Below are 57,061 nucleotides of genomic sequence, written 5' to 3'. Positions count from 1 at the left end.
GGCCGCGGCGATGTGCTCCTCCACCCTGGTGTAGGCCTCGTCATGGGTCATTGCTGCTTCCTCCTCCGAAGTATCCGAGTTCCCAACGGGACCACAGGCGGTCAGGACCACCATGACGGCGACGCCGCTGCACGCGAGTCCGAGAGCGTTGGTATCCACTGTTCCTCTACTTCTGTCCGGCGATGACCTCACCCATGTACCGCAGGGACTTGGTGTCAGGATCGAAATATTCTGAGTGTGCGTCGTTGAGCGGCCACTGGCCCCCGTCGGTGCCCGGGTTCGACCTGAACTCCGTTGCTCCGAAGTCCGGATCCGTCGGGTCCATTCCGTGGGTGAAGCCGGTGAGGTGTGTGATGTTGTCGTTCTCCGCTGTGGAGACGTGGACGTTCTCAGGGGCGAGTCCCAGGTCGCTCACGTGGTCGGCATTGGCCCCGGGGCTGCCCACCAGCACGATGTTGTCCGCGTTGAGCCCTCCCTCCCCCTGGGCGGTGTGACCCACGACAGTGGAGCCGTAGCTGTGGCCGATCACGGTGTTGTTCGACGGGGACGGGTTCACGTGGGTGGCGCGCAACCCGTCCTGGAAGCTGCTCAGCTCGTCGACCGCGTCCTCGGCCCGGCCCGCGCCGGCGGCCTCGACCGCGTTGGGGGCGTCGTAACCGATCCAGCTGATGACGGAGTGGTTGCTCTCCTCGTCCACTCCGGTGGCCGACTGCACGAGGGCGTCGGCCCGGTTCATCTGGGAATCGATGCTCTGCCAGGTGGTCGTCGTGCCCGGGACGAGGGTGGCCACGTTGTCGGCGGTGTCGGGGTTGCCGTTCGCCACGATCGCGCGTCCCCCGCCCTCGGCGTCGAGGGCGAGCAGGTACCTGTCCGCGCCGTCGTCCTCGAGGTTGTCGCGCAGGGTGGTCAGCGTGGAGAGCTCCCCTTCGAGGTCGGTCAGGTCCGTCTGGGCGTTGTAGGCGCCCATGCCGCCGTCGGAGTCCGTCAGGGAGTCGAAGGCCTCGTCGCGTTCCTCCTGCGCGTTCGCGACCTCCTCCTCCAACCGCTCGATCTCGTCGTCCAGGTGCTCCCGGTTGAGCTCGTCGCGCACGGCGGAGGGGATGCCGTCGAGTTCGCGGAGCAGGTCGGGGTGGTCCCGCACGGCCTGCTCCTGCTCCTCCTCCGTCATGGAGGTCCACCACAGGTTGACGATGGACGGGTGCTCGTCGCCGGTCAGCTCGTCCGGGACCATGCCGGGAACGGAGTCGCCCAGGTACAGCAGCTGACTTCCGGACAGGAGCGCGGACTCGACCAGGCGCTCCAGGGTCTCCTGGCCGGGCCCGTCGCGCAGGTCCTTCTCCGCCTGTTCGGCCCGGTCCATCAGGGTTTCCCAGTGCCCGGCGTGCTCGGTGAGCAGCTCCTCGCGCAGCTCCTCCATGCGCGCGGCGGGCCGCCCCGTCGCCTCCTGACCCGCGCTGCCGAGAATGGAGTCGTTGCCCGCATCCCTGAGCGCGGACTTCTCCTCCTCCCACCGGGTCTCCAGCTTGGCCCGCTCGACCCGGTAGGCCTCGATGTCCAGGCCCCACTGGCGCAGGACGGCCGCCCCGTAGGTGAGGGCGGCGGCGGCCTCCTGCCAGGCGGCCAGCTCCTCCGACGAGCCGGAGACGATGTTCCAGGCGATGAGGTCGGTGAACTCGCCGGCGGACGACTGGAACCGGCTGTGGGCGCCCTCGGCCTGGCCGGTCATCTTCCGGCACACGGCGTCGAGGTCGTCGGCGCCCGACTCGACGGCGCCGACGTCGGCGTCGATGTCGGCGGGCAGGCCGAGGGACATGGAGGCGACGTCGCTCACAGGTGTCTCCGGGGGGTGGGTGGCGGGCGCGGGGTCAGAAGTTGATCTGGATGTCGAGGGCCTCCAGGCCCTCCTGGTACTCCTCGGCGCTCTCATGGTCCGAGTCGGTGATCGCCAGGTCTGCGCCCTGGACGTTCTGGGCCAGGTTGATGCCGTTCTGCGCGACCCGCCGGATGTGCTCCATGGCGTCCAGTTCGTAGTCGGCCAGACCGGACGAGACGTGTTCGGAGACCGCCGCGGCCAGGCCTTCGACGGCGGCCTCGAAATCGGTTCCGAGGAAGACCATGGCCTCGGCCAGCGCTTCGGCCTCCTCGGCCTCGGACATGGCCTCGACGGGGTTGACTCCTGTACCGCCGGACACGGGAACTCCCAGGGGGTGGGGAAGGGGACAGGGGAAGCCTACAGACAGTGCCGGAACGGTGTCAGATCCGGACATGCGGGTCGCACGGCGGTCCGTGCGGCCCTGAACTGGGGGTTCGACCGGAGGCGGCGAACCGGCGCAAGGTTCTGGCCGTTTGTGGACACGTGGGGCGCGTGGGGACGGAGGGGACCGGAGCAGCTGGTGCGACAGGTGTGGTGGCGCGGATTCCGGGAACGATGCCATCACCTCGGCCCGGTCCGGCCGCGGCACCGCTTCCGACAGAACCTCGGGGGAGACCCACATGGAGGGCTACGAGGCCCAGATCGGCCTCGTGCTGGTCCTGGTCGTCGTGAACGCCGTCTTCGCCGGCAGCGAGATCGCGCTGATCACGCTGCGGGAGGGGCAGCTCAGGAGGCTGGAGGCGAGCGGCCCCGGGGGCCGGGCGGTCGCGAGGCTGGCCCGGGACCCCAACCGGTTCCTGGCCACCATCCAGATCGGCATCACCCTGGCCGGGTTCCTCGCCTCGGCCACGGCCGCGGTGTCACTGGCCCGCCCGCTGGTCGAACCCCTCGGCTTCCTCGGCTCCTACGCCTCCCCGGTCTCCGTCGTCCTGGTGACCGTCGTGCTGACCTTCGTCACCCTGGTCCTGGGCGAGCTCGCGCCCAAGCGCATCGCGATGCAGCGCGCCGAGCCCTGGGCGCTCCTCGTCGCCAGGCCGATCAACGCCCTCGCCGTCCTCTCGCGGCCCGCCGTGTGGCTGCTCGGCGTCTCCACCGACCTGGTGGTGCGCCTGGGCGGGGCGGACCCCGGGACCGGCAAGGACGAGGTCTCCGAGGAGGAGCTGCGGGAGATGATCTCGGCCCGGGGCGACATGACCCCCGAACAGCGGACGATCCTCTCCGGAGCGTTCGAGATCACCGACCGCACGCTGCGCCAGGTCCTGGTGCCCCGGCGCGACGTGGACACCGTCCCCGCGTCCCTGCCCGCCGCCGAGGCCGCCCTGTTCCTCGCCGAGCGCGGGCACTCGCGGGCGCCCGTGGTCACCGAGGGGGACGTGGACGACGTCGTCGGCGTCGTGCACTGGTCGGACCTGCTGCGGGGCGAGGGGGACGCGGGCGCCCTCGCCCGTGAGCCGCTGCTGCTGCCGGTCTCCCTGTCCGTGTCGCGGGCGCTCCACCGGATGACCGGCGAACGGCAGCAGATGGCGGTGGTGATCGGTGAGAGCGGGGCGGTCGACGGCATCGTCAGCCTGGAGGACCTGCTCGAGGAGGTCGTCGGCGAGATCTACGACGAGACCGACGCGGACGAGCGCGTTCCCACCAGGGTGGACGGCGGAGCCCTCCGCGTGCCCGGCACCTACCCCGTCCACGAGCTGGACGGCCTCGGCGTCGTCCTCGCCTCGCCCCCGGAGGGCAGCTACGTCACCGTCGCCGGGATGGTCCTGGTCGTGCTCGGCCACATCCCGGAGGGGCCGGGGGAGAGCGTCGACCTGGGCGGGTGGACGGCCACGGTCACCGAGGCCGACGGCCGGGTCGTCGGCGAGCTGCTGCTCGTCCCCGACGACTGACCGCCGGCCCGCGCCGCCCGGGGAGCGGCGCGGCCGTACGGGCCCCGAACGCCACCGACTCCCTGAACACTTCGCCAAGGAGCGGCACGCCCCTTTGCCCGCGGGGTGTTTCCGGGGCACGGTGGCGGAGAGTGACGCCGACACCAGGGGGAGCCCGATGCACGCCGACCAGACACCCACCCCCTACACGGGACTGGACCGGATGACCATCGGCGGCGAGTGGCGCCACGGCTCCTCCGGCGAGGTCCACCAGGACGTGGACCCCTACGACGACACGGTCCTCGCGGAGGTCCACCTGGCCGACGACGGTGACGTCGACCTCGCCTACCAGGCGGCGGAGCGCGCCTGGCCGGTCTGGGCCGCGACGCCCGCCTACGAGCGGGCCGAGGTGTTCCGCCGGGCGCTCCGCATCCTCGACGCGCGCCGTGCCGAGGTGGCCGAGTGGCTCGTCCGCGAGGCCGGGGCCGTCCGCGAGCGCGCCGAGTTCGAGATCGAACTGGTCCGCAGCGGCATGGCCGAGGCCGCCTCCTACCCCACCCGGGTCGAGGGCCGCATCCTGCCCGGGATCACCCCGGGGAAGGAGAACCGCGTCTACCGCGAACCCCTGGGCGTCGTCACCGTGATCAGCCCCTGGAACTTCCCGTTCCAGCTCTCCCACCGCTCCGTCGCGCCGGCCGTCGCCCTCGGCAACACCGTCGTCCTCAAGCCGGCCGAGAACACGCCCGTCACCGGGGGCCTCCTCCTCGCCCGCGTCTACGAGGAGGCGGGTCTGCCCCCCGGCGTCCTCAACGTGGTCCTCGGCAAGGGCGGGCAGATCGGCGACGCGCTCGCCGCGCACGAGTCCTCGCGGATGGTCTCCTTCACCGGCTCGACCGAGGTGGGCCGCCACCTCTCCCGGCTGATCCCGCTCAAGAGGCGGGCGCTCGAACTCGGCGGCAACAGCCCCCTCGTCGTGCTGGACGACGCGGACCTGGACCTGGCGGCCGACGCCGCCGTGTTCGGCTCCTACTACCACCAGGGCCAGATCTGCATGGCCACGAACCGGATCATCGCCACCACCGGCGTCCACGACGAGCTGGTCGACCGGATCGTCGCGCGCGTACGCGCACTGCGGGTCGGGGACCCGGGCGACCCCGCGACCCAGATCGGCCCCGTCATCGACGACGACCAGGCCGAGGGCATCCGCGACCTGGTCGACCGTTCGGTCGAGGTCGGCGCGCAGCTGCTGCTGTCCGGCGAGCCGGGCGGGCCGGCGGGAAGGGTCCTGCCGCCCTACCTGCTGCTCGCGGGCAACCACGCCCCGTGCGCCGCCGAGGAGGTGTTCGGACCGGTGGCCACGGTCATCCGGGCGACGGAGGAGGAGGACGCGCTCCGCATCGCCAACGACACCGAGTACGGGCTCTCCAGCGCCGTCCACACCCGTGACGCCGAGAAGGGGGTGCGGTTCGCCCGGCGGCTGCGGGCGGGGATGACGCACGTCAACGACTCCACGCTCAACGACGAGGCCAACACGGCGTTCGGCGGGGAGGAGCACTCCGGCCACGGGAGGTTCGGCGGCGAGTGGGCGGTCGAGGCGTTCACGACCGACCACTGGGTCAGCGTCCAGCACGTCCCCCGCGCCCTGCCGTTCGGTTTCGGCGGGCGCTGAGGGGCGGAAGGCCCGCGTCACCGCTTGCGCAGCACCAGCAGCAGGTTCCAGGTGACGACCTCGCGCAGGAGGGGCACGCGCACGACCGGCTTCGCCCACGTCGGCAGGTAGCGGGGCCGGACGTCCACGGCCTCCACGTCGGGGCGCCCGCGCGCCCAGCGCAGCATCTCCCCGGCGTACGCGGCGTACATGCTGCGGCCGAAGTCGTTCTTGGGCCGGCGCCCGTTGCGCCGGGCGAACCGCTCCGCGGCGTACCGGCCCCCCAGGTAGTGCCACGGCGAGGTCTCGTGCCCGCCCCAGGGGGACAGCCACAGCGTGTACGACAGGTAGACCAGCCCGCCGGGCCTGGTCACCCGCACCATCTCGTCGGCCATCCGCACGCGGTCGGGCACGTGCTCCAGGACGTTGGAGGAGAAGCACACGTCCACCGAGCCCGTGCGCAGCGGCAGGTCCAGGGCGCTGCCCCGGACGCCGTACGCGTCGGCCTCGCGGCCGTGCAGCGTCATCTCGCGGGCGTCGGAGTCCACGCAGAGGCAGCGCGCCCCGGCGGAGCGGAGCTCGTCGGCGAAGTAGCCGGGGCCGCCCCCCACGTCCACGACGAGGCGGCCGTCCAGGGGCGTGTAGGAGCGCAGTTGGGCGACGGTGTCGCGGGCCAGCGTGCCGTAGAAGAACGCCGGATCGGACTGCTCCCTGCGGAACGCGGAGAACAGGGCGACCGAGCGCCCCAGGGTGGCGCGGAAGGGCGTGGTCCCGTCGTCGCGGGCGGCGGGGGTCACGCGGACCCCCCTCCGGCCGGTGCGGCCCCGCCCAGCACCACGAAGTGGCGCAGGTGCCGCCAGTGGTCGCCTCCCCAGTACTCGTCCGAGGCCGCGATCCGGCCGCCGGGCACGAGTTCGGCGATCCGCCCGGTGCGCAGGGTGTGCATCCGCATCGGCGCCGGGTAGCGCAGCACCACCCTCTGCGCCAGCGCGACCAGGGGCCACGGCACGTACCGGAACACCATCCCCTTGAAGGTGCGGCGCTCCGTCTCGGGCACGCCCAGCACCATCACGCCGCCGGGGCGCAGCACGCGGGCGAACTCGCGCACGTAGCCCTCGGCCAGCGCGGTCGGCAGGTGCTGGAGGACGAGGTCGGTGTACACCAGGTCGAACGAGTCGTCGCCGAACAGGGACAGGTCGGCCCGCTCGTTCAGCGTGAACGCGATCCGTCCCCCCGAGCGGTCCAGGCGGCGGGCCTCCTCCAGCATCGGCGCGGAGATGTCCACCCCCACGACCTCGTCGAAGTGCGCGGCCAGCGCGTTGGACAGCCGTCCGGCGCCGCAGCCGAAGTCCAGGACCCGGCCGCCCCCGGGCCGGATGCCCAGTTCGTCCAGGCGGGCGACCGCCGGGTCGACGTCGGCCCGCCCCGAGGCGAGGAACTCGTCGTCGTCCCACCCGCCGTCGCGCTTGTCCGGGTCCACGCACACCGCCCACAGCGGTTCGGCGGAACCCAGCCGGGTCCAGTCACGGCGGACCTGTTCGAGCCCCACCGGCATCACCTCCACGGTGCTCACGACCCCGCCGGAACATGTTTCTGCATCATGTTCCTGTTCTGGGCTCCGAGGTCTTGGAGACCTGCGTCCGAGGTCAAGGAAGAAAGTGGAACGTGTTGTATTCTGACACCCATTTTCCGGGTTGGCCAACCTACGGCGGGAGAGAACCGATGCCGCCTGTTCCCCCCACGGCGAGTGGACACGACGGCGCGGAGGCACAGGCGCCCGGCGGGACGGCCGGGGCACGCCGCCCGGCCGGGGACCCCGGCGGGGAGGGGAAGGGGGACGGCCGGGGCGGCCCGGTCCGCGACGCCCTCGCCGTCCCGGGCCTCCTCGCGCGCGACCGGCTGGTCCTGGCGGGGCTGCTGGTCGTCGCGGCGGCGGTCGGCCTCAAGCTGTACGTGCTCACGCAGTCCTACTTCGTGGAGGACGACTACCTCTTCTTCGCCTCCGCGTACGCGAGCGACCTGGGCCCGGACTACCTCCTCACCCTCCACAAGGGGCACCTGATGCCGGGAGCCCTGTTCCTCGTGTACCTCCAGACCACGTTCTGGCCGTACGAGTGGTGGGTCAGCGCGGGCAGCATGCTCGCGTTCCAGGCCGCCGCCCTGCTGGGGTTCTTCCGCCTGCTGTGGGAGCTGTTCGGCCGCCGCCCGGCCCTCCTCGTCCCCCTGACCGTGTACGCGCTGGCCCCGTTGACCGTCCCCGTCCTCGGGTGGTGGTCGGCGGCGCTCAACGCCGTGCCCTTCCAGCTCGCGCTGGTGCTCGCCGCGCTGTGGACCGTGCGCCACCTGCGCACCGGCGACGCCCGGTTCGCCTGGTGGGCGTTGGGCGCGGTCGTGTTCGGCATGCTCTTCACGGTCAAGGCGATGTTCCTGCCCCCGGTGCTGTTCGCGGTGGCCGCGGCCTTCCTGTACCCGGGCGCCCCGCTCGTCGCGGTCCGCAGGGCCTGGGTCGTGCACCGCCCGCTGTGGACGGCGATGGGCGCCCTCTTCGCCGCGTACGCGGTGTTCTACCTGGCGCGGATGCGTGCGGGCGAGGGCGGCGAGGGCGCGGGCGTCCCCGAGAGCGAGCCCGCCCTGGCCATGCTGCGCGGGCTCCTCACCGAGGTCTTCCCGGTCGGCGCCCTGGGCGGCCCGCCGGAGTGGGGGCCGGTCACCCCCACGGGCGGGCTCGTCGACCCGTCGGGGCCCGTGGTGCTGGGGGCCTGGGCGGTGTTCGCGGTGATCGTGCTGGCGAGCCTGTGGCTGCGGCGCCGGGCGTGGCGTGCCTGGGCGCTCCTGCTCGGCCACCTGGTCGTCGTCGACATCGTCCCGACCGTCATCGCGCGCGGCAGGTTCCAGGAGGTGGCCGCCGCCGACCCCCGCTACGTGGCCGACGCGGCCCCGGTGTTCGCGCTCTGCCTGGCGCTGGCCTTCCTGCCCACGCGTGAGGAGCGCGCGCGGGCGCTGACGGGCGGCGCGGGGGAGCGCGCAGGCTCCGCGGCCGACGCCTACCGCGTGCGCCCCCGGAGGGCCGCCCGGACCGCCGCCGCGCTGGCGACGCTGGCGTACACGGCGTCGGCGGTGTGGTCCACGCACGCCTACGCGGGAACGCTCGGCGGCGACCGCCTCCAGTGGTACCTGGACACGGTCCGGGCCTCCCTGCGGGAGGTCCCGGAGGAGGGCGGCCTGTACGCGCGCCCCGTCCCCGAGGACGTCGTGCTGGAGTGGAACGGCCAGCGCCGCCTGAGCTCCTGGGTGCTGCCGCCGCTGGCCGAGCCCGACGTCGCCGAGCGGATGGTGGATCCGGAGGAGTCCGGCGCGGCGTACGTGTTCAACGACGCGGGCTACCTGGTCCCGGCGCGGCCGTCCGACAGCAGTTACGTCTTCGGGCCCGGGGGAGGGGACCGCTGCCTGGAGCCCTGGGAGGGGCTCATGTCGTGGCCGGTGCGGGTCCACGGCGGCCTCGCCCAGGTCGTCACCCTCGGCTACACGGCGGAGGAGGACGTGCCGGTGGTGGTCGCCCTGGGCGACGACTGGATCGAGGTGGAGCTGCCCGCCGCGGAGGAGAACGGGACACGGTACGTCCCGGCGGGGGCGCCCGGCGAGCAGCTGTCGGTGTTCGTGCCGGAGGACCCCGACGACCGCGGCGGGCTGTGCCTGAGCTGGGTGTCCGTGGGCGGCATGGCCCCCGCGGTCGAGGGCAACCCCTGGGCGCCCGAGGAGGACGACCGCACGGGCGGCGGCGCGGAGGCGGACTAGGTCGTGTTGTGTGGATTCTTCCGGGCTCGCGTCCACCGGGCTGCCTCTCGCCGCGCCTCTGCGCTCGTGAGGCACAACCAGGCCGAACTTCGCACATCGGCTTGCGAGAGATGGCCCGGACGGCCGCTCGCCGACCCGAAAGCCTCCAAAAAACACTCCCCAGCCGGTCTTCTCCGCGTCCTCCCGGTCCCGTGTCCGCCGGACCTCCTCCCGGGGTGCCCGCGTGTCCGGGGAGCCCGCGCGTCCGTGGGGCGCGGCCGGGCGGCCCCGCAGGGAGGCCCCGGGCGGCCGTCCGCGGACACCGGCGCCGCCGGGGGCGCGCCGGGTCAGCGGCGGGACCGCTTCCGGCGGGCCGGTTCCCGGGTCCTCCGGGACCAGCGCCGGCTCGGCTCCTCCACCCAGTGGAAGGTCGCCGCGGCCAGGAGGACCGTCCCCGCCGTCACCGGCACCATGTCCAGCCAGAACGACCCGGTGAAGATCTCCTGTCCGGTGAAGTCGCGCCACAGGTACAGGACGACGAACTGCCACAGGAACACGCCGTAGGAGATCCGGGCGAGGAACTGGCACACCCGGTGCCGCAGCAGCGAGTCCAGCCAGCGGCCGTCCCGCCAGGCCGCGGCACCGCGGAGGGGCGCGGGCGGGGCGGTGGGGCGGGGGGCCAGGGCGGCCGGGGCCACGACGAAGAACGCGAAGCCCGTCCCGGCCAGGGACGCCGCGGCGGAGGTCCAGACGTCGCCCGAGCCGATGAACCGCCCGCCGGTGGCCTCGGTGGCGGTCAGGGCGAGGAAGCCGCCCGCCACCAGCCAGCACACCCCGGGCGACGCGGCCACGGTGCGGCAGAAGCGGCGCACCGGGCCGTCGGCGCCGGGCTCGCGCCACGCCCACTCCGACAGCACGGCCAGCGCCATCCCCGCGGCGAACAGGCCGAGCGCGCGCGGCAGCCAGGCGTGCATGTACTCGCGGGGCTCGGGATAGAACTGCGGCACCAGCGCGGCCAGGGCGAGCACCCCCATGGCGGCGAGCCCGGCCAGGAGCCGCCGGCCGCGGGCGTCCACGGTCCTCCCGCCCCTCGCCCACAGGGCCAGGAGCAGGGCGAACACCGGCAGCAGCAGGTAGAAGGACACCTCGACCGACAGACTCCACATCTGGCCGAGGCCGTAGGGGCCGGTCCCCACCCACGGCGGGTCGGTGTCGAAGGGGAAGGCCAGGGTCAGGACCTGGAGCCAGTAGGAGGGCGAGCCGAGCTCCTCCCGGGAGTAGAGGAGCAGCGCCGCCACCGCCACGACCCAGTAGGCGGGGAACACGCGCACGACCCGGCGCCACAGGTAGGGGCGGGCGCGGGGGCCCCGCGTCCCGTCCAGGGCGGCGCGCGCCCAGGGCCGGTACAGCAGCACGCCGGAGAGCGTGAAGAACAGGGGAACGGCGAGGTCGAACGCGGACACCAGCCCGCCCAGGACGCCCGGGGCGAGGGAGTCGCCGGTCTCCGTCGCGACGTGGAAGACCAGGACCATCAGGGCGGCCGCGGCGCGGATGCCGTCGAGGGTCTCGTGGCGTCCGTCGACCTGGGGCAGGACCAGCGCCGGATCGGGGTCCCGCGGCGGGGGCCGCGTGCCGGTGGAGGGGGAGCCGGGGAGGGTGCCGCCGGAGGTGCTGCCGGTGGGGGCGCCGGTGGGGTCCTCGGGCGCGGAGGGAGTGGGCGCCATGGGCCTTCCAGAACAGGGGAGCATTGAAACACGCTTCACTAGAACGTGTTATAAAAATTCAGACACGCCCTGGTGACGTCGTTCACTACTGGGCAGTACTCTACCCGGAACTGGTCCTAGTTCCACTAGACGCAGTTTCAGATCTGGACTCTCATCCGCCCAGGAGGGCACATGCGCCGTACCGTTGCGGTCGTTCTCATCGCGTTTGGAGTCTTCTTTCTCGCCGCCGCACCCATGATGCGCACGTGGATGTCGAGCTCCCTGATGAAGACTCCCCTGGACTACTACAGCGAGACAGTCAACGTCGCCGAAGGTGCCACCTACTTCAACATCGAGGACGTGGAACTCGTCGAGGACGCCACCCTCGAGGCCCACGCGACGATCCGCGCGGACGTGGCCTCCAGCACCGACGAGATCGTGGTGTGGGACCAGTTCACCTGGCTGAAGGACGCCGAGACCGACTTCGGCATCAGCTCCACGAGCCGCCGCGCCGGACACGACCGCGTCACCGGCGAGGCCGTCGACTGCTGCGACTCCATGGTCAACGAGGAGTCCGTCGTCCAGAGCGGGCAGGCCTGGAAGTTCCCGTTCTTCACCGAGCAGCGGGACTACGACTTCTACGAGACCACCGTCCAGGAGGTCGTCCCCATGGAGTTCCAGGGTGTCGAGGCGGTCGAGGGCGTCGAGGCCTACCGGTTCGTCCAGACCGTCGAGCCGACCGTCGTCGACGAGCGCACCCTCCCGCGCTCGGTCGCCGGCCTGGAGGGCGACGGGGACGTCACCGGGGACGAGGTCTTCTCCATCACCCGCACCTACTGGATCGAGCCCACCACCGGATCGCCCCTCAAGGTCAGCGAGGACCAGAACCGCGTCGTCGTCGTGGACGGCGAGGAGGTCCTGACCCTGCTGGACGCCGAGCTCGTCTTCGACGACGAGTCGGTCCGCAACGCCGTCGCCAACTCCGAGCAGGGCCGCACCGTGCTGCCGCTGCTGCACACCACCCTCCCGATCGCCTTCCTCGTCGTCGGCGTGGGCTTCGTGGGCATCGCCGTCGTCCTGTACGTCTCAGGCCGCCGCAGTGACCACCACAACTGACCCCCGCCCCCCACTCCGCCCCCGGCCCTCACCGGCGTGCCCCACAGGGTGCGCCGGTGCGCCCGTCCCGGAGCCGGGGCGCCGGTGACGCAGAGCGCGGAGCGGACCGGGCGCGCGGGCGGCGGCACGCCCGGAGGCCCCGGCGTCCAGGGGGGACCGCGCGGCCTCCTGGGGACGGCCCGCGCGCTGGTCCGTGCCTGCCGGCCCCGGCAGTGGCTCAAGAACCTCCTGGTCCTGGCGGCCCCCGGCGCGGCCGGGGCACTGGGGAGCCCCGACGCGCTGCTGACCTGCGCCGCGGTGTTCGCGCTGTTCTGCGCGGCCGCCAGCGGCACCTACCTGCTCAACGACGTCCACGACGCCGACCGCGACCGCGCGCACGCGCGCAAGCGCCACCGGCCCGTCGCCTCGGGCGCCCTCCCGGTCCCCGTCGCCGTCACGGCCGGAGCCGTCCTGGGCGCGGCGGCCCCGCTGGCCTCCCTGGCCCTCGGCGATCCGCTCCTGACGGGCCTGGTCACCGGATACGTCCTGCTCACCCTGGCCTACACCCGCCGGCTCAAGGACGTGGTGGTGTGCGACCTGGTCGTGGTCGCCGCCTGCCACGTGCTGCGCGCCGCCGCGGGCGGGGCCGCGGTCGGCGTGCCGCTGACCTCCTGGTTCGTCATCGTGGTGTCGCTGGCCGCGCTGCTCGTCGTGGTCGGCAAGCGCGAGGCCGAGCTGCGGGCGTTCCGCGACGCGGGCGCGTCGGCCGCCGCGCCGGTGCGGGAGACCCTGCGCGGGTACACGGTCGCCTACCTGGCCCAGACCCGCACCATGGCGTCGGCGGCGATGATCGTCACCTACTGCCTGTGGGCCCTGGAGCGGGGCGACGCGTCGCAGCCCGTGTTCCACGCGGTGAGTATCGTTCCGTTCATCATGTTCGTCCTGCGCTACAACCTGCTCGTGGACCGGGGAGCCGGGGAGGAACCCGAGGAGATCGCCCTGCGCGACCGCCCCCTCCAGGTGACCCTCGTGTCGCTCGCCGTCCTCGTCGGACTGGGGATCCACCTGTGAGTCCACCGCCGCCGGACCGTGCGCCCGCCCACGGCGGGACGCGCCCCGCCCTCCTCACCGGCTGGGGCCGCACCGCCCCCACCGCCGCGCGCGTGGCGCGGCCGCGCACCGCCGAACAGGTCGCCGAGGCGCTCTCGCGGGCCGGGGCGCGCGGAGCCCTCGCCCGCGGACTGGGCCGCTCCTACGGCGACGCCGCGCAGGCCGCCGGCGGGCTGGTCCTGGACTGCACCGCGCTGACGGGCCCGGTCCGGCTCGACACCGCGCGCGGCGAGGCCACCGCCCCGGCGGGGACCACCCTCGGCGGGCTCGTCGCCCACCTCCTCCGGCACGGGTACTTCGTCCCGGTGGCCCCGGGGACCGGCCAGGTCACCCTGGGCGGGGCGGTCGCCGCCGACGTCCACGGCAAGAACCACCACGCCGACTCCTCGATCGGTGCCCACGTGCGCGCGCTGACCCTGGTGACCCCCGACGGGAGGGCGCGCGCGCTGGGGCCGCAGGGCGACGGGTCCGAGCTGTTCTGGGCGACCGTCGGCGGCATGGGGCTGACCGGTGTGGTCACCGAGGTCGCGCTGGCCGTGTTCCCGGTCGAGACGGCGTACATGAGGGTGGACACCGACCGGACCGCCGGACTCGACGCCACCCTGGAGCTGATGTCGCGCCCGGGGGCCGACCGCCGCTACTCGGTCTGCTGGGTCGACCTGCTGGCCGCGGGCGCCGCGATGGGCCGGGGCGTGTTCACCCGGGCCGACCACGCGCGGATCGGCGACCTCCCCTCCACGCTCCGGCGCGAGCCGCTGAGGCACCGGCCGGGCACGGTCCTGGCGGCGCCGCCCTGGGCGCCGCCGGGGCTGCTCAACCGGTGGACGGCGGGGGCCTTCAACGCCGCCTACCTCCGCGCCGCGCCCCGGCGCAGGCGCGGCGAGGCGCGGCCACTCGCCGGGTTCTTCCACCCGCTCGACGCGGTGCGGGGATGGAACCGCATGTACGGTCCGCGCGGACTGGTGCAGTACCAGTTCGTCGTCCCCTTCGGGGCGGAGGACACCCTCGCCGCCGTCATGGAACGGCTCGCCCGGGCGGGCGCCCCGTCGTTCCTGACGGTCCTCAAGCGCATGGGGGAGCCCACCCCGGGCCCGCTGTCCTTCCCCCGGCCGGGATGGACCCTCGCCGTGGACCTGCCCGCCGGCCTGCCCGGCCTCGGCCGCCTGCTCGACTCCCTCGACGAGAGGCTGCTGGAGGCCGGAGGCCGCCTGTACCTGGCCAAGGACAGCAGGGCGCGCGCCGAGACCGTGCACGCGATGTACCCGGAGCTGCCCGCCTGGCGGAGGGTACGGGACCGGGCCGACCCCGGGGGCGTGCTCGTCTCCGACCTCGCCCGCCGCCTGCGGCTCGTCTGACCGCCGGGCCAGGGCCGGGCGCCCCCGCACACCGGACGCCCCACACCACGACACACCACACGACCGGAGGGAACCCATGCGCGACTCGGTGGGACGGGTACGGACCGTGCTGCTGCTCGGCGGACGCAGCGAGATCGGCCTCGCCATCGTCGAGCGGCTGGTCCGCGACGGCGCCCGGGAGGTGGTGCTGGCCGCGCGCGGCGGGGCGGAGCCCCCGCCGGGCGCGCTCACGGAGCTCGGCGTCTCCGTGCACTCGGTGGAGTTCGACGCCGGCGACCCCGACGCCCACACGGGCACGGTCGCGGAGGCCGTCGGCCTGGTCGGCGACCTGGACGTGGTCGTGGACGCGTTCGGCGTGCTGGGGGACCAGGCGGCGTACGAGGCGGACCCGGCATCCGCGGCCCGGGCCGCCGCCGTGAACTACACGGGGCACGTCTCCGCGGGGCTGGCCGTCGCGGCCCGCCTGCGTGAGCAGGGGCACGGCGCCCTGGTGGTCCTGTCCTCCGTCGCCGGGGTGCGGGTCCGCAGGTTCAACTACGTGTACGGGTCGGCCAAGGCCGGCCTGGACGGCTTCGCCCAGGGGCTCGCCGACTCCCTGCACGGGTCCGGCGCGCGGGTGCTGGTGGTGCGGCCGGGATACGTGCCCACCCGTATGTCCGCCCACGTGGACCCCGCGCCGTTCCCGGCCACGCCGGGCCGGGTGGCGGAGGCGGTGGCCTCCGGACTGCGCTCGGGGGCCACCACCGTGTGGGCGCCGAGCGTGCTCCGGCCGCTCTTCGCGGGGATGCGGCTGATGCCCCGCGCGCTGTGGCGGCGCCTGGGGCGCTGAGCCCGGGGAGGCGCGCTCCCGGCGGGGCGGGCCGGGAGCGCGCCAGGGTCAGGCGCCGGAGGGGTCCGGCGCGTCGGACCGGGCGTCCCCCGGTTGCGACCGGAGCCCGTCGGCGGTCAGCCGGTAGAACGCCAGGGGGACCAGGCAGCACAGCATGACCGCGGCGGGCACCAGGGTGCTGCCGACCAGCATGCCGCGCAGCGCCTCGTCGCTCTGGCGCACGGTCTCGCCCGCGCCCGACTCCACGTAGCCGCTCAGCGCCAGGGACAGCGACAGGAGGCCCGTCCCGACCGCCTGCGCCATCGCCTCCCCCGAGGTCCACACGCCCGAGAGCACGCCGCTCTGGCGCCGCCCCGAGCCGTGCGTGTCCGCCATGCAGTCGGCCAGCATCGACCACGGCAGCAGGGTCGTGCCGGACAGGCCCACGCCCACCAGCACGGAGGAGAGGGCCGCGCCGGGCAGGCCCCAGACCGGGATGAGCAGCAGGCCGAGGCCGCCCAGGGCGAACACCGCCGCCGCGAGCCCCGCGGCACGGCGCTTGTCCACGCGCACGGACAGCCGCTTCCACAGCGGCGCCGACGCGATCAGCGGCACCAGGACGCACAGCATCAGGACGCTCGTGTAGCGCGGCTCGCCCATGACGTTGGCCGTCACGTACGGAACCCCGGCGACCATGGTGCCGCTCGCCACCGCCATCAGCAGGTTGGCGGGGAACAGCACGCGGAAGTGCCGGTGCGCGAACGCCGCGCGCAGCTGGGCCAGGAGGCCCTCGGTGCGGTGCGGGAAGACCGTCCGCGGCGCCCTCCGGGTGCCGATCACGGCGCCGAGCATCGACACCAGCACCACGGACCCCATGACCAGGCCCATGAGCCGGTACCCGGCCACCTCGTCGCCGGGGGCCGACTGGAGGACCGGCGCCAGCGCCCCGCCGAGCATCAGCGCGAGCCCCACGAACGCGGTCCGCCACGTGTTGAACGTGGACCGCTCGTGGTAGTCGGAGGTGATCTCCCCGGGCAGGGCGGCGTGCGGGACCTGGAACACGGACGACGCCAGGGCCGCGGCCACGAACACGACCGCCACGTACAGGGCGGCGGCGTTCCCCTCCAGGGGAGGGCCGGCGAACATGGCGCCGAACAGCACGGGCAGGGTCAGCGCGCCCGCCAGCATCCAGGGGCGGCGCGGTCCCCAGGAGGAGCGGGTCCTGTCCGACCGGATACCGATGTACGGGCTGACCAGGAGGTCGACCAGTTTGGGCAGGAGGACCACCAGCCCCGCCAGGGCGGGGCCCACCGCGAGCGTGTCGGTCAGGTAGATGAGCAGCAGCAGCCCCGGGACCGTGTTGAAGACGCCCGTGGCCACGGCGCCGCTGCCGTACCAGGCGTGCACCGAGCGGGGCAGCGCCCCGGTCTCCCCGGCGGGCGCGGCGCCGGGGGCGGGGCCGACGGCCGTGGTCACGCGCGTCCGTCCGCGGAGGCGGGCGCCGGGCCCTGCCCGGAGGCGGTCCCGCCGCCGGCCGCTCCGCCGCTCCCGCCGTACAGCTCGGCGTGGCCGACCGGGTCCACGTCGTGCGCCACCGGGCACCCGGCCGGGAACGTGCCGATGCGGTCGACGTCGTACCCCTCGGGGTAGCTGCGGATGTTGGGGTTCATGTCCGCCCACAGCGGCTCCTCGCGCGGCCTCATGCGGCGCACGACCTTGGCGCGGAGCTTCAGCGCCAGGTCGGCCGACCTGCGCCAGGCCCGGCTCGGCGGCTCGTACCGGAAGGTCTCGATGAGCGCATCGTCCAGGATCGCCATCGAGAACCTGCGCGCCAGGCCGGCCACGCGCGGCGGGTAGAACGTCACCATCAGGTCGAGGGTGGAGTCGGAGACGGCGCGCCCGCCCTCGGTGTAGGCGAAGTGCTCGCGCTCGTAGGAGTCCAGGAGGTCCCGGAACTCCTCGTAGGTCCCGGGGATGTCCTTGATCCCCATGTACTTGCCGAGCCTGCGGTAGTAGTGCGTGATCGCGGCGATCTCGTGGCCCGACAGCCGGCGCCAGCCGTAGCCGTGGTCGTTGAGCCAGCGCACCGGCATCACGACGAAGGTGCTGAGCACGTACCGGTAGTCGTCGTTGCCGATGTCGTAGGAGCGGTGCATCTGGTTCATCCGGCGCAGGGAGTCGCGTCCCTTCCCGGGGCCGAACCCGTGCCGCATCATGTTGCCGAGGATGAGCGCGGTGTCGTCGTAGCGCTTCTGGGTGCTGCCGGTGAACTCGTTCGTCCTGCCGAGCAGCCCGCCGATGCTGGGGACGGCGTAGGTGCGGTACAGGGCGATCCCCAGGGCGCGTCCCATGTCCCACGGGAACTCGTGGGAGTTGAGGATCTGCATGATGCGCACGCAGTCGGCCTCGGCGTCCAGGCGGTGGATCTCGTCGCGGAAGTCGAAACGTTTCAAGGGAGGTTCCTTCGGGAGGGGGCGGGGACGGGGCGGCGGCCTGGGGCGCGAGGGGGCGCGCGGACGGGCGGGGGCACTCCCGGACGGCTACTGGCCGGGGGTTCCCGCGGCCCCGGCGGAGCCGGGGGCCTCCGGTCCGTCGACGGCTCCGGGGACGGGGCCCGCCGGGGCGACCGCCTGGCCGGGCGCCGGGACCCGGGCCCCGGTGGGGGCCACCTCCCGGGTGAGCATGCCGTGCGGGACCGGGCACCCCTGGGGGAAGGTGCCGATCCTGGAGGGCTCGTAGCCTCCGGGGTAGCTGCGGACGTTCGCGCTCTCCCGGGCCCAGCGCGGCTTCTCGCGCGGCGGCATCAGCCGCACCACCCGTGCCCGCAGCCGCAGCGCGCCCGAGCTGAGCCTGCGCCACGCGGCCGACGGCTCCGGGTAGCCGAAGGCCTCGATCAGCCGGTCGTCCAGGAGGGCCTTGGTGAAGGGGCGCACCAGGGGGCGCTGCCAGGCCGGGTAGAAGTCCGCCATCAGGCCGAGCGTGGAGTCGGAGACCGCCCGGCCGCCCTCGGTGTAGGCGAAGTGCTCGCGCTCGTAGGAGTCCAGGAGGTCCCGGAACTCCTCGTAGGTCCCGGGGATGTCCTTGATCCCCATGTGCTTGCCGAGCTTGCGGTAGTAGTTGGTGCTGGCGGCGATCTCGTGGCCGGTCAGCCGGCGCCAGCCGTAGCCCCAGTCGTTGAGCCAGCGCACCGGCATCACGACGAAGGTGCTGAGCACGTACCGGTAGTCGTCGTTGCCGATGTCGTAGGAGCGGTGCATCTGGTTCATGCGCCGCAGCGCGTCCCGGCCGCGTCCCGGGCCGAACCCGTGCTCCATGATGTCGTTGAGGATGAGGGCGGTGTCGTCGTAGCGGTGCTGGGTGCGCTCCGTGAACTCGCGGGTGTGCGCGAGGAGCTCTCCGATGCTGGGGACGGCGTAGGTCCGGTACAGCGCCAGGCCCAGGGCCTGCTCGAGGTCCCACGGGAACTCGTGGGCGCCCAGGATGCGAACGATGCGCTCGCAGTCGGCCTCGGCGTCCAGGGCCTGGATCGTGTCTCGCCACTCGAACCGCTTCATGGAGTACTCCAGTCGCCTTCGTGCGGGCCCGCCCGAGACGGGTCCATGGTCTGCGGGTGCGCAGCGCGCGACGGCGCTCCACGGGGCGCACTTTACCCGGGGAGCCCGTGTGTACACCGGGCCCGGCGCCCTCCGCGCCGGTCCGGATCCGAACCGTGTCCGGACCGTTCCCCGGTCAGCGCCGTGCCGGCGTCCGCCCGGTACGCCGAAGGGGCGGAGGGCGACCGCCCCCCGCCCCCGTCCGCGCGCCTCAGGCCGCCATGCGCTCGGCGACCCGGTTGACCAGCGTCAGCAGGACCTGTTTGGACGACTCCCGCTCGCGGGCGTCGCACAGCACCACCGGGATCGCCGGGTCGAGGCTCAGCGCGTCGCGGACCTCGCCCGGCTCGTAGGCGTGGGAGTCGTCGAAGCAGTTCACCGCCACGATGAACGGCACGCCGCGGCGCTCGAAGAAGTCCACCGCGGCGAAGCACGTCTCCAGGCGGCGGGTGTCGGCGAGGACGACGGCCCCCAGCGCGCCCTCCGACAGCTCCTCCCACATGAACCAGAAGCGCTCCTGGCCCGGGGTGCCGAAGAGGTACAGCACCAGGGCGGGGCTGATCGTGATACGGCCGAAGTCCAGCGCCACCGTGGTGGTCGTCTTGGATTCCACCCCGGACAGGTCGTCGACCCCGTAGCTGGCCTCGGTCATCACCTCCTCGGTGCTCAGCGGGGCGATCTCGCTGACGGACCCGACCAACGTGGTCTTTCCGGCGCCGAAACCTCCGGCGATCAGGATCTTCAGCGCGGAGGGAACGATCGTCTGCGTGTCGTCAGAGTCGCTGGATGCCATCGAGAACCGCCTGGAGTACGTCCCGGCTCACCGGGCTCTTAGCTGTGTAGGGGGCACGGGCCAACGCGAGGCCGCGGTTGAGGAGGTCGCTCAGCAGGACCTTGACCACGGCCACCGGGATGTCCAGGTGCGCGGACACCTCGGCGACCGACTGCGGCCGACGGCACAGCTCCAGGATCCGGAGCTGCTCCGGCTCCAGGGCCATCTCGTCGACCTCGGCCCGCTTGGCCGCGATCACCACGCTGATCATGTCCAGCCGCACGGTGTCCGCGTGCTCACGGCCCTGCGCGATCACGTACGGGCGGACGAGCGGACCGGCGTCCTGGTGGCCGGGGGCCCCGGGCCCCGCCGGGGTGGCCGCGGCGCCGGGGGTCCCGGGCGAACCCGCACCGTATCCGCCGACCGCGTCGCGTCCCGGCAGGCCCTGCGGTATCCCGCCGTGCGGGATCTCGTTGTGCGCTTGCATGGCCGTCCCCTATCGCGTGGCTTCCCCGGAGGCGCCCTCGTGCCTGGGGGCGGCGTCCAGATACCGTCCCACCTGCTCGACCAGGACGTTCATCTCGTAGGCGATGAGCCCGACGTCGGCGCTCTCGTCGGCGAGCACCGCCAGGCACGCCCCGCGGCCCGCGCCGGTGACGAACAGGTAGGCGCTCTCCATCTCGACCACGGTCTGGAGGACCTCGCCGCCGCCGAAGTGGCGGCCGGTGCCGCGGGCCAGGCTCTGGAACGCGGAGGCCACCGCGGACAGGTGCTCGGCGTCCTCCTTGACCAGTTCGTGGGAGCGTCCGATCAGGAGGCCGTCCGCGGACAGCACGATCGCGTGCCGGGAGCCGACGGCGCGGTCGAGCAGCTCGTCGAGCAGCCAGTCGATGTCCTTCTTGGCAGCGCCGTTTCCGTCGTCGTGCGCGGCGCCTTCGGGAGTACTCGTCACGGTTGGGCGTCCTTGTCGGTGTCGTTGGTTCGCTGCTTGCCATCGCGCCGTCCGCGGTCCGTCCCCTTCTGGAACGCGGACATGTTCCGGCGCAGACGCGCCAGTCGCTCCCCGCTGTCGGGGGCCTCACCGGCGGAGGCGCCGAAGGCGGGCCCGGTCCGGACGTCGGTCCCGGGGTCGGTCGCCAGCTGCGGCGCCAGGTTCTCCTGGGGGCGCCGCTTGGGCAGCGGGGGCCGTCCTCCGCCGGCCTCGACGGCGGTCTCCGGGGCGTCGGAGGGTGCGGCGCCGGGGGCGGGGACCGCGCTGATGTTCTTCCTGCGGGTCGGGAGGGCCGGGCGGTCGTCGGCGGGCGGGGCGGGGAGGAGGGCGTCCCCGCCGTCGGGGCCCAGGAGGTCGTCGGGCATGCCGCCGTCCGCGGGGCCGCCGTCGTCCGGGCCGTCCCCGCGGTCCGTCGCGGTGTCCTCGCCCGTGGAGGAGACCGAGGTCAGGACCGGCTTGGCGCCCACGGGCGCGGACTCCAGCTCGCCGGGGACGCGGTCGATGATCTCCCGCACCTCCCAGATGTCCTCGCCGGAGGACTCGGAGGAGGGCAGCGGGGTGCGGTCCCCGGAGATCAGCTCGTGCGGGAGCAGGACGATCGCCTGCACGCCCCCGTACGGCGACGGGCGCAGGTGCACCTTGATGCCGTGGCGGTGGGCCAGGTGCGAGACGACGAAGAGGCCGAGGCGCATCTTCTCGTTCAGGCGCATCACGTCGAACTCGGGCGGGCTGGCCAGGAGCGCGTTCGCGGAGGCGAACTCGCTCTCGGTCATGCCGAGGCCCCGGTCCTCGATCTCGATCGTCACCCCGTTGGGCACGTCGTCGCTGCTCAGGCGCACCTGCGTGTGCGGCGGCGAGAACATGGCGGCGTTGTCGACCAGCTCCGCGACCAGGTGGATGACGTCGGCGACGGCCGGCCCGTTCAGGTGGACGCGGGCGATCCGGTCGCGCTTGACGCGCGTGTAGTCGCCGGACTCGGAGATGGCGCCGCGCAGCACGTCGATCAGCGGCATCGGCCGGTGCCATGTACGGCCCGGGGCCTCGCCGCCGAGGATGAGCAGGTTCTCCGCGTTGCGGCGCGAGCGGGTGGCCAGGTGGTCGAGCTTGAACAGCTGGGCCAGCTGGTCCGGGTCCTCCTGCTCGCGCTCCATCTTGTCCAGCAGCCGGAGCTGGCGGTGGACCAGCGTCTGGCTGCGGTGCGCGATGTTGAGGAACACGCGGTTGACGCCCTGGCGCAGCTCGGTCTGCTGCACCGCCTCGTCGATGGCGGCGCGCTGGGCGGCGTTGAACGCCCTGGCGACGTCGCCGATCTCGTCGTCGGTGGTGCGGAGGTCGGCCAGGGAGGTGTCGGTGTCCACGCGCTCGCCCTCGTGCAGGCGGCGCATGAGGTCGGGGAGCCGGTTCTCGACGAGGTCGTTGGAGTCGTCGCGCAGGCGCAGCAGGCGCTCGGTGAGGACGCGCGAGGAGCGGCGGGCCAGCAGGAAGGCGCCCAGGATGACGGCGGCGACGCCGAGGCTGCCCCCGACGGCCAGGAGGACGGCCTGGTTGGCGGACTCCCGGGTGAGGGAGGCCGCGTGCATGGCCTCGTCGGCGCCCAGCGCGGTGAGCTCGGCCAGGACGTGGTCGTAGTCGGCCCTCCACGCGTCCTGGTCCACGGGCATGGCGAGGTCCTCGACCTCGCCGGGCACCAGGGTGACCGGGTCGGTGACCGTCTCCGTCGAGATCCGGCGGTCGATGATCTCCTGCTGCATCTCCAGGAGCCGCGCGTACTCGGGGCCCTCCAGCACGGCCCGCAGGCGCTCCTCCTGGCCCTCGCCCTCCAGGTAGTGTCCGTTGCCCTCGAGGAGGTTCCGGTAGGCGCCGACCAGCTCGGTGAACTCGCGCTGGTCGTCCGCGGTCAGCTCGTCGACGGCGAAGGCGCGGGCGATCTGGGCGTCGGACCGCGCGAAGACGTCGACGGTCCGGAACATGTACACGGCCGTGAAGGAGGGGCTGGTCGAGTCGCCCGCCATCCCCCTGCGGGCCTGGCTGTCGAAGCTGTCGGCGCCGTGCAGGACGAGTTCGTTGTAGTAGTCGAGGACGTCCTGGCGCGAGGCGTCCCCGGAGTCGATCGCCTCGCGGAGCGCGCCGATCTCCTCGTACTGCTCGTGCAGCATGCGGATGTGGTGGCCGCCCTCGCCGGGGGCGAGGTCGGCGAAGCCGATCAGCTCCCCGATGACCACGCCCATGGTGCCGTCGGTGCGTTCGCGGGCCTCGGCGAGGTCGCCCGCCAGCTGCTCGTCCCCGGGGTTCTCGATGTAGGCGATCGACTGGGACCGCTCCTGCATCACGTCCACGAGGCCGACCGCGGCGGGGGTCACCAGGTCCTCGGTGGCCCGGGCGCGGATCAGCTGGACGACGGCGTCGCCGGTCAGGGCGATGGTGAGGATCAGCCAGAGCGCGAAGAGCGCGGTGGTGGGGATCATGACCATTGCGCGAATACGGGCGGTGATCGTCCGTCCGCGTCGCTTCGGTACTGCCTGCACGGTTCTCCTGTCGATCCGCGTCTTCGGTCTGGGGTTGCGGTGGGGCCCCGGGGGGCCGGGTTCCGCCGGGGAGGCACCTCGCGGCCCGCGTGCGCGCGGCCTCCTGCCCCGCGGGCGGCGTCCGTCGGGGGCCCTGGACGCGGGACGTACCGCAGGGTAACCACAAACGCGGCTTTTCGGCGTTGGGGATCGTATCTCGCACGTGAAGCGCCGAAATATCCGGGTTGGTGAAGGCAGTCTGCCATGAAGGCCGAGAATGTCCACCCTCTGGCCGGAGGTGCTCGTGTTGCCTGCTGTGAATAAATGGTGACAATGGGACAAACGTCACATATGGCGGAGAGTGCGCGGCCACCCTGCTTCGCGTGACGTTCCCGGGCCTCCCGCGCCGGAGCGGTGGAGGCGCCCCGAGGGCCGGGCGGAACGGCGGACGAAGTCGGAAGTTCGGTCCCCGCCCGACGACAGAGCGTACTAGCGTTGCGTCCCCGGGGCGGGAACGGCCGCGCGGACGGGGGAGAGGGGCGCCGGGACACCGCGCCCGCCTGAGCACGGGGGGAAGCACCATGGGTCGACCGTTCGGCGGGGGACAGGCCGCCGTCGAGGTGGCGCTCGCCGTCGTACCGCTGCTGGTGGTCGCCGGAGCCGCGCTGTACCTGCGCGGGCAGCACCGGCGCTACGGGCGGCCGCACGGACTGCCGGGCCGCCTCACGGCGGCCGCCCTGGTCACGGGGGTCGCCCTCGCGGCCTACGCGGTCTGGCCCCTGCCCGCGTCCGCCGACGGCCTGTGCACCGGGAACGGCTCCTCGGGCGGCTGGTCCGCGGCGCCGTTCGGAGGGTCCTCCGCGGGCGGCGGCCCGCCGCACACGGCGTGGGACGCCGCCCTCGCCCTCGGCCTGTTCACGGCGGTCGGCCTCCTGGCCCGCCACCGCTTCCGCCGGGGGCCGGTGGCGACCCTCGTGATCGGGGCGGCGCTCGCCGCCTCCGTCGCCGCGGTGCGCGCGACCGGCGTGCTCGGCCTGTACCCGTGCGCCTACGCGCCCGCCTCGGCCCTGCTGGTCGCCCTGGGCGTCGTGGGGGCCCTGGCCGGTTGGACGGCCGCCCGCCTGCTCCTGCCCCTGTGGCCCGGCGGCCCCGCCCGGGGATGGCCCGCCGCGGTGCCCGACCGCGTCGACCCCGCACTCGACCGGCGCATGACGGGGGCCCTGCTCGACCTCGGCCTGTGGTGGTTCGGGGCGTCGGCCGTGACCGCCCTGCTGCACGCCTACGGCGTCGTGCTCCCCCTCGCCGGGGGGCGGACGGGGGAGGCCGTGCTCCTGGGCCTGGCCCTCGTGTGCGCCGTCGTCCTGCCCCAGCTGCGGAGCGACCGCGCCACGCCGGGCCCGGCCGCCGTCGGGCTGGCCCTCGGGGAACGGGGGAGCCCCCGCCCCGCGTCCCGGTGGCGGGTCCTCCTGCGCACCCTCCTGCTCCAGGCCCCGGTCGCCGTGCTCGTCGCCCTGGGCCTGCCCTGGGCCGCTCTCGCCGTGGCCGCGCTGCACGCGTGCACCGCCCTGGTCCGGCCCGACCGGGCGGGCCTGGCCGACCTGGTGTGCGGGGTGCGCGTGCGCACCCGTTCCAGTCTCGACGGCGGGCTGCCCTCACGGCTGGTCCGCTACTCCGAGCCCCGGGCGCAGGCCCCGGACGGAGCCTCCGCCGAGCCCGCCCGGCCCCCGAGGGAGCCGGTCTAGCGCCAGGCGAGGTAGCCCAGGAGGAGGCCGGTGAGCATCAGGATCGCGCCCAGCCCGCCGAACAGCCCCCGCACCCAGTGGCTCAGCCACGGCGCGGACACGATGCGCGCCCTGGCGGGCTCGTCCGGGTCGTAGGCCACCGTCACGATCTCCCCGGCGCGGGAGGCCGTCCACCCGGTGTTCTCGTGCTCGGCGTGCACCTCCTGCCCGTCCTCGGTACGGAACTGCACGATCATGCGCGAGGCGGTCGAGGTCTCGTTGTAGCCGATCACCCGGCCCTTGGCGCGCATGCCGTGGCGGACGAGCCGCAGTTCGAGGCGCGTGTCCCGGGCGACGATCCACAGGATCACGGCCCCGGCCAGGAAGGGGAGCAGGGGGTACAGGTCGGCCACGGGGGGCGTCCTCTCAGGCGTGCTCCGGCGCGGACGACGATGCGCCGACCAGGCCGTCGGTCATGTGGGCCAGGGTCGCGTGGATCTCCTCGACCGGCCTTTCCGGTTGGAGGGTACGCCAGTCCAGGGCCACGGTGACCACCATGCCGAACAGGGCGGACCCCGCGAGCCCCGTGTCCACCCCCTGTCGCAGGGCCCCCTCGGCGGCCAGCCGCTCCAGCTGGCCGGAGATGACCCCGATCGCCTCGGTGCGGATCTGGCGGACGGTGGCGTACCAGGCCCGGTTGGTCCGCCAGGCCTCGGCCATCAGGAGCCGGGCGAGCGCCTCGTGCTCGCCGATGAACACCACCCCCGCGCGCAGGACCGCGGTGAGAGCCTCGGCGGGCGGGGCGGAGGGGGGCGCCGCGTCCTTCAGCGTGTCGGCGAGCCGGGAGACCCCCCACTCCATCAGCGCCGTGTACAGCTCGCTCTTCCCGCCGAAGTTGTAGTAGACGGTTCCCTTGGCGACCCCCGCGCGCTCGGCGATCTCGTCCACGGTCGTGGCGCCGTAGCCCTGTTCGGATATCAGGCCGACGGCCGCCTCGAACAGGCGGTGCCGGGTCGCCTCTCGGCGACCGCTCCTCGGCCGTTCGGTGCTCGTGCTCATCCGGTCCATTCTGCCGCTGCCCGCGCCGGTCTGGCCACGGCGGGCCGTCACAGCTTCAGCGCGGGGTAGAGGGAGGACATCGTCCACACCCGCTTGCGCTCCACGGCCAGCCACGTGAGGAGCAGCGGTACCACCAGCCACAGGCCCATCACCCCGAAGGCGCTCCACACGAGGCCCGGGTCCCCGCCCCCGAGCAGGACGCGCATCGCCGTCACGCCCCAGTGCAGCGGCAGGTAGGGGCCGACGGCCTGGAAGAACGCCGGGCTGGTCTCGATCGGGTACGTGCCGCCCGCCGACGTCAGCTGGAGCACCAGGAGGGCGAGGGCGACGACCCTTCCCGCGGCCCCGAACTGCACGTTGAGGTACTGCACGACGGCGGTGAACGCGACCGAGGTCAGCACCAGGAACGCGACGAGCAGGGGCCAGTCCCGGGCCTCCAGCCCCAGGAACAGGTGGAGCGCGCCCAGGGTGACCGCCACCTGGCCCACGCCGAGCAGCAGCGGGACGACCCGGCCCGCCAGGGCGACCCGCCACGACGGGGCCGAGGACGCCAGGGCCCGCGAGGACAGCGCGGGCAGCACCATGAACACCACCATCGCCCCCACCCACAGGGACAGCGGGACGAAGAACGGGGCGAACCCCGTCCCGTAGTTCGGGGCCTCGTTGGAGATCTCGCTGTCCAGCCGGATCGGCTCGCTCATCATGGCGGACGCGTCGGACCGGCCCCGGTCGGAGTAGGTGGGGATCTCCCCGGCGCCCTCGTCGAGCCCCTCGGCGAGTTCGCCGGACCCCGACGCCAGCTCGCCCAGCCCCTCGTGGAGGTCGCCCGCGCCACCGCTGAGCAGGCCCAGGCCGGAATCCAGCTCCGAGGCGCCCTCGGAGGCGTCCGCCAGCCCGTCCCGCAGGGCGGCGGAGCCCTCGGCGAGTTCGGCCAGCCCCTCGTCGAGCTCGTCGACCTTGTCGCGGGCCTCCTCCGCCCGGTCCACCATGTCGGGAAGGTCCTCGGAGAGCGCGGCCGCGCGCTCGCTGAGGGCGGCGGCCTCCTCGGCGGCCGACTCGATGTCGTCCCTGTTCCCGTCGACGTACCCGGCGACGGCCAGGGCGGTGTCCATGGCCCCCTGGAGGTCGCGCAGCAGCGTGTACAGCTCCGGGTTCTCGGTCTCCAGGCCGGGGTTCTCCCGGAGGAAGGCGGCCAGCCGGGCGTCGACCTCGGAGAGCCCGGCGGTGTCGATCTCCTCGGGCAGCTCCTCCAGCGCCGTGGACAGGGCGCCGGTGACCTCGGCGGCGGCGCCGGCGCGCTCCTGGATCGCGGGGACGTCCTCCTCCAGCTGGGGAAGCCATTCGTCGGCCAGCCCGTCCAGCTTCTCCACCTGGGTGGAGACCTCCTCCGACGCGGTGCCGGCGCCCGCGGCCAGGGACCGGGAGCCCGTGTACAGCTCGTCCAGGCCGCTGCTCAGCGATCCGGCCCCGGTGTGGGCGTCGTCCACGCCCGTCGACAGCTCACCGGCCCCCTCCTCGGCGCTGTCCGCGCCGCCGGACAGCTCGTCGGCGCCCTCGGCCGCCTCCTCGGTCCTGCCGTGGATCTCGTTGAACCCCACGAAGATCTCGTCGAGGTAGTCGCTGATCGCCGACGCCGCGGCGGCGTCGCGGACCTCCTTGAACGCGCTCCCCGCCAACTGGCGCACGATGAAGCTGTTGGAGTCGTTGTAGTGCGCCTCCAGCATGGCCTGGACCGGCGCCTCCCGGTCCCGGGAGGGAGAGGACAGGTCCTCGCTGAAGTGCGGGGGGATGGTGAGGGAGACGTAGTAGTCCCCGTCGGCGACCCCGCGCGCGGCCTCCTCCGCGCCGACCGGGTGCCAGTCGAGGTCCCCGCGCTCCAGGAGCGTGTCGGTGAGCTCGCCGCCGGCGTCCATCTCCCGGCCGTCCACCTCCACGGGCCGGTCCTCGTTGACGAGCGCCACCGGCAGGTGCTGCATCCTGCCGAACGGGTCCCAGAAGGACCACAGGTACATGCCGGAGTAGAGCAGCGGGATGAGCACGAGCGCCGCCAGCGCGGCCGCGGGCAGCGGGGAGCGCAGGAAGGAGCGCATGGTGAGCAGCCCGAGCCGGGGTACGGCGAAGGGCCGTATGCGCGGTCTGCCCCTCTTATGCCTGCTCACTGCCGTCACCGTCCTTCCCGCGGCCGAGGAGGTCGTCGATGTGCGCCCGGGCGGGGCCGGCGTCCGCGCCGCCGCCCCCGCGCTCCGCCGGGTCGTCCGGCCCGTGCGCGGGGTCCTGGCGGATCGGGACGGGGCCCCGGGTGTCCGGTCCGGCGACCCGGTCCAGCGCGTCGGCGTCGGCGCAGGTGGCGATCACCGTGGGCCCTTCCCCCGCGAGGCGTTCGAGGGTGCGCCACATGGCGGCCTGGTGCTCGCCGTTCAGGCCGCCGTCCACGTCGTCCACGGCCAGGAGCCGGGGCTCGGCGAGCAGGGCCAGGGCGACGCCCAGACGGCGCCGTTCGAGCATGGACAGGTCCTTGACCATGGTGCGGCGGTCCAGCCCCCCGAGGTCGGCGGCCTCCATGGCCTCGTCGGCCAGCCCCCTCGCGGCGGGCCGCATCCGCAGGAGCAGACCCTCCGAGAGGTGTTCGCGCACCCGGAGGCGGTCGTCGAGGGCGTTGACGTCCTCCATCAGTCCGAGCGAGCTGATCCGGCGGACCCGGCGGGCCCGGCGGGGCAGCTCGTGGCCGTCCACGTACACGGTCCCCTCCGACGGCCTCATCCTGCCGGTCAGGGTCAGGAGCAGCGCGCTGCGACCGCCTCCCGAGTCGGCCTGGAAGACCGTGAGCGTGCCGGGCCGGGCGACGAAGCCGACCCCGGTGTAGACGGGGCCCTCGCGTGTGGCGAGCGTGACGCCCTCGGCCTGGACGCGCGCTCCGGTGGCCCGACGCATATCTGCGCCCCCCTCTTTTTGAACTGACCAGTCAGTGCAAAACCAGCGGCTCCACGCTACTGCGCCCGGGGCCCCCGTCCGAGCATCCGCCGCTGTGGGGTGTCGCACAGCGCGACGCGCCCGGTGGTCGCTTCGAGCGGACTCGGGGGCGAGTTTGTGTGTAATTCCGTAAGTACGTAAACTATGGAAAAACAAGGGGCGGCCCCGGTGTCGCCCGGAGGAGGGATGCCATGCGGACGGCGGCCGGAGTGTGCTCGCTCCTGTTCCCGTGGAGCGGTGCGGTGCTGCTGGGGGTGGTCCCGGCCCGGGAGCTCCTCGACCTCTCCGGGTGGTGGAACGCGGCGGCCCTGGCGGCGTTCGGCGTGCTCGCGGCGCTGAACCTGCTGTTCGGCCGCCTGGCGCGCGGGGGACCGCCCCCGCGCGCCGTCGAGGTGGCGCCGCCGGTCGCCGGGGCCTGGACCGCCCTGAACAGCCCGGCGGACCGCGTCCCCAGCCACGGCACCCGCGCCTACGGCCAGGAGTACGCGATCGACGTCCTGAAGGACTCCGAGGGGCGCCCCGCCTTCGGCTGGTGGCCCCCGGTCCGGGGGAACCGGGACTTCCCGGCCTTCGGGGAGCCCCTGCTGGCCGTGGCGGACGCCGTGGTCGTCCGCGCCTCCGACCGCCGGCGCGACCACCTGAGCCGCAACTCCTACCCGGCGCTCGCCTACCTGCTCGTCGAGGGGACGGTGCGCAGCCTCGGCGGGGCGGGCCCCGTGATCGGCAACCACGTGGTGCTCGACCTGGGGGACGGCGTCTTCGCCCTCTACGCCCACGTGCAGCGCGGTTCGCTGAGGGTGCGCGAGGGCGACCGCGTCCGGGCCGGCCGGACGCTCGCCCTGTGCGGCAACTCCGGCAACACCACCGAGCCGCACCTGCACTTCCACCTGATGGACCGGGCCGACCCGAACCGCGCCCGGGGCGTTCCCTTCACCTGGCGGGGGGTCGGCGTCCCCGCGAACGGCGAGCGTTTCGAGGTCTCCGCGCCGCCCCGGGACTGAGCCGGGGCGGCGCCGTCACGGCGCGCGCCCGTACCCCGGTGCGCGTACGGTTGGACGGGTGGACCGATCGGAACCGCGAGAACGGGGGAACACGGTGTCGGAAATCGCCGAACGGGTCGCGCGGGTGCTGGACGACCCCGAGAACTGGCCCGACGACCCCAAGGAGGCCGTCGCGCGCCAACGCGTGCTGGCGGACCGCGTGCGCGTCGAGCCGCTGGACGTGGACGCGGTGCGGCTGGTGGCCGGGCTGGACGTCAGCTACGCCACGGACAACTCCGCGCTGTCGGCGGCGGCCGTGATCCTGGACGTGGAGACCCTGGAGGTCGTGGAGTCCGTCGCGATCTCCTCCGAGCCCACGTTCCCCTACATCTCCGGGCTGTTCGGCTTCCGCGAGCTGCCCCCCGTCCTGGAGGCCCTGGGCGCGCTGCGGACGACACCCGACGTGTACCTGTGCGACGGGTTCGGGATGGCGCATCCGCGCCGCTTCGGGGTCGCCTCCCACCTGGGGGTCCTGCTGGACCTTCCGGTGGTCGGGTCGGCCAAGTCCGTGCTGTACGGCAAGCACTCCGTGCCGGGGAACGAGCGCGGGTCGTGGACGCCGATGGTGGCGGGACGCTCCGAGGTGGTCCCCGACTCGCCCGCGCTGGCCCGGGAGGGCGCGGAGGTGATCGGGCGCGTCCTGCGCACCCGCGCCGGCGTCAAGCCCGTCTACGTGTCGGTGGGGCACCGCGTGGACCTGGAGGGCTCGGCCGAGCTGGTGCTGCGCCTGTCGCCGAAGTACCGCGTCCCCGAGCCGGTCAGGCACGCCGACCGGCTGTGCGGCGAGCACCGCAAGGCGGTCCTCGCCGCCAAGGGGTAGTCCGCGACAGGGGTAGTCCGCGACAGGGGCGTCCCCGCGAGGGGGCGCGGACGGAGGCCCGCGCGGGCCCTCGGAACGGCGGTGCGGGCCGCCCCGAACGGGGGCGTGCGGCAGTGGCCGGCGACGAGCCCTGCCGGATACCCGCGCCGCCCGGGGGCGCGCGGACGCGCGCCCCCGGGCGGCCGGGCTACCAGCTGGTGGGAACCGGGCGCCCCTCGTTGTACCCGGCGGCGCTCTGCACGCCGACCACGGCCCGCTCGCGGAACTCCGCCAGCGACGTGGCCCCCGCGTACGTCATCGAGCTGCGCACGCCCGCGATGATCTGGTCGATCAGGTCCTCCACGCCGGGCCGCTCCGGGTCCAGGTACATGCGGCCCGTGGAGATCCCCTCCTCGAACAGGGCCTTGCGCGCCCGCTCGAACGGGGAGTCGTCGGCGGTGCGCAGGCGGACCGCGCGGGCCGACGCCATGCCGAAGCTCTCCTTGTACTGCCTGCCCTCGGCGTCGCGCATCACGTCGCCCGGGGACTCGTAGGTCCCGGCGAACCAGGAGCCCACCATCACGTTGGACGCGCCCGCGGCCAGGGCGAGGGCCACGTCGCGCGGGTGGCGCACGCCGCCGTCCGCCCACACGTGCTTGCCCAGGTCGGCCGCGGCCTCGGCGCACTCCAGGACGGCGGAGAACTGGGGCCGGCCGACGGCCGTCATCATGCGGGTGGTGCACATCGCGCCCGGGCCCACGCCGACCTTGACGATGTCGGCGCCCGCCTCGATGAGGTCGCGGGTGCCCCGCGCGGTGACGATGTTGCCGGCCACGATCGGCACCTTCGGCGCGAGGGCGCGGACCTTGGCGATGGCGGAGAGCATCTTCTCCTGGTGGCCGTGCGCGGTGTCGATGACCAGGGTGTCGGCGCCGGCCGCCAGCAGGTCGGCGGCCTTGCCCGCCACGTCCCCGTTGATGCCGACGGCGGCGGCCACGCGCAGGCGGCCCCCCGCGTCCACGGCGGGCGTGTACAGGGTGGAGCGCAGCGCGCCCGTGCGCGTGAGCACGCCGACCAGGGCGCCCTCCCCGTCCACGACCGGCGCGAGCCGGTGGCGGAAGTCGTGCAGCCTCCCGAAGGCCTCCTGCGGCTCGGTGTCCGCGGGGATGGTCAGCAGCTCCGTGGACATCACGTCGCGCAGCTGCGCGAAGCGGTCCACGCCCGCGCAGTCGGCCTCGGTGACCACGCCGACGGGGCGGCGGGCCCCGTCGATCACGATCACGGCGTTGTGCGCCCGCTTGGGCAGCAGGTTGAGGGCCTCGCCGACGGTGCTGGTCGGGTTGAGGGTGATGGCGGTGTCGTGCACCAGGTGCCGCTGCTTGGTCCAGGAGACGACGTCGGACACCACCTCGATGGGGATGTCCTGCGGGATGACCGCGATGCCGCCGCGCCGGGCGACGGTCTCGGCCATGCGGCGCCCGGCGACCGCCGTCATGTTCGCCACGACCAGGGGGATGGTGGTGCCGGTGCCGTCCGGGGACGACAGGTCCACGCTGAGCCGGGAGCCCACCGCGCTCCGGTTCGGGACCATGAACACGTCGCTGTAGGTCAGGTCCTGCTGCGGGACCTGGTCGTTGAGAAAACGCAATGCCTCTACCTCGGTCGAGACCGAAGGGGGTGGACCATCCGCTGCTCCCGCACACGGCCGCCTGTTGATCCCCCTCTTACCAGTCAAGTATGCCGTCACCGATTAGGTCGGACGACCCTCGATCTGGCATGATGACTCGATTCCCGCCGATACAGCCCTCTCCCCTGCCCTGGTCAGCGCTTCGTTGAACGGTGGAGCGGCCGGGGCTCCGGGGGGAGTGTGCCCTCCTGGAGAGCCCGCATGCCGCGTTTCACGTTCGCGCAAGTCAAGGAAGAGACCTACAAGGCGAAGGACGCCTGGTGGACGGTCTTCCTGGTCGATCCCCTCGCAGGGCGTCTCGTGGTCTGGACCGCGAACCGCACCGGCATCACCCCCAACCAGCTGACGCTGGGCGCCGGCGTCCTCGGCCTGCTCTCCGCCCTCTGCTTCGTCGCCCCGGCCTTCGTCGAGGGGACCGGTTGGGGCTGGCTGGTGCTGGGCGGGCTGCTGTTCCACCTCAGCTTCGTGCTGGACTGCATGGACGGCAAGATCGCCCGCCTCAAGGGCAACGGCTCGGTCTTCGGCAGCTGGGTCGACTTCGTGTTCGACCGCATCCGGTTCTTCGGCTGCGTCATGGCGCTCCTCGTCACCCAGTGGGCGGTCACCGGGAACGCCGCCTACCTGATCGTCGCGCCGGTCGTGGTCTTCTTCGACCTGCTGCGCTACCTCAACGGCGCCCAGGTCGCCAAGACCCGCCGGGCCATGCACCAGACCATCGCGGAGCTCTCGGGCGAGACGCGGCCGGGACAGCCCGCGGCGGGCCTGGGCGACGCCGACCCGGAGGACGACGAGATGGCGGACGCCCCCGCGCGCCCGGACGCCCCGGCCCCGACCGGCTTCTACCCGCGTGTGCGGGACTTCCTGCTCCGGAACAGGGTGCGGCCCCACCTGTTCAGCGGCATCGAGTTCGAGATGTTCCTGTGCGTGGTGGCCCCGATGACCGTCGTGGTCGCCCTGTTCACGCCGCTGAACAGCCTGATCATCCCGACCGCGGTGTTCTCCGTCCTGGCGCTCGCCCTCTTCGAGGTCGTCCTGGTCCTGCGGCTGTGGAAGGACACGCGCAGGTTCGAGGTCCGCCGCCGCCAGCTGCTCGCCTCCGGCGCCGTCGCGGCGGCCCCCGCGGAGACGGCCTCCGGCGGGAGCTGAACCCGGCCGGTTCCGAGGACGGAGAAGGGGCGGTGCGCGGAAGCGCACCGCCCCTTCTCCGTATCCGATTCCCTGTGTCCCCGTGTTCCCCTCGTGCCCCATGACGACCGACGGGCGGCCCGGCCTCCGCGATCCCGCTCCGCAGCGGCCCGGACGCCGCCCTGCCGGGCCGGCACGGGGCCCGGCTCAGACCCCGGCGGTCTCCTTCTTCTGCGGGCCGCCCGGGCCGCCGTCCTTGCGCGCGCGCTCGCGGTTCTCTGGGCGGAGCGTGGAGTCCTTGCGCAGGAACCACGTCAGCTGGGGTTCGACCGCCCACTGCATGCACTTGCGCACCCACGGGGTGCACAGCAGCAGTGTCAGGGCCGCCGCCCCCGCGGCGGTGATCGCCGTGCCCGTCGGCCCGCCCACCACGTCGTACCAGGGCGAGGCCTTGAGCAGGAGCAGGACCACCGAGTGGCCGAGGTAGATGTAGAGGGTGTACGCGCCCAGGGAGGTGAACCAGGTGCGCTGCTTGGGCGTGAGCGCAAGCACCGCGACGGTCATCAGCAGGGCCAGGCCCATGAAGGCGAGCCGGATCCCGAAGCTGGGCAGGAGCGGGTCGATGTCCCGGTCGGTGAGGCTGTCCTTCCAGAAGAGCCAGTCGCGGCTCAGCCGGTCGGAGATGGGCACGGCCAGCACGGCCGTCATGCCGAGCACGAACACGGACAGGATCCGCACCCACAGCCGGTCCAGGAGGGCGAAGTGCTCGCGCCGCAGGCTCAGCCCCAGCACGAAGAAGGGGAGGAAGCTGACGACGCGGCCCATGGAGAGCGTCTCGCCCAGGCTCGCGGTGGCCCCGAACATCGAGACGACCACGGCGATGAGCACGGGCCAGCGCAGCTGCTTCCAGACCGGCACGCTCAGGCGCCAGAGGAAGAGCGCGACCAGGAACCACAGGGTCCAGGTCGGCTTGAGCACCGAGGCCGCGTCGGGAAGGCCGCCGCGCTCGAAGAAGTAGATGGTCTGGTGGATCGTCCAGAAGATGAGGTACGGGACGGCCACCGTCAGGACCAGCTTCTCCACGCGGTTCGACGAGGCGTCGAAGGACCGCGACAGGTACCCGCTGATCATGATGAACGCGGGCATGTGGAAGAAGTAGATCCAGTAGTACAGGGCGCCCGTGGGGCCGTGGTCCCTCAGGGGCTCGATCGCGTGGCCGACGACGACCAGCGCGATGAGGATGAACTTGGCGTTGTCCAGACGGGCGTCGCGCCCCGGTGCCTGGACGGTCTCGGGGGCGGGGCCCCCGGTGGTCGCGCCCTGCCCGGGTTCCGGAGGGCGGGAGGCCGGACTGGTCATGGATGAGGCCACGAGTGGACTCCGTAGATCACTGTTTTCTCGGGCGGGTTCGTGGTCCGACGGACCCCGTGGAAGGGGTCTGGGCCGACCTCGGGGGCCGGGGCTCGGATGAGAGGGTGCCGCTTGGCGCGCGAGGGGAGGCACCGGAAGGTCGGATGAATCAGCATGTGCTGCGTTACCTTACTGTGATGTTGCAAGGTGCGCCAGCGGTTCTCCCAAATCTGTGGAAAGTTCCCCGGGTCCTTCCGTACGCACGGTGAGGACGGGACGAGCGGGACACACGTAATGTGACCGGCTCGGGCGGGGATGGCTTTCCGTGTGCAGACCCTAACCCATCTGCAGGACCGTGGCGGACGCTGGGTGAACGTGTCGGTGTGTGGCCGTGACGACCGCGCCGCTAGGCTGAGCCGTCAAGCAGTGCCCGTCCAGTCGAGATACGGAAGAAGGCGGTGGAAACCGTGCCGCACGCGGTGGACCCCGACCGTGCAGCCCAGCACGGGAGCGTGGTCATGCGACTCCTCGACGAGCTCTTCCCGCTCGTGGAGGGGTTCTACGTCGATCTGCACAAGAACCCGGAACTCTCCCACGCCGAGCAGCGGACGGCCAGCGGCGTCGCCGAGTGGCTCACCCGGACCGGGTACGAGGTCCACAAGGGGGTCGGCGGCACCGGTGTCGTGGGCATTCTCCGCAACGGCCCCGGACCCACGGTGATGCTCCGCGCCGACATGGACGCGCTCCCCCTGGAGGAGAAGACCGGCCTCCCGTACGCGAGCACGACCCGCGCCCCCGACGAGGACGGCGTCGAGGTCCCCGTCATGCACGCCTGCGGACACGACGCCCACACCGCCTGCCTCGTGGGAGCGGCCGACCTCCTCTCCGAGACCCGCGACGAGTGGGCCGGCACCGTCATGATCGTCGCCCAGCCCGCCGAGGAGACCCTGGACGGCGCCCAGGCGATGCTCGCCGACGGCCTCTACGAGCGCTTCGGCCGCCCCGACGTCATCCTCGGCCAGCACCTCGGCCCGCAGCCCGCCGGACTCATCTCCCACCGCGCCGGGATCATCCTGGGCGCCTCGCGCGCCTACCGGGTGCGCGTGCACGGAGAGGGCGGCCACGCCTCCCAGCCGCACACCACCGTCGACCCGGTGGTCATCGCCGCGAACATCGTCACCCGCCTCCAGGGCGTGGTGTCCCGGGAGATCAGCCCGAGCGAGATGGCGGTCCTGACCGTCGGCAGGCTCCAGGCCGGGACGAAGGCCAACATCATCCCCGACGAGGCCTACCTGGAGATCAACACCCGGGCCCTCAACGACAACGTCGCGGACCAGCTGGAGTCCGCCATCGAGCGGATCGTGCGCGCCGAGGCCGCGGCGTCCGGGGCCGAACGCGAGCCCGACATCGAGATGTTCGTCTCCTGCGGCGTCACCCGCAACGACGCCACCTGCTCGGCGGAGGTGGCCGCGGCCCACCACGCCTACTTCGGCGAGGACTACGTGATCCACCTGCCGGACCCCTCGCCCGGCACGGAGGACTTCAACTACTTCGGCCTCCCCGGCGACCCCCAGCCCATCCCGTACGTGTTCTGGTTCGTCGGCGCCACGCCCCACGACGTGTGGGAGGCGGCGCCCGGCGACACCCCGTACGAGAAGATGGGCAACGTCCCCAGCAACCACTCGCCGTTCTTCGCGCCCGCGCGCGAACCCACCCTGCGCGCGGGGCTCGCGGCGATCACCGTCGCCGCCCTGTCCTACCTGGGCGCCGACGGGGCGCGGGGCGGGGCCCCGTCGGCCCCGGCCGGCGCGGCCTTCCCGGGACCGGCCCCCGACGCCGTCCACGAGCCGCGCGCGGTCGCCGGCGACCCGGCCGACCCGTTCGGCGGCGCCCCCGCCCGGGGCGAGACCGCCCCGCAGCAGGCGGACCCGTTCTCCGACCCCCTGTCCGACCCGTTCGGCCCGCCGCAGGGCCTGCCCGCCCCCGGGCGCCGCCCGTCCCAGGCGGGGCCGCCCGAGCCCAACGACGCCTACGACAGCGCGTTCCTGGCCTCCTCCTGGCCCGACCCCGCGGAGGACCCGGCCAAGTCCACCCACGACGCCGACATGGACGCCGTGATGGGGGCGCAGGACGACGAGCTGCGCGACGAGTGGCGCAGCGACAAGGCCGAGGAGTCCACCCTGTCGACGGACATGGCCTCGATCCTCGACGACGACGGCGTCCCCCAGGGTCCGCCCCAGGGACCGCCCGCGGGGCCGTCCTACGGCGGCCCGCCGCCCCGGGGCAGCGCCCACCACGCTCCGCCGCCCCACGGGCCCGACGACGACCTGCCCGACGCCGAGTACCGTCTCTGACGGCGGATGGGGCACGGCCCCTGGCGGTGGGCCGACCGCCGCCTGCGCGGGTCCCTGCGCCACCCCCGGGAGATCCCCGTCCTCGTGGCCTGCGTCGCGGTGACCGTGTTCGCCGTGGTGGGCGCGGTCAGCCGCGCCTACTCCGGCGACCCGAACGAACCGCTGCTCCTGCTCAGCCTGCCCGCGCTCGTGTACTTCGTGCGCGGGCAGCTGTACGCCAGGCAGAGGGTCAACGGGGTCCGCATCACCGAGGACCAGTTCCCCGAGGCGTACCGGATGGTCGCCGAGGCCGCCGCCGCGTTCCGCATGCCGCAGGCGCCCGAGGCGTACGTCGTGCTCGGCAACGGCGTGATCAACGCCTACGCCTCCGGGCACGGGTTCCGCCGCTACGTGGCGATCAACAGCGACCTGTTCGAGGTGGGCGGGCGCCTCGCCGACCCCGACGCCCTGCGGTTCGTGATCGGGCACGAGGTGGGGCACATCGCGGCGGGCCACACGTCGTTCTGGCGGCACTTCGGCGTCTCGGTGGCGAACGTGATCCCCGGCGTCGGCAGCTCCCTGGGACGCGCCCAGGAGTACACGGCGGACAACCACGCCTACGCGTTCTGCCCCGAGGGCATGCAGGGGCTGAGGGCCCTCGCGGTGGGCAAGTACCTGTACCCGTCGGTGGACTTCGACGACATCGCCGCGCGGGCGCGGACCGACACGGGGTTCTTCGTGCTCCTGGTCAACCTCCTGTCCAGCCACCCGGTGAACACGTTCCGGTTCGCGGCGCTGGCCGACCGCAGCCGCCCGGGGCGCGTCTTCTAGGCGCCGTGCCGCCCCCGGCCCCCGAGGGGCCTCCGGCCCCGCCCGGCGGGGAGACGGTCCGGCCGCCTCCGGGGAGGGGCCGCCGCGCGTCAGCCCCGGCCGGTCCGGGACAGCCTCGCCGCCGCCTGCGGCGGCAGCGGCTCGTGGCGCAGGTACTCCCGGGTGAACGCCCCGGTGCCGTGCGAGACCGACCTCAGCTCCACCGCGTACCGGGTGATCTCCAGCTCCGGGACCTCCGCCCGCACCACCGCCCTGCCGCCCGACGCCGTCCCGGTGCCGACCACCCTGCCCCGCCGGGCCGACAGGTCGCTCAGGACCGGGCCCAGGTAGGAGTCGTCCACCTCCACCGCCACGTCGGACACGGGCTCCAGCACCGCCAGCCTGCCGGCCGCGGCGGCGTCCCTGAGCGCCAGGCGCCCCGCCTTCTGGAAGGCCGCGTCCGAGGAGTCCACCGGGTGCGCCTTGCCGTCGTACAGCGTCACCCGGATGTCCACCAGCGGAAACCCGGATTCCATGCCGTCCGCCATCTGGGCGCGGACGCCCTTCTCCACCGACGGCACGAACTGCCGGGGCACCACGCCGCCGACGGTCTCGTCCACGAACTCCAGGCCCGAACCCGGGGCCAGCGGCTCCACCCGGATCCGGCACACGCCGAACTCGCCGTGCCCGCCGCTCTGCTTCACGTTGCGCCCCAGCCCCTGGGCCGGGACCGCGAAGGTCTCCCGCAGCGGGACCCTCACCCCGCCGGTCTCCACCCGCACCCCGTGCCGGTGCTCCAACCGGTCGAGGGCGGCGTCGAGGTGCGCCTCGCCCAGGCTCCACAGCACCATCTGGCGGGTCTCCGGGTTCACCTCGACCCGCAGCGACGGGTCCTCCGCCACCAGCCGCGCCACCGCCTGCGAGAGCTTGTCCTCGTCGGCGGAGGACGCGGCGGCCAGCGACACCGGCAGCAGCGGCTGCGGGAACCGCCACGGCGAGACCCGCAGCGGGCGGTCGGGGCCGGAGAGCGTGTCGCCGGTGCGTGCGTCCGGAAGCCTCGCCACCAGGCACAGGTCCCCGGCGACGGCCCGTCCGACGGGTCGGCTCCCCCGGCCCAGCGGGACCGACAGGGCGCCCGCGCGCTCGTCGTTGCCGACCCGGTCCAGCTCGACCGTGCCCGTGAGCCCGCAGGGGACCCCGTGGCCGTGCAGGTGGACGGCGGAGTCCGGGGTCAGCGTCCCCGAGAACACGCGTACCAGGCTCACCCTGCCCACGTACGGGTCGGCCGCCGTGCTGAGGACCTCCGCGACGAGCGGGCCGTCCGGGTCGCAGGACAGCCCGGGCACCGGCCTGCCCTCCGGGGTCGCGACCGAGGGGAACGGGCGCCGCGTGGGGTCCGGGCACGACAGCGGCAGCTCGCGCAGCAGCTCCCGCACGCCCACGCCCGTGGTGGTGCTGACGGCGATGACGGGGTGGAGGCCGCCCGCGGCGACGGCCTTCTGGAGGTCCGCGACGAGCAGGTCCGGGTCGAGTTCGCCGCCCTCCACGTAGCGGTCCATGAGGACCTCGTCCCCGCTCCCGGTGATCACCTCCTCGACCAGGGCCTCCCGGAGCGGTCCCGCGGCCTCCCGGACCCGGTCCGGGACCGGGCGCGGGGCGGGGGACCTCGCAGCCCCGCCGGCGGTCCCGCTCCCCGCCGGGGAGTCCGGGAGGCCGTGGTAGCGCTCGGAGACGAGCCCCCAGAGGCCGACCACGCGGCGGTCGTCCCCGCTCCCCTCGAAGTCCGGGAGGTAGACGGGGCGGACGCCGGGGCCGAAGGACTCCCGGCACCGGGCGACCACGTCGTCGTAGTCCGCGCGGGGGTGGTCGATCCTGGTGACGGCCACGGCCCGGGGCATGCCGATCGCGGCGCACTCCTCCCAGAGCACGCGCGTGCGGCCGTCCACGCCGTCCAGGGCGGAGACGACGAACAGGGCGGCGTCCGCGCCGCGCAGCCCCGCGCGCATCGCCCCGACGAAGTCCGCGTACCCGGGGGTGTCCAGCAGGTTCACCTTGACCCCGTCGACCGTCACCGGGTTGAGCGTCAGGTGGACCGACCTCTTCTGGCGGACCTCGACGCCGTCGTGGTCGCTCGCCGTCGTCCCCTCCTCCACGCTGCCGGGGCGGCCGATCTCCCCCGCGGCGACGAGCAGCGCCTCGACCAGGCTCGTCTTCCCGGCGCCGGGCGGACCGACCAGCGCGATGTTGCGGATGTCCTGGGGCCTGTCGGCCTCCGGCACGTGTACGGCTCGGTCTGCCATCCCTGCTGCCCAGCCCTTCGGGATCCGTGGGGCGGTGGTCACGGCGGGCCGGACGTCACCGTCCGCGAGGTGACCTGTGACACTTCTACCGTCACTCTTCCCGGGCTCAACGGCAAGGGGGCGGCGGCTTCGGAATCCGGCATGTGCACTATGACGTGTTTCGGACCCCTACTATTGCCCCGTGCCATGGTCGGAGACTCTTCCTCACTTCAGTTTCGCCGGGACCGTCCTCACGGTCCTGCTGCTCCTCTTCGCGGCGGTCGGCGAGCCCCTCCTCGGCAGGAAGGCCTTCACGTGGCTTTCCGGCAGGCGGGGCGGTGACGTACGCGCGCTGACACAGGTGCACGCCGTCACCATGGCGGTCCACGTCCTCTGGGGCCTGGTCGTCCTCGTCGTCCTGCTGCTCTCGCCGGACCTGCTCCCCTCGGACCTCGGGCTGAGGCTGCCCGACGCCTGGGGACCGGTCGTCGGCGGCGCGGTCGGGGGCCTGGTCGCCCTCGCCGCGATGTGGGTCCTGGTCAACGGGCTGCCCGTGAACCTTCCGGGGACGGCGGGACGCTCCTCGCGCAAGGGCGGGGGCCGACGGGCCGCGAGCGGCCGGCGGGGGCGCGGGAACGGACGCGCGGACCTGCCCGGGGCCCGGGAGGGGGCCGCTCCGGGAGACCCGGAGGGTCCTGGGGACGCGGAGCGGTCCGGGCCCGGCGCGGCCGCCGGGAACCCGGCCGCGGGCCGACGGGCCGCCGGACACCGGGGGCGCAGGGCCGCCGCTGCCCCGATGACCCTCCCCGAGCCGGAGCGCGGGCGCGGGCTCCTCGTACCGCGTACCACGGCGGAGCGGGCGATGGCGGGCGGAGTCGCCGTCACCGGGGGCGTGTTCGGCGAACTGCTGTACCGGGGCCTGTTCATCGCCCTCGTCGCGGGCCTGGGGGCGCCGCTGTGGACGGCGGCCGCGCTGTCGGTCGTCCTCTTCTCCGTCGCGCACCTCTACCAGGGCTGGTGGGGCCTGGTCAGCGCCGGCACGTCGGGAACCCTCTTCACGGTCCTGTACCTGGGCACGGGCAGCATCTGGGTGCCGGTCGTCGTGCACGTGGCGCTCGACCTGCGCTCGCTGGTCTTCCCGCCCCCCGCCGTCCGGGAGGAGGGCGAGCGCCTCCACGAGGACTACGGCGACGACTACGAGGACGGGTACGAGGACGCCGGCTACGAGGACGGGTACGACGAGTACGGGGACGGGCCCGCCCCCGGCGACACCGGGGCGATGCCCCCGGTCGGCGACGGGCCAGCGGCCCCGTCGGAGCACCACCACCGGACCGCGCCCGGCGAGCACGGAGGCATCCCGCCGCACGGCGCCCGCGCCTTCGGGGAACCCCCCGCGCAGGGGCGCCGGGCGGACGGCTCCGAGCAGGGCGGACCGGGCCGCGGCGGCCCGCCGCCCCCCGGTGCGGCGGGAGGCGCCGGTGGGACCGCGGTGAACAGCGGGCAGTACGGTGACGCGCCGACCGGGTGGGAGAGCCCGGCCTTCGGCGGGACCCCCGCGCACGGCGGCCCGTCCTGGGGCGGTCCCGACCTGGGCGGTCCCGGTCCGGGGAGCCCGGTTTCCGGGAGTGCCCCTTCCCACGGTGTCCCGGCCCCGGACGGGTCCGGGTGGGGGGTTTCGGAGCAGGGCGGCTCCGGTCGTGGAGCGGCCGGGTGGGAGAGCCCGGCCTTCGGCGGGACCCCCGTGCACGGCGGCCCGTCCTGGGGCGGTCCCGACCTGGGCGGGCGGCGGCACGGCGGCGACCCGGCCGGACAGGGGTGGAACGGTCCGTACGGCGGCGGGCCCGCGCACGGGACCCCCGCACGGGGCGGGCCCGCGCCGACCGGCGGCGCCGGGCACGGCGCCCCGTCCTGGGACGAGGCGTCCGGCCGCGGCGGACACGGTCCGTCCGCCGCGGACCCCTGCCGCCGGGACCCCGGCCCCCACGGCGGGCCGGGCGGGGCGCACGGCCGCGCCCCGGAGGCCCCGGAGCACGGCGGACGGCACCTGTACCCCGACGAGTGGATCGAGCACAGGTACGGCGACGGGGGCCGCAACCAGGGGCCGGACGCCGGCCCCCGGACGTGATCGGGCACGATGGAGGGGTGTCCGATGCCATTGACGCCCCCGTCGACCGTCCCCGCGAGAGCCGGTTCCGGCTGACCACGGCGGACGGGGTCGGGATCGACGCCGTGCTCCTGCACGGCACCGGGTCCCGCACCGCGGCGGTGGTCCTCGCCAACGGGTTCACCGGTACCCACCGGAGCCCCTACACGCGTGCCATCGCGGAGGCGCTCCTCCCCGTCGGCGACGTGATGACCTTCGACTTCCGCGGCCACCACGGCTCCGGCGGGCGCAGCACCGTCGGCAACGAGGAGATCCACGACCTGGAGGCGGTCGTCGCCCGCCTGCGGGAGCTCGGCTACACGTCCGTCGCGGCCGTCGGGTTCTCCATGGGCGCCGCCGTCGTGGTACGCCATGCCGCCATCTACGGCGGGATCGCCGCCGCGGTCTCGGTCAGCGGCCCCAGCCGCTGGTACTACCGGGGCACGCGCAGGATGCGCCTGCTCCACCTCGGGATCGGGCGCGCCGCGGGCCGCTTCTTCCTGCGCAGCTTCCGCAAGGTGCGGGTCATCGACCGGGACTGGGACCCCAGGCCGGCCGAACCCCGCCAGCTCGCCGGGGAGGTCTCCCCGACGCCGCTCCTGGTCGTGCACGGCGAGGCCGACAGCTACTTCCCCGTCTCCCACGCCACCGCCATCCACGACGCGGCCCGCGAGCCCCGCGAGCTGTGGCTCGTCCCGGGGATGGGGCACGCCGAGCGCGCCGTCACCCCCGAACTGGCCGTACGCCTCAGGGACTGGATCGGCGAGCGGATCGCCCCCGGCGACTGACCCCGCGGCCCCGGCGCGGGCCGCGCCGACCGGTCGGCGACGGCATCGACAGGCGTCTGCCCGTGCACTACAAAGGACGGATGATCCGATCTGGTTCGTCCTCCTCCGGGAACGGGTCGACACCCGCCGAGTTCACCACCGCCGACCTGCCCGGCCTCCGGGGCAGGGGTTTCGCGCTGCTCATCGCGGCCACGGCCTTCGCCCTCTGCGGGTTCGCGGCGGTCCTCCCCCTGGTGCCCCTGTGGGCCACGCGCGGGGGAGCGGGCGAGTTCGGGGCCGGGAGCACCACCGGCGCCTTCATGCTGACGACGGTGCTCACCCAGCTCGCCATGCCCTGGTTGCTGGAGCGGGGCGGCTACCGCTGGGCGTTCCCCGTGGGGGCCCTGGTCATGGGCCTGCCGACCCCGCTGTTCGCGCTGACCGCGGACCTGGGCCCGCTCATCGCCGTCTCGGCGGTGCGCGGCGTCGGCTTCGGCATGGTCAGCGTCGCGGGCACCGCGCTCGCCGCGCGGCTGGTCCCGCACAGCCAGGTCGGTCGGGCCACCGGCTACTACGGGCTCGCGGTCGGCCTGCCGCAGGTGCTCATCCTGCCGGGCGGTGTGGCCCTCGCCCTCAACGTCGGCTTCGCCACCGCGTTCTGGATCACCGGCCTGTGCTCGGCGGTGGGGGCCCTGCTGGCCTGGGGCGTCTGGTTCGCCGACGGCGGCCGGAACCGGGCGGCGCTGCGGAGCCCCGCGCGGGCCGCCGCGGCCACGGCGGACGCGCCCTCGGGGCCGCCGCTTCTGCTGGCGCTCGCCGCCCCGTTGGTCCTGATGCTGCTGACCGCCTCCGCGGCCAGCGCGGTCATCACCTTCCTGGCGATCCCGTTCGAGCGGGCCGCGTGGCTGGTCGGCGGGGCCCTGGCCGCCTACGCCCTGGCGGTCGTCGCGGGCCGGTGGGCCGCCGGGATGCTGCACGACCTCCACCGGCGCACCCTCCTGCTGCTGCCGGGCACCGCGGGCGCGGCCCTCGGCATGGCCCTGGTCACCGCGGCGCTGTGGTCGCACGGCGACGGAGGGGGAGGGCTGGGCGCCGGGACGGTCCTGCTGGTGCTCCTGGGAGCCGTGGTGTTCGGTCTCGGCTTCGGCGCCGTCCAGAACGAGACCGTCACCCTCATGCTGAACCGCGCCGGCCCCTCGGGCTACGGCCGGGCCAGCGCGGTGTGGAACATCGGCTACGACGCGGGCGCGGGAGCGGGGGCGATGCTCCTGGGGCTGCTGATCCAGCTGTTCGGCTACGTCCCCGCGTTCGCGCTGACGGCGGCGGCGCTCCTGGCGGCCGTCCCGTTCGCGCTCACGCGCCGCGGTTCGCGCCCCGCCGTCCGACGGGACCCGCCGGGCCCGAGCGGCTCCGCGCCGTAGCCGCCGGAGGGCGCCGTCGCCGCCGGAACCGCCGGGTTCCGGGTTCGGACCGTGCCCCGCCGGTCGGCCGGGAGGCCGGCCCGCCGCTAGTACGACGAGATGTGCACGTGGTCGTAGTGGTTCTGGGTGTTGTCGCCCCGGTCGCTCATCCAGGTCCACGAACCGGCCTGCCAGATCTGCTGCTCCCAGATGATGTACTTGACGCCCAGCCTGTCGGCGTTGTCGATCGCGTACTGGGAGATCTGGGTGCCGAGCGCCTGGTTCTCCGCCGAGGGGATCGCGCCCCCGGCGCTCATCATGAAGTCGCAGGCCTGGCCCACGCCGTGGTCGTCCGCGCTGGAGCGCAGGCAGCCCACCGGGTAGGGGGCGCCGAACCGCATGACGATCTCGTCGCGGATGGCGGCCATGCGCGGGGTCGCCCCGCTCCAGCCCCAGCCCATCGCGCTGTCGGGGATGCTGCCGGTGCCCGGCGTCTCGGGGACCTGCTCCTCCTCGTACTCGGCGATGCGCTGCTCGACGTCCTCGCGCTGCGCCTCCAGGTCCTCGACGAGCTCCTCGGCGTCCGCCATCTCCGTCCGGAGGCCCTCGGCGACCTCCGCCGCCTCGTCGCGGGTGTCGATCAGCTCGGAGATCTGCTCCGACTGGCTCTGCCCCAGGTAGGACAGGGTCGCGGCGTCGCTGAACATGTCCTCCGGGTCGCTGGAGAACATGGCGTGGAGCGCGGGGTCGAGGCCGGTCTCGTTCTTGTACTGGGCGGAGGCGATGGTCGACACACCCGCCCGCGACGCGTCCAGGCGGGACTCCACCTCCTCCAGGTCCTCCTCGGCCTGCTCGACGCGCCCCTTGATCTCGGTGAACTGGATCAGTTCGCCGTCGTAGCTCTCCTCCAGCTCCTCGGCCCGCTGGGTCAGCTCGTCGATGTCCACCTCGTCGTCGCCGGGCTCGGCCTGCGCGGTGCCGGGCAGGCCGATGAGGAGCGCCGTCGTGACGGCGGCGAGGGACATGGCGGCACGGGTGCCGCGCGGGTTGCGGGGAGGAGTGGTCGTCATGTGTGCTCCGAGGGCGGTCCGGGTGCATCCGGTGGGCCGGCGGCGCGGTGCGGGGGCGCCGTGGGGTGCCGGATGCTCAGCAGACCTTACGAGATCGTGGCGTGACGTGCCTAGTGCGTTGACTCACGTGACTGCGGGGGGTAGGGGGATGTGTCCGAAGATACCCGGAGCGGGGGACCGGACCGGCACCCCCGGCCGGTCCCCGGACCGCACGGCGGGGCGGCGGCCTCAGCCCGCTCCGCCGAAGGCGCTGGGGAGCCGGAGGCCGACGGGCGCCGGGGGAGCGTCCGGGGAGGCGGGCATGAACCAGTCGGAGCGGCGGATGTCACGCATCGCGCGCTTGCGGGTGTCGGGGTCGAGCCGCTCGACGTAGACCATGCCGTCGAGGTGGTCGGTCTCGTGCTGGAGGCAGCGTGCCATCAGCCCGGTGCCCTCCACGGTGACCGGCTCGTTGCGCAGGTCCACCCCGGTGACGACGGCGCGCTCGGCCCGCCTGGTCGGGTACCAGAGCCGGGGGACGGACAGGCAGCCCTCCTCGCCGTCCTGGACCTCCTCCGAGAGCTCCGCGATCTCGGGGTTGATCACGTAGCCGATCCGGTCCTCCACGTTGTAGCTGAAGACGCGGAGCCCCACCCCGATCTGGGTGGCGGCCAGGCCGGCCCGGCCGGGGGCCTCGACCGTTTCGAGGAGGTCCCGGACCAGTGCCTCGGTGTGCTGGTCGAAGCGGGTGACGGGGGTGGTCGGAGTGACGAGGACGGGGTCGCCGAAGCGGACGATGGGGCGCATGGTCATGAATCCCAGATTAGTCGGGCGAGCCGGAAACGGGCCCACCGTCCCCCGGGACCGGTGCGAGCGGGGGAGCGGAGCGCTCAGGCGGCCAGGCCCGGGCGCAGGGAGTCGTCCAGGACCATCTCGATGTAGTCCAGGGCGGCCCGCCGGCGGGCGAGCGCGCTCTCGTACAGCGAGGGCGCGCCGGCGTTGCGGCGCACGCGCAGGCACTCGTTGACGATGTGCTGCCACTTCTCCGGGAAGGCGTGCAGGGCGTAGGCGCCCGCGCCCGACTTGGAGGTGATCTCCCCGGTCTTCAGGGTGAAGTGCAGGCGGCTGACGCTCAGCACGCTCCAGGAGGGCGCCAGGGAACCGAGGACGGCCAGGCCGCGCGGGGTGACCAGGCGGCCGGCCTTCTCCCGCCAGCGGCGCCACTGCTCGTCCAGGGAGCCCAGGGACCAGGCGCGCATGCTCTCGGGCTCGTCCCACACGTCCAGTTCGACCGGGTGGGGGCCCCGCACGGTCACGCCGTGCTCGGCGAGGATGTGCCAGGTCACGGGGTTGACGTCGGCGCTGGCGCGCGAACGGAACCGGCCGCCGATGACGGAGGGGACCGCTCCGCAGGCGGCGGGGTCGCGGGTCAGGTCGTCCCAGGTGACGTGGATCCCGTTGAACTGGGGGCGGGGGACGGCCGCGCGCGTGCCCGCGTGCGCGCGGCGCAGCAGCTCCAGCTCGTCGCCGTCCGGCGTGCTCCTGGTGACGATGACGAAGTCGACGTCGCTCGCGTGCGGGCGGAAGTCGCCGAGGGCGACCGAACCGGTCAGGTAGAGGCCTTCGACCAGGCCGGGGGCCTCCTGGTCCGCGTGGGCGAGGAAGGTCTGGGCCAGCGTCTGCACCCGAGGGTGGACGGCCATGCTCACTCCAGTCTGCACGGTGCGGTGTGGGTCGCGGGCCCGCCGCCGGCGGTGGATCCGGCGGGCGGTTGCCCGTGAGCGGTCCCGGGGCGCGTGGGCCTGCGGGGATATGGTCCGCTCGGTTCCAAGTGTGGGCGGACCCGTGGCCCATGGCAAGTGATCGCGCCGGACCGGCATCCTGTCCCCCCACGTCAGGTGGTGTGCGGCTATGACGCGGTAGGGGAGTGCGCACCCTTGACACACGAGGGTCGCATGTGGCAGGAGTCGTCGTTTTCGCGATTCCCGGAGCCGCGGAACGCGGAGCCGCGGAAACGACGGCGAAAACGGCCCCGCGTCCGGCGGCGCCCCTCGGGGGCACATTCCTCGGCACGTGCATCCGCACCGGGCGAATGCATAGGAAAACTTTTGCCGGGTATATCTCTACAGAACTTCGGGGTGAAATCGGTTTTCACCCGGAGTGGCTATGGGGGTGTGGTGTCGGACATGTCCGACAGGCTGGAGGGTTCCGGCCCTGTCATGGCTGTCCGGCCGTCGGTCCTGGTGGGGGATGTCCTACCCGTGGTTCCGCCCGCCGACCCCTCTGTCGGGTGGTCGCGCTGAGGCGTACGCCACTCCCCGGAAAAGTGGACACATCACAGTTTTTCAGAGATTGTTATGGTTCACCAAGACTTGTTCAGGCGATAACCATCATAGCCATTGTCTGCTGTTCTCCTCCATGTAACACGAGAGCACGCCCCTGAAACGGTGCCCCTTTACTCTCGGCGGACAACGGTAGATCTCACCGCGATTCAAGGAGCCTTTCATGGTCCCGACGATGGTCCTCGTGGCCGACGACTCACGTGATGCCCACCGGCGTGAGGCCCTGTGCGGCCTGGCCGAGGCGGTGGCCGGACGGGGAGAGGCGCCGGTCGTCCCCGCCTTCGGCAGCCCGGCCGAGGTCACCGCCGCCATCCGCGCCGTCAGGGGCCCCAAGGTGGTGGTCCCCGCGTTCGTCGCGGGCGGTGACGTCGCCAGCGCGCACCTGCTCTCCAGGCTCGACCTCGGCCGCCTGGGGAACGCCTGGCACACGCCGCCCCTCGGCGCGGTCCCGTCCATCGTCGCCGACCTCGCGGGCCGCCTCGTCGACTCGGGCCGCAGGCCCGGCGACGGCGTGGTGCTGGCCGCCGACGGCACGACCGGGACGGAGGAGCGCCAGGTCGTCATGGACGTGGCCCGCATGCTCAGCCGCCGCCTCGGCTCCCCGGTCCAGGTCGGCTACCTGCGCACCTGGGCGCCCTCGGTGTTCGACGCCGTCGACCGGCTGCGCCGGGACGGCCGCGACAACGTCGCCGTCGCGGCGTGGAGGCTCGTCGACGGGCCCGACTTCGAGCTGCTGCGCGGACTCGACGTCACGGCCCTCACCACCCCGCTGTGGCCCTCGGAACTGGTCGTGGACACGCTCCTGGCCCAGCACCGGGCGGCCAAGGGGCGGTTGGTCTGACCCGAGCCGGGGTCTTGCGGAAGCCGGGAAGCGTGCCCACAGGGGGTGACATGGCGACACCGTTCGGTAACGAAGGGGGCTCGGGGGGCGGCCGCTCCGTTACCGGTGCCGCCGGGACGGGTAGGGGTCGGGAGGGCGGGAACTCCCCGCACCCACAACGCGGTACCCGTACCCGGCCGCATCGGCGCGGAACGGCCCGGGACCGGCCCCTCAGGAGCCGCGCACTCCCCGCCGGCGAGGCGGACTCCCGCGACCGGCCCGGTCCCGACCGGCGCCCGCGCGGTGCGGAGCGGACGGCCGCCGAGCCGCGACGGGGCTCGACCCCGACAGGCATCGTCGTGAGCGAACCTAAGGTGGATGTATGAACCACGTCACAGCGCAGTTCGTCGACGGCCGACAGCGCCGGCGTCTGGAACGGCGCTTCGGCAGCCACGTGGGCGAGTGGCTGGCCGAGCTCCCCGGGATCGTCGAGAAGCTCGCCGCCGAGTGGCGGCTGACGGTCGAGGGCCCCGCACCGCGCGGCCGTACGTCCGTGGTGATCCACGTGCGCGGCGCCGACGGGGCCGCGGGGGTGCTCAAACTGTCCCCGGACAGCGGGCTCGCCGTCTCCGAGGCCCGGCTGCTGCGCATGTGGGGGGACTCGGGCCGCGTGCCGCGCGTGTGGGGCCTCGACGCCGACCGGGGGGCCGTCCTGATGGAGCGGGTCGACGGCATCACGGTGGCCGACAGCGGGACGGTGCCGCGGATGGAGACCGTGGGCGCGCTCATCGCCCAGCTCCACGCCACGGCGGTGCCCCGCGCGGAGCTCGACGAGCTCCGCCCGCTGACGTCGCGGGTGCAGTTCGTCTTCGACCTCTGGAACCGCGAGCGCGCCGACGGCCCCGCCGCCGAGGTGGTGCCCGTCTCCGCCATGCACCAGGGCTTCTGCCGGGCGCGGGACCTGGCCAACGGGAACGTCGACGTGGTGCCGGTGCACGGGGACCTGCACCCGGGCAACGTCATCGACGGGGGCGGTCGGGGCCTCGTCGCCCTCGACCCGCGCGCCTGCCTCGGCGACGGCGCGGTCGACGCCGTCGACTGGGCGCTGTGGAGGACCACCGGCGTGGCGGAGGTGGAGCGCCGTGTGGGCGTGCTCTCCGAGGCCATGGGCGTGGACGCCGACCGGCTGTTCGAGTGGGTGCGCGCCTTCGCCCCCTGCCGGGCCGTGGCCGAGGCCAACCGGGGGCATGTCGGCACCGAGGAGTTCGACGCGCTCATGGAGCTGGCCGAGGGGGCCGCCGTCACCCGCTGACCCCGGCGGGGCGGGCGCCGGGGTCAGCCCGCCCCCTCGAAGCGGTAGCCCCGGCCCGCCTCCGTGATCAGGAACCGGGGGCGGGCGGGGTCCGGCTCCAGCTTGCGGCGGAGCTGGGCCATGTACACCCGCAGGTAGTTCGTCTCGCTCTGGTAGGCGGGCCCCCACACGTCGTGGAGCAGCTGGCGCTGGCTCACCAGCTGGCCTGCGTGGCGTGCGAGGATCTCCAGGATGTGCCACTCCGTCGGGGTCAGCCGCACCTCCCCGCCGTCGCGCAGGACGCGTTTGGCGCCCAGGTCCACCGTGAAGCACGGCGTGCGCACGACCGGCGCCTCCTCCGCGCGGACCGACCGGCGCTCGGCGGCCCGCATCCGGGCGAGCAGCTCGTCCATGCCGAACGGCTTGGTGACGTAGTCGTCGGCGCCCGAGTCCAGGCAGCGCACCTTCTCCCCGGCCGAGTGCCGTGCGGACAGCACGATGATCGGCACCTGGGACCAGCCGCGCAGGCGGCGTATGACCTCCAGGCCCTCCATGTCGGGCAGCCCCAGGTCGAGGAGGACCACGTCCGGGTGGTTCCCGGCGGCCAGCCGCAGGGCCGTGGCCCCGTCGGCGGCCGTGTCCACGTCGTGGCCGCGCGCACGGAGGTTGATCCGCATGGCCCGGATGATCTGCATGTCGTCGTCAACGACCAGGACCCGCATGGGACCCCCTCTCGCCATCGATGTCCGTCATATCGGGTTCTGTCGCCCTCAGGGTGAAGACCATGGTCAGCCCGCCCCCGGGGGTGTCCTCGGGGTCGAGTCTGCCGTGCATCGCCTCAACGAAACCACGGGCGACGGCGAGCCCGAGCCCCACCCCCGTGCCCTGGGGGGCGTCGCCCAGGCGCTGGAAGGCCTCGAACATGCGCTGCTTGCCCTCGTCCGAGACACCCGGCCCCCGGTCCGCCACGCGCAGCTGCACGCTGTCGCCGTGCGCGCTCGCGGCGACCAGGACGGGCAGGCGCGGATCGGGGTTGTACCGCACCGCGTTGGCGACCACGTTCGCCACCGCCCGCTCCAGGAGACCGGCGTCGGCCAGGACCCGGGGCAGGCCGTCGGGGACGTCCACGGTGACGGCCTCGTGGGGCAGGCCGAGGAGGGTGATCGGGACGACCTCCTCCAGGCCCACCGCGCGGAGCTTGGGGCGCACGTTGTCGGTGTGCACGCGGCTCATGTCCAACAGGTTGTCGATCAGGCGGTTGAGCCGGTCGGTGGACTCCTCCGCGGTCTCCAGGAGGTCCTCCCGGTCCTCCGGGGTGAGCGTGATGTCGGTGGCGCGCAGGCTGGCCAGGCTCGCCTTGATCGACGTCAGCGGGGTGCGCAGGTCGTGCGACACCGCGGCCAGCAGGGCGGTGCGGATGCGGTTGCCGGCCGCCTGGCTCCTCGCCTCGGCCGCGTCCCACTCCAGCCTCTGGTGCTCCAGGGCGATGCCGATGTGCGCCGCGAACGCGCGCAGCACGCCCCGGTCGGCGGCGGGCAGCACCCGGCCGCGCAGGGCCAGCGCCAGGTTGTCGGAGACCGACACCAGCACGTCCGACTCGTCGGGGGAGTCGCAGGCCGGGGCGCCGACGCTGTGGGCGGGCCGCCACCGGCCGTCGTCCAGCCGCTCCAGGAGCGTCGCCGACCGCTGCCCGAATGTCTCCCTGATGCGCCGGAGCAGCGCCTGGAGGGGTTCCTTGCCCGACAGGATGCTCCCCGCCAGGAGGGTCACCGCGTCGGCCTCGGCGCGGGCCCGCGCGGCCTGCGCCGAGCGCCGGGCCGCCATCTCCACCACGATCGCGACCAGCGTTCCCACCAGCGTGAACGCGGTCAGCGCCACCACGTTGTCCAGCGACACCGACGGCCGCCCGTGCAGCGGTGACACCAGGACGGTGAGCAGGATCGCGCTCCACAGCGCCGACACCAGCGCGGGGCGCAGCCCGCCCACGGCCGCGGTGGCGACGGTGATCAGCAGGAGGAGCATGGTGTCCGAGGCCGGGCCCACGTCCGAGAACAGCGGCAGGGCCAGGAACAGCGAGACGATGGTGGGCGCCAGCAGCGCCAGGGTCCACCCGGCCGCCCGGCGGTGCTCGCCCAGCCCCCGGCCCGGGGGCGGCAGGGGCCACCGGCCGCTGCCCACCCTCTCGTGGGTGACGATGTGCACGTCGATGTCGCCGGAGTCGCGGGCCACGATCGCGCCGACCCCGGGACCGAACACGTACTGCCAGGTCCGGCGGCGCGACGAGCCCAGCACGATCTGGGTGGCGTGCACGCCCCGGGCGAACTCCAGCAGGCCTGTCGGGACGTCGTTGCCGACCACCTGGTGGTAGGTCCCGCCCAGCTCGGCGAGGAGGCGCCGCTGCCGCAGGAGGTCCTCCGGCGGCGTCTGCGAGATCCCCTGCGGCGGCACGACGTGCACGGCCAGGAGGTGGCTCGGCTGGGGGTGCCCGCCCCGGGACCGGGCGGCGACGCGGGCGGCCCGGCGGATCAGCGTCTCTCCCTCGGGGCCCCCGGTGAGCGCCACGACGACCCGCTCGCGGGCCTCCCAGGTGCGCTGGATCTCGTGCTCGCCCCGGTAGCGGGACAGGCCCTCCTCCACGCGGTCGGCGGTCCACAGCAGCGCCAGCTCGCGCAGCGCCGCCAGGTTGCCCTCCCTGTAGTAGTCGGCCAGGGCGGCGTCGACCCGCTCGGCGGGGTGGATGTCGCCGTGCGCCATGCGGCGGCGCAGCTCCTGCGGGGTGATGTCGACGAGTTCGACCTCGGCCGCGCGGCGCACCACGTGGTCGGGGACCGTCTGCTGGGGGCGTACCCCGGTGATCTGGTGGACGACGTCGTTGAGCGACTCCAGGTGGTGGATGCCCACCGTCGACAGGACGTCGATCCCCGCCTCCAGCAGCTCCTCCACGTCCTGCCAGCGGGTCGGGTTGGGCGCCCCCGGCGGGTTGGACCGGGCGAGGTCGTCGACCAGGGCCGTGCCGGGCGCCCGGGAGATCACCGCCGCGGTGTCCACCGAGCCGGACGGGTGCGGCGGCACGCACTCCAACCCCTCCAGGAGGGCGGACGTGCGCTCCCTCCGGTGGGTGTGGACGGCGGCGACCACCACGTCGGTGCCGTGCGAGGTCCGCCGGCGGGCCTCGACCAGCACGTTGTGCGTGGTGCCGACCCCGGGGGCCGAACCCAGGTAGATGCGGAGCTTTCCTCGTGCCACGGCATCCATTGTCGGGGCACGCGGGGGCGCCCGGGGCGGTTTCGCGCCGTGGGAAGGGTCGCGTCCGGTTCCGGTCCCGGGTATGGCGCGGAAGCCGCGGTTGGCGATACTTGGTGTGGCGTCCCGGCGCGCGCACGGCGCGCACGCCGGCCCGGGCCGTTCCGTGCGACACGAGACCACCTGTGAGGAGGCGCGGCGACCACCCGCCCCGGGCCGGGTGCGCCCCCAGCCGCGAGACCGATGACCCATCCCCCCGACGACGCGTCGTTTCCCGGTCCCCCCGGGGGCCGGCCGTTCCCCGGCGGGCCCCACCGGGGACGGCTGCCCCGCCCCGGCCCCGGACGGCAGCCCCCGCCCGGACCCCACGGGCCGCCCGGAGCGCCCCACGGCGGGTATCCGGGACAGCGGTACGTCCCGCCCGTCCGGCCGTTCCCCGGCGCTCCCGGGGGAGTCCCGCCCGGACGGCCGCCCGTGCCGGGCCGCCCCGGAGGCCCTGCACGGCGCGGACCGGCGGTGCTGATCGGGGTGGCCGTCGCCTCCCTGGCGGTGGTCGCCTCCCTCGGCGCCGTGGTGTGGGAGGCGGCGGGCGGCCGCCCCTACGCCGACCTGCCCGGCTGCCGTCAGCTGCTGTCCGAGGACGTGGTCGCCGGCATCCCCGGGGCCGACAGCCCGCTGGCCGAGGGCGACTACTACTCGGCGGAGGAGGCGGGTTACGCGGAGGACGGCCAGATCGGCTACCTCGCCTGCTCCGTCAACGACTCCTACGTCTTCCTCCTCGACGTCTTCGTCTCCCTGTACGAGTTCGAGGACGGCGGTGAGACCGTCGCCGACCTGCGCGAGGACATGGCGGACGCCCGGGAGGACCTGGAGGGGGACAGAGCGCCCGAGGGCATGCGGGGGGAGGTCCTCGACTGGCGGTCCGTGCGGGCCGGGGACGGTGGCTTCGCGGTCCTGTACCGCGACGGGGAGTACTCCGACGCGGTCGTCGCGACGGCCTCCTTCACCAGCGTGAACGTGGCGGTCATGATCAGCCTGCCGGTGGAGGACGGCGGTATCGGGGAGGGCAAGGCCCTGGACCTCCTCGAGGACATGGCGGGGCAGGTCGAGCGCAGCCTCTCCCGCGAGGCGGAGAGGGCGTGAGGACGGGTCCGGCCGGGCCCGCGGCGCCGCGGGCGGTCCGCTAGGGCGCGTCGGGGATGAGCTTGCCCGGGTTGAGCACGCCCTCGGGGTCCAGCGCGGCCTTGACCGCGCGCAGCACGTCGCCGCCCAGGGGCCCGATCTCCGCCGCCATCCACGGCCGGTGGTCCGACCCGACCGCGTGGTGGTGGGTGATCGTCCCGCCGTTGGCGACGATCGCGTCCGACGCGGCGCGCTTGGCCCGGCCCCAGCGCGCCACCGGGTCCGGCCCGGCCGCCGTCGCCACCGTGAAGTACAGGGACGCGCCGGTCGGGTAGGTGTGCGACACGTGGCACATCACCACGGCGCCGCCCTCGTCGCCCTCCAACGCCCCCGTGAGCGCCTCGGACACGGCCGCGTACAGCGGCAGCAGGTCGGTCCACGACGCGGCGGTCTCCAGCGTCTCGGCGAGGATCCCCGCCGACAGCAGGGCGTCGCGCAGGTAGGGGGAGGAGAACCGGTTCTCGCGCCAGTGCGCCACCGGCTCCGGGCCGAGCGGGGTGCCGCCGGCCTCCGCCATGGCCTCCCGCACCGCGGCGGCGCGGGCCTCCACCTCGGCGGGGGACCCCTCGAAGCCCAGCACGGCCTGGCACCCGGGGACGGCCTCGCGCCCGCCCATCGCCGCGCCCACGAACGTCTCCGACTCGTCGAGCACGCGCGCCATGGTCGGCCGGGCGTCCGACTGCGCCAGGACGCGCAGAGCGTCCGCGCCCGCGGCGAAGTCGGGGAACGACCACGCCTCGTCCAGCACGCGCCCGGGCGCCCTCCGCACGCGCACGCCCACCTCGGTGATGACGCCCAGCGTGCCCTCCGAGCCCAGCAGCAGGCGCAGCAGGTCCGGGCCGGCGGCCGACGCGGGCGGGCCGCCCGCCTCCAGGGTGCCGCGCGGGGTCGCCACCCGCAGCGACACGACCATGTCCTCGAACCGGCCGTACCCGGAGGAGGCCTGTCCGCTGGAACGGGTGGCCGCGTAGCCGCCGATCGTCGCGTACTCGTGGCTCTGGGGGAGGTGTCCCAGGGTGAGCCCGTGCTCCGCCAGCATCGCCTCCGCGTGTGGACCGCGCACGCCCGCGCCCAGGACGGCCGTCGACGACAGGGGGTCCACGGACACCAGGCGGTTCAGGCGGCGCAGGTCCAGGGAGACCACTGTGTGGAAGCCCCCGCGAAGCGGGGTGACGCCGCCGACCACGCTGGTGCCCCCGCCGAAGGGCACGACGGCGACCCGCTCCTCCGAGCACACCGCGAGGAGCCGCTCCACCTCGCCGTGGTCGGCCGGGTGGAGGACGGCGTCCGGTGCCGGGTCCGCCCGGCCCGCGCGGCGCAGCAGCAGGTCGGGGGTGCTCTTGCCGCCGCAGTGGCGCAGGCGGACGGGGTCCTCCGTGCTCACGTGCGCGGGGCCGACCACCTCGGCGAACAGCTCGCGCAGCCGGGCGCCGAGCCTGCTGGGCGGCAGTTCCACCAGCTCCTCCGGGACCGGGGGCATGTCCTGGAAGCGGGCCCGGAGCACCTGCGCGACGAGGTCGCGCAGACCGGGGTCCAGCTCCCGCGCCCTGGCGGGGTCGCCCCAGGCGAACCAGCTCATGTCGGGTGCGGTGTCCGTGCCGGGGTCGGGGCCTGTGCCCGCACCGGGGCCGTTCCCGTCGCCGGGCGGTGTCTTCTCGTGAGCCATGCCCTACAGTTTTACATATGGCGTCAAAACGTAACGTAGAGGATCGGATCCTGGACGCGGCCCGCGCCTGCGTCGAGGCCTTCGGGGTGCGCCGCACCACGCTGACCGACGTCGCGCGCCGCGCCGGGGTCAGCAGGCCCACCGTGTACCGCCGCTGGCCCGACGCGACCGCGCTCGTCGCGGACCTGCTCACCCGTGAGCTGCGGCAGATCCTCGCCGAGGCCGGCGCGGCCTCCGCCGACGACCCGGAGGGGGAGGGCGTGCGCCCGCGCCTGGTCCGCCACGCCGCCCGGGTCGCCCGCGCGATGCTGGCCCACCCGCTGTTCACCCGGATCGTGGACACCGAGCCCGAACTCCTGGCGACCTACACCTTCCACCGTCTGGGAACCAGCCACCGGGCCGCCCTCGACCTGGTGGAGCCCGTCGTCGCCGAGGGGCAGCGCGACGGCTCCGTGCGCGCGGGCGACCCCGAGGCCCTGGCCCGCCTCGTCCTGGTGACCGTGCAGGGCACGGTCACCTCGCGCCGACTGTTCGCCGACGTCCTCGACGAGGACCGGCTCGTCGGGGAACTCGCCGTCCTCCTCGACGGCTACCTCGCACCCTGAAGCGCCGCGGCCCCCGACGGGCCGGGCGGGGCCGCGCGCCGGCCCATCCGCCGCACCGTCCCCCGGAAAGGACCGCTCACATGAGCACTGCCAGTCCCGCGTCCCCCTCGCTGAACGCCGCCCGGAGAGCCGCCGACCTGGCCGGGCTGGAGGCCCGGCCCGAGGTGGACGTCCTGGTCGTCGGGGGCGGCGTGACGGGGGCGGGAGCGGCGCTCGACGCCGCTTCGCGCGGCCTCTCCACCGTGCTGGTCGAACGCCACGACCTGGCCTTCGGCACCAGCCGGTGGAG

Annotated in this window: 47 protein-coding genes (2 of these 47 cut by a window edge); 21 read left to right on the top strand and 26 right to left on the bottom strand. The window is 74.1% G+C overall.

Translation table 11 applies throughout. The annotated features are described in order from the left end of the window. The 3 genes from ACQPYD_RS27500 to ACQPYD_RS27490 all read right to left on the bottom strand — a co-directional run. Positions 1-51 carry the 5' end (the start) of a hypothetical protein gene (locus ACQPYD_RS27500; RefSeq protein ID WP_402918177.1) on the bottom strand. It extends 351 nt beyond the left edge of the window, so 51 of the gene's 402 nt are visible here — the first part of the coding sequence; the start codon lies at positions 49-51; the stop codon falls past the left edge of the window. A gap of 115 nt (positions 52-166) precedes the next feature. Further along, positions 167-1,831, bottom strand: a complete 1,665-nt coding sequence (locus ACQPYD_RS27495; protein WP_433698339.1) for an alpha/beta hydrolase — start codon at positions 1,829-1,831, stop codon at positions 167-169. Between the two features lie 34 nt (positions 1,832-1,865). Continuing rightward, positions 1,866-2,192: a hypothetical protein gene (locus ACQPYD_RS27490; RefSeq protein WP_433698338.1), complete on the bottom strand. Its 327-nt coding sequence runs from the start codon at positions 2,190-2,192 to the stop codon at positions 1,866-1,868. 301 nt (positions 2,193-2,493) lie between these two features. Between ACQPYD_RS27490 and ACQPYD_RS27485 the strand changes: the two genes are divergently transcribed. Further along, positions 2,494-3,759, top strand: coding sequence for a hemolysin family protein (locus tag ACQPYD_RS27485; RefSeq protein WP_433698337.1), 1,266 nt, complete (start codon positions 2,494-2,496; stop codon positions 3,757-3,759). A gap of 157 nt (positions 3,760-3,916) precedes the next feature. Beyond that, complete coding sequence (locus ACQPYD_RS27480; protein WP_433698336.1) at positions 3,917-5,407, top strand: aldehyde dehydrogenase family protein; 1,491 nt, start codon at positions 3,917-3,919, stop codon at positions 5,405-5,407. A 17-nt stretch (positions 5,408-5,424) separates the two neighbouring features. On the opposite strand, the gene ACQPYD_RS27475 is transcribed toward ACQPYD_RS27480, so the two are convergent. Together ACQPYD_RS27475 and ACQPYD_RS27470 are read right to left on the bottom strand one after the other, a co-directional pair. Next, positions 5,425-6,183, bottom strand: coding sequence for a methyltransferase domain-containing protein (locus tag ACQPYD_RS27475; protein ID WP_433698335.1), 759 nt, complete (start codon positions 6,181-6,183; stop codon positions 5,425-5,427). After that, the gene (locus ACQPYD_RS27470; RefSeq protein WP_433698334.1) at positions 6,180-6,959 is read right to left on the bottom strand and encodes a class I SAM-dependent methyltransferase; all 780 of its coding nucleotides are present in this window, start codon (positions 6,957-6,959) and stop codon (positions 6,180-6,182) included. The genes ACQPYD_RS27475 and ACQPYD_RS27470 overlap by 4 nt, the downstream gene beginning before the upstream one ends. A 149-nt stretch (positions 6,960-7,108) precedes the next feature. Between ACQPYD_RS27470 and ACQPYD_RS27465 the strand changes: the two genes are divergently transcribed. Beyond that, positions 7,109-9,181 carry a hypothetical protein gene (locus tag ACQPYD_RS27465; protein ID WP_433698333.1) on the top strand — a complete coding sequence of 691 codons (2,073 nt, stop codon included), beginning with the start codon at positions 7,109-7,111 and terminating at the stop codon, positions 9,179-9,181. Positions 9,182-9,507: 326 nt separating this feature from the next. Here ACQPYD_RS27465 and ACQPYD_RS27460 read toward each other — a convergent pair whose 3' ends face one another. Next, complete coding sequence (locus ACQPYD_RS27460; RefSeq protein WP_433698332.1) at positions 9,508-10,884, bottom strand: acyltransferase family protein; 1,377 nt, start codon at positions 10,882-10,884, stop codon at positions 9,508-9,510. Positions 10,885-11,055: 171 nt separating this feature from the next. Here ACQPYD_RS27460 and ACQPYD_RS27455 point away from each other — a divergent pair, with 171 nt between their 5' ends. The 4 genes from ACQPYD_RS27455 to ACQPYD_RS27440 all read left to right on the top strand — a co-directional run bounded on the left by ACQPYD_RS27455 (position 11,056) and on the right by ACQPYD_RS27440 (position 15,252). Continuing rightward, positions 11,056-11,979, top strand: a complete 924-nt coding sequence (locus ACQPYD_RS27455; RefSeq protein WP_433698331.1) for a DUF3068 domain-containing protein — start codon at positions 11,056-11,058, stop codon at positions 11,977-11,979. An 84-nt stretch (positions 11,980-12,063) separates the two neighbouring features. Further along, positions 12,064-13,029, top strand: coding sequence for a decaprenyl-phosphate phosphoribosyltransferase (locus tag ACQPYD_RS27450; protein ID WP_433698330.1), 966 nt, complete (start codon positions 12,064-12,066; stop codon positions 13,027-13,029). Further along, positions 13,026-14,423, top strand: coding sequence for an FAD-binding protein (locus ACQPYD_RS27445; RefSeq protein WP_433698329.1), 1,398 nt, complete (start codon positions 13,026-13,028; stop codon positions 14,421-14,423). Before ACQPYD_RS27450 ends, ACQPYD_RS27445 begins: the two co-directional genes overlap by 4 nt. A gap of 76 nt (positions 14,424-14,499) precedes the next feature. Next, the gene (locus ACQPYD_RS27440; protein ID WP_433698328.1) at positions 14,500-15,252 is read left to right on the top strand and encodes an SDR family NAD(P)-dependent oxidoreductase; all 753 of its coding nucleotides are present in this window, start codon (positions 14,500-14,502) and stop codon (positions 15,250-15,252) included. Positions 15,253-15,300: 48 nt separating this feature from the next. Here ACQPYD_RS27440 and ACQPYD_RS27435 read toward each other — a convergent pair whose 3' ends face one another. The 7 genes from ACQPYD_RS27435 to ACQPYD_RS27405 form a co-directional block, all read right to left on the bottom strand. Next, positions 15,301-16,707: an MFS transporter gene (locus ACQPYD_RS27435; protein ID WP_433698327.1), complete on the bottom strand. Its 1,407-nt coding sequence runs from the start codon at positions 16,705-16,707 to the stop codon at positions 15,301-15,303. Then, positions 16,704-17,684 (bottom strand): oxygenase MpaB family protein, encoded by a 981-nt coding sequence (locus ACQPYD_RS27430; RefSeq protein WP_433698326.1) that lies wholly within the window; start codon positions 17,682-17,684, stop codon positions 16,704-16,706. The genes ACQPYD_RS27435 and ACQPYD_RS27430 overlap by 4 nt, the downstream gene beginning before the upstream one ends. 87 nt (positions 17,685-17,771) lie before the next feature. Beyond that, positions 17,772-18,785 carry an oxygenase MpaB family protein gene (locus ACQPYD_RS27425; RefSeq protein ID WP_433698325.1) on the bottom strand — a complete coding sequence of 338 codons (1,014 nt, stop codon included), beginning with the start codon at positions 18,783-18,785 and terminating at the stop codon, positions 17,772-17,774. 250 nt (positions 18,786-19,035) lie between these two features. Continuing rightward, the gene (locus ACQPYD_RS27420; protein ID WP_433698324.1) at positions 19,036-19,617 is read right to left on the bottom strand and encodes a GTP-binding protein; all 582 of its coding nucleotides are present in this window, start codon (positions 19,615-19,617) and stop codon (positions 19,036-19,038) included. After that, positions 19,598-20,083: a DUF742 domain-containing protein gene (locus tag ACQPYD_RS27415; protein WP_433698323.1), complete on the bottom strand. Its 486-nt coding sequence runs from the start codon at positions 20,081-20,083 to the stop codon at positions 19,598-19,600. The genes ACQPYD_RS27420 and ACQPYD_RS27415 overlap by 20 nt, the downstream gene beginning before the upstream one ends. A gap of 9 nt (positions 20,084-20,092) precedes the next feature. Beyond that, on the bottom strand, positions 20,093-20,548 hold the full coding sequence (locus tag ACQPYD_RS27410; RefSeq protein ID WP_433698322.1) for a roadblock/LC7 domain-containing protein: 456 nt from the start codon (positions 20,546-20,548) through the stop codon (positions 20,093-20,095). Beyond that, positions 20,545-23,052 (bottom strand): nitrate- and nitrite sensing domain-containing protein, encoded by a 2,508-nt coding sequence (locus ACQPYD_RS27405; protein WP_433698321.1) that lies wholly within the window; start codon positions 23,050-23,052, stop codon positions 20,545-20,547. Before ACQPYD_RS27405 ends, ACQPYD_RS27410 begins: the two co-directional genes overlap by 4 nt. 620 nt (positions 23,053-23,672) lie before the next feature. Here ACQPYD_RS27405 and ACQPYD_RS27400 point away from each other — a divergent pair. Further along, complete coding sequence (locus ACQPYD_RS27400; protein WP_433698320.1) at positions 23,673-24,833, top strand: antibiotic resistance protein VanZ; 1,161 nt, start codon at positions 23,673-23,675, stop codon at positions 24,831-24,833. On the opposite strand, the gene ACQPYD_RS27395 is transcribed toward ACQPYD_RS27400, so the two are convergent. The 4 genes from ACQPYD_RS27395 to ACQPYD_RS27380 are packed head-to-tail and all read right to left on the bottom strand — an operon-like array spanning position 24,830 to position 28,802. Continuing rightward, a complete protein-coding gene (locus tag ACQPYD_RS27395) occupies positions 24,830-25,225 on the bottom strand; it encodes a DUF3592 domain-containing protein (protein ID WP_267946400.1) in 396 nt (131 codons plus the stop codon). The two genes, ACQPYD_RS27400 and ACQPYD_RS27395, sit on opposite strands and share 4 nt — an antisense overlap. Before the next feature lie 13 nt (positions 25,226-25,238). Then, a complete protein-coding gene (locus tag ACQPYD_RS27390) occupies positions 25,239-25,871 on the bottom strand; it encodes a TetR/AcrR family transcriptional regulator (RefSeq protein ID WP_433698319.1) in 633 nt (210 codons plus the stop codon). A 47-nt stretch (positions 25,872-25,918) separates the two neighbouring features. Further along, positions 25,919-27,961 carry a YhgE/Pip family protein gene (locus ACQPYD_RS27385; RefSeq protein ID WP_433702149.1) on the bottom strand — a complete coding sequence of 681 codons (2,043 nt, stop codon included), beginning with the start codon at positions 27,959-27,961 and terminating at the stop codon, positions 25,919-25,921. 55 nt (positions 27,962-28,016) lie between these two features. Further along, the gene (locus ACQPYD_RS27380; protein WP_433698318.1) at positions 28,017-28,802 is read right to left on the bottom strand and encodes an ATP-binding cassette domain-containing protein; all 786 of its coding nucleotides are present in this window, start codon (positions 28,800-28,802) and stop codon (positions 28,017-28,019) included. 230 nt (positions 28,803-29,032) lie between these two features. Here ACQPYD_RS27380 and ACQPYD_RS27375 point away from each other — a divergent pair, with 230 nt between their 5' ends. Both ACQPYD_RS27375 and ACQPYD_RS27370 read left to right on the top strand, forming a co-directional pair. Further along, positions 29,033-29,842, top strand: a complete 810-nt coding sequence (locus ACQPYD_RS27375; protein ID WP_433698317.1) for a M23 family metallopeptidase — start codon at positions 29,033-29,035, stop codon at positions 29,840-29,842. 94 nt (positions 29,843-29,936) lie between these two features. Next, positions 29,937-30,701 carry an endonuclease V gene (locus ACQPYD_RS27370; RefSeq protein ID WP_433698316.1) on the top strand — a complete coding sequence of 255 codons (765 nt, stop codon included), beginning with the start codon at positions 29,937-29,939 and terminating at the stop codon, positions 30,699-30,701. Between the two features lie 187 nt (positions 30,702-30,888). On the opposite strand, the gene ACQPYD_RS27365 is transcribed toward ACQPYD_RS27370, so the two are convergent. Then, a complete protein-coding gene (locus tag ACQPYD_RS27365; protein WP_433698315.1) occupies positions 30,889-32,328 on the bottom strand; it encodes a GuaB1 family IMP dehydrogenase-related protein in 1,440 nt (479 codons plus the stop codon). A gap of 240 nt (positions 32,329-32,568) precedes the next feature. Between ACQPYD_RS27365 and ACQPYD_RS27360 the strand changes: the two genes are divergently transcribed. Next, positions 32,569-33,513, top strand: a complete 945-nt coding sequence (locus tag ACQPYD_RS27360) for a CDP-alcohol phosphatidyltransferase family protein (protein ID WP_433698314.1) — start codon at positions 32,569-32,571, stop codon at positions 33,511-33,513. Positions 33,514-33,699: 186 nt separating this feature from the next. On the opposite strand, the gene ACQPYD_RS27355 is transcribed toward ACQPYD_RS27360, so the two are convergent. After that, positions 33,700-34,851 carry an acyltransferase family protein gene (locus tag ACQPYD_RS27355; protein ID WP_433702148.1) on the bottom strand — a complete coding sequence of 384 codons (1,152 nt, stop codon included), beginning with the start codon at positions 34,849-34,851 and terminating at the stop codon, positions 33,700-33,702. A gap of 449 nt (positions 34,852-35,300) precedes the next feature. Between ACQPYD_RS27355 and ACQPYD_RS27350 the strand changes: the two genes are divergently transcribed. After that, positions 35,301-37,196 carry an amidohydrolase gene (locus ACQPYD_RS27350; RefSeq protein ID WP_433698313.1) on the top strand — a complete coding sequence of 632 codons (1,896 nt, stop codon included), beginning with the start codon at positions 35,301-35,303 and terminating at the stop codon, positions 37,194-37,196. Positions 37,197-37,202: 6 nt separating this feature from the next. Beyond that, the gene (locus ACQPYD_RS27345; RefSeq protein WP_433698312.1) at positions 37,203-38,006 is read left to right on the top strand and encodes a M48 family metallopeptidase; all 804 of its coding nucleotides are present in this window, start codon (positions 37,203-37,205) and stop codon (positions 38,004-38,006) included. Positions 38,007-38,095: 89 nt separating this feature from the next. On the opposite strand, the gene ACQPYD_RS27340 is transcribed toward ACQPYD_RS27345, so the two are convergent. Beyond that, complete coding sequence (locus ACQPYD_RS27340; protein ID WP_433698311.1) at positions 38,096-40,285, bottom strand: elongation factor G-like protein EF-G2; 2,190 nt, start codon at positions 40,283-40,285, stop codon at positions 38,096-38,098. A 181-nt stretch (positions 40,286-40,466) separates the two neighbouring features. On the opposite strand from ACQPYD_RS27340, the gene ACQPYD_RS27335 reads away from it, so the two are divergent. From ACQPYD_RS27335 to ACQPYD_RS27325, 3 genes are all read left to right on the top strand, one after another. After that, a complete protein-coding gene (locus ACQPYD_RS27335) occupies positions 40,467-42,389 on the top strand; it encodes a CPBP family glutamic-type intramembrane protease (RefSeq protein WP_433698310.1) in 1,923 nt (640 codons plus the stop codon). Between the two features lie 17 nt (positions 42,390-42,406). Next, complete coding sequence (locus ACQPYD_RS27330) at positions 42,407-43,195, top strand: alpha/beta hydrolase (RefSeq protein WP_433698309.1); 789 nt, start codon at positions 42,407-42,409, stop codon at positions 43,193-43,195. A gap of 80 nt (positions 43,196-43,275) precedes the next feature. Then, positions 43,276-44,595 (top strand): MFS transporter, encoded by a 1,320-nt coding sequence (locus ACQPYD_RS27325; protein WP_433698307.1) that lies wholly within the window; start codon positions 43,276-43,278, stop codon positions 44,593-44,595. Positions 44,596-44,681: 86 nt separating this feature from the next. On the opposite strand, the gene ACQPYD_RS27320 is transcribed toward ACQPYD_RS27325, so the two are convergent. From ACQPYD_RS27320 to ACQPYD_RS27310, 3 genes are all read right to left on the bottom strand, one after another. Next, complete coding sequence (locus ACQPYD_RS27320; protein WP_433698306.1) at positions 44,682-45,644, bottom strand: coiled-coil domain-containing protein; 963 nt, start codon at positions 45,642-45,644, stop codon at positions 44,682-44,684. Positions 45,645-45,872: 228 nt separating this feature from the next. Continuing rightward, positions 45,873-46,436: a peptide deformylase gene (def, locus tag ACQPYD_RS27315; RefSeq protein ID WP_267946386.1), complete on the bottom strand. Its 564-nt coding sequence runs from the start codon at positions 46,434-46,436 to the stop codon at positions 45,873-45,875. Positions 46,437-46,513: 77 nt separating this feature from the next. Continuing rightward, positions 46,514-47,326: an aminoglycoside adenylyltransferase domain-containing protein gene (locus ACQPYD_RS27310; protein WP_433698305.1), complete on the bottom strand. Its 813-nt coding sequence runs from the start codon at positions 47,324-47,326 to the stop codon at positions 46,514-46,516. 802 nt (positions 47,327-48,128) lie between these two features. On the opposite strand from ACQPYD_RS27310, the gene ACQPYD_RS27305 reads away from it, so the two are divergent. Together ACQPYD_RS27305 and ACQPYD_RS27300 are read left to right on the top strand one after the other, a co-directional pair. Continuing rightward, the gene (locus ACQPYD_RS27305; RefSeq protein ID WP_433698303.1) at positions 48,129-48,806 is read left to right on the top strand and encodes a sirohydrochlorin chelatase; all 678 of its coding nucleotides are present in this window, start codon (positions 48,129-48,131) and stop codon (positions 48,804-48,806) included. Positions 48,807-49,167: 361 nt separating this feature from the next. Continuing rightward, the gene (locus ACQPYD_RS27300; protein WP_433698302.1) at positions 49,168-50,097 is read left to right on the top strand and encodes an aminoglycoside phosphotransferase family protein; all 930 of its coding nucleotides are present in this window, start codon (positions 49,168-49,170) and stop codon (positions 50,095-50,097) included. 23 nt (positions 50,098-50,120) lie between these two features. Here the strand turns inward: ACQPYD_RS27300 and ACQPYD_RS27295 are convergent, their stop codons facing one another. Together ACQPYD_RS27295 and ACQPYD_RS27290 are read right to left on the bottom strand one after the other, a co-directional pair. Then, positions 50,121-50,798 (bottom strand): response regulator, encoded by a 678-nt coding sequence (locus ACQPYD_RS27295; RefSeq protein WP_433698301.1) that lies wholly within the window; start codon positions 50,796-50,798, stop codon positions 50,121-50,123. After that, on the bottom strand, positions 50,779-53,331 hold the full coding sequence (locus ACQPYD_RS27290) for an ATP-binding protein (RefSeq protein ID WP_433698300.1): 2,553 nt from the start codon (positions 53,329-53,331) through the stop codon (positions 50,779-50,781). The genes ACQPYD_RS27295 and ACQPYD_RS27290 overlap by 20 nt, the downstream gene beginning before the upstream one ends. Positions 53,332-53,835: 504 nt before the next feature. Here ACQPYD_RS27290 and ACQPYD_RS27285 point away from each other — a divergent pair. Continuing rightward, on the top strand, positions 53,836-54,462 hold the full coding sequence (locus tag ACQPYD_RS27285; RefSeq protein WP_433698299.1) for a hypothetical protein: 627 nt from the start codon (positions 53,836-53,838) through the stop codon (positions 54,460-54,462). A 40-nt stretch (positions 54,463-54,502) separates the two neighbouring features. Here the strand turns inward: ACQPYD_RS27285 and ACQPYD_RS27280 are convergent, their stop codons facing one another. Next, entirely contained in the window at positions 54,503-56,080 is a 1,578-nt protein-coding gene (locus ACQPYD_RS27280) for an FAD-binding oxidoreductase (protein ID WP_433702147.1), read from the bottom strand. A 104-nt stretch (positions 56,081-56,184) separates the two neighbouring features. Here ACQPYD_RS27280 and ACQPYD_RS27275 point away from each other — a divergent pair, with 104 nt between their 5' ends. Next, positions 56,185-56,772, top strand: coding sequence for a TetR/AcrR family transcriptional regulator (locus ACQPYD_RS27275; RefSeq protein ID WP_267946379.1), 588 nt, complete (start codon positions 56,185-56,187; stop codon positions 56,770-56,772). 80 nt (positions 56,773-56,852) lie between these two features. Further along, a protein-coding gene (locus tag ACQPYD_RS27270; protein ID WP_433698298.1) for a glycerol-3-phosphate dehydrogenase/oxidase crosses the window boundary here: on the top strand, positions 56,853-57,061 show its start. The gene runs 1,327 nt beyond the window's last position; only the first 209 of its 1,536 coding nucleotides appear in the window; its start codon is at positions 56,853-56,855; its stop codon lies off the right edge, out of view.

Origin of the sequence: Nocardiopsis sp. CA-288880 (assembly GCF_050955985.1) — a bacterium.
Lineage (GTDB): Bacteria > Actinomycetota > Actinomycetes > Streptosporangiales > Streptosporangiaceae > Nocardiopsis > Nocardiopsis tropica.
This window is presented reverse-complemented; position numbering and strand designations above follow the sequence as displayed.

Excerpts from the sequence above, each read along its gene's own strand:
- ACQPYD_RS27485 (WP_433698337.1), top strand. The coding sequence starts at position 2,494 with ATGGAGGGCTACGAGGCCCAGATCGGCCTCGTGCTGGTCCTGGTCGTC.
- ACQPYD_RS27480 (WP_433698336.1), top strand. The coding sequence starts at position 3,917 with ATGCACGCCGACCAGACACCCACCCCCTACACGGGACTGGACCGGATG.
- ACQPYD_RS27465 (WP_433698333.1), top strand. The coding sequence starts at position 7,109 with ATGCCGCCTGTTCCCCCCACGGCGAGTGGACACGACGGCGCGGAGGCA.
- ACQPYD_RS27460 (WP_433698332.1), bottom strand. The coding sequence starts at position 10,884 with ATGGCGCCCACTCCCTCCGCGCCCGAGGACCCCACCGGCGCCCCCACC.
- ACQPYD_RS27455 (WP_433698331.1), top strand. The coding sequence starts at position 11,056 with ATGCGCCGTACCGTTGCGGTCGTTCTCATCGCGTTTGGAGTCTTCTTT.
- ACQPYD_RS27440 (WP_433698328.1), top strand. The coding sequence starts at position 14,500 with ATGCGCGACTCGGTGGGACGGGTACGGACCGTGCTGCTGCTCGGCGGA.
- ACQPYD_RS27425 (WP_433698325.1), bottom strand. The coding sequence starts at position 18,785 with ATGAAGCGGTTCGAGTGGCGAGACACGATCCAGGCCCTGGACGCCGAG.
- ACQPYD_RS27420 (WP_433698324.1), bottom strand. The coding sequence starts at position 19,617 with ATGGCATCCAGCGACTCTGACGACACGCAGACGATCGTTCCCTCCGCG.
- ACQPYD_RS27415 (WP_433698323.1), bottom strand. The coding sequence starts at position 20,083 with ATGCAAGCGCACAACGAGATCCCGCACGGCGGGATACCGCAGGGCCTG.
- ACQPYD_RS27405 (WP_433698321.1), bottom strand. The coding sequence starts at position 23,052 with ATGATCCCCACCACCGCGCTCTTCGCGCTCTGGCTGATCCTCACCATC.
- ACQPYD_RS27400 (WP_433698320.1), top strand. The coding sequence starts at position 23,673 with ATGGGTCGACCGTTCGGCGGGGGACAGGCCGCCGTCGAGGTGGCGCTC.
- ACQPYD_RS27390 (WP_433698319.1), bottom strand. The coding sequence starts at position 25,871 with ATGAGCACGAGCACCGAACGGCCGAGGAGCGGTCGCCGAGAGGCGACC.
- ACQPYD_RS27385 (WP_433702149.1), bottom strand. The coding sequence starts at position 27,961 with ATGCGCTCCTTCCTGCGCTCCCCGCTGCCCGCGGCCGCGCTGGCGGCG.
- ACQPYD_RS27380 (WP_433698318.1), bottom strand. The coding sequence starts at position 28,802 with ATGCGTCGGGCCACCGGAGCGCGCGTCCAGGCCGAGGGCGTCACGCTC.
- ACQPYD_RS27375 (WP_433698317.1), top strand. The coding sequence starts at position 29,033 with ATGCGGACGGCGGCCGGAGTGTGCTCGCTCCTGTTCCCGTGGAGCGGT.
- ACQPYD_RS27360 (WP_433698314.1), top strand. The coding sequence starts at position 32,569 with ATGCCGCGTTTCACGTTCGCGCAAGTCAAGGAAGAGACCTACAAGGCG.
- ACQPYD_RS27355 (WP_433702148.1), bottom strand. The coding sequence starts at position 34,851 with ATGACCAGTCCGGCCTCCCGCCCTCCGGAACCCGGGCAGGGCGCGACC.
- ACQPYD_RS27345 (WP_433698312.1), top strand. The coding sequence starts at position 37,203 with ATGGGGCACGGCCCCTGGCGGTGGGCCGACCGCCGCCTGCGCGGGTCC.
- ACQPYD_RS27340 (WP_433698311.1), bottom strand. The coding sequence starts at position 40,285 with ATGGCAGACCGAGCCGTACACGTGCCGGAGGCCGACAGGCCCCAGGAC.
- ACQPYD_RS27325 (WP_433698307.1), top strand. The coding sequence starts at position 43,276 with ATGATCCGATCTGGTTCGTCCTCCTCCGGGAACGGGTCGACACCCGCC.
- ACQPYD_RS27320 (WP_433698306.1), bottom strand. The coding sequence starts at position 45,644 with ATGACGACCACTCCTCCCCGCAACCCGCGCGGCACCCGTGCCGCCATG.
- def (WP_267946386.1), bottom strand. The coding sequence starts at position 46,436 with ATGACCATGCGCCCCATCGTCCGCTTCGGCGACCCCGTCCTCGTCACT.
- ACQPYD_RS27310 (WP_433698305.1), bottom strand. The coding sequence starts at position 47,326 with ATGGCCGTCCACCCTCGGGTGCAGACGCTGGCCCAGACCTTCCTCGCC.
- ACQPYD_RS27305 (WP_433698303.1), top strand. The coding sequence starts at position 48,129 with ATGGTCCCGACGATGGTCCTCGTGGCCGACGACTCACGTGATGCCCAC.
- ACQPYD_RS27300 (WP_433698302.1), top strand. The coding sequence starts at position 49,168 with ATGAACCACGTCACAGCGCAGTTCGTCGACGGCCGACAGCGCCGGCGT.
- ACQPYD_RS27295 (WP_433698301.1), bottom strand. The coding sequence starts at position 50,798 with ATGCGGGTCCTGGTCGTTGACGACGACATGCAGATCATCCGGGCCATG.
- ACQPYD_RS27290 (WP_433698300.1), bottom strand. The coding sequence starts at position 53,331 with ATGGATGCCGTGGCACGAGGAAAGCTCCGCATCTACCTGGGTTCGGCC.
- ACQPYD_RS27280 (WP_433702147.1), bottom strand. The coding sequence starts at position 56,080 with ATGAGCTGGTTCGCCTGGGGCGACCCCGCCAGGGCGCGGGAGCTGGAC.
- ACQPYD_RS27275 (WP_267946379.1), top strand. The coding sequence starts at position 56,185 with ATGGCGTCAAAACGTAACGTAGAGGATCGGATCCTGGACGCGGCCCGC.